General features: G+C 47.0%; 39 protein-coding genes and 1 tRNA gene (1 of these 40 running past the window's edge). 30 read left to right on the plus strand and 10 right to left on the minus strand.

Annotation, left to right across the window (positions count from 1 at the left end; all coding sequences use genetic code 11):
- The first annotated feature begins 95 nt into the window (after positions 1 to 95).
- The 7 genes from AB5903_RS09185 (at position 96) to AB5903_RS09215 (ending at position 10,588) form a co-directional block, all read left to right on the plus strand.
- Positions 96 to 923, plus strand: coding sequence for a family 16 glycosylhydrolase (locus AB5903_RS09185; protein ID WP_195658224.1), 828 nt, complete (start codon positions 96 to 98; stop codon positions 921 to 923).
- 18 nt (positions 924 to 941) lie between these two features.
- Positions 942 to 4,136 (plus strand): SusC/RagA family TonB-linked outer membrane protein, encoded by a 3,195-nt coding sequence (locus AB5903_RS09190; RefSeq protein ID WP_272710612.1) that lies wholly within the window; start codon positions 942 to 944, stop codon positions 4,134 to 4,136.
- A 36-nt stretch (positions 4,137 to 4,172) separates the two neighbouring features.
- Complete coding sequence (locus tag AB5903_RS09195) at positions 4,173 to 5,849, plus strand: SusD/RagB family nutrient-binding outer membrane lipoprotein (RefSeq protein WP_272710610.1); 1,677 nt, start codon at positions 4,173 to 4,175, stop codon at positions 5,847 to 5,849.
- A gap of 40 nt (positions 5,850 to 5,889) precedes the next feature.
- Positions 5,890 to 7,146: a hypothetical protein gene (locus AB5903_RS09200; RefSeq protein WP_368117806.1), complete on the plus strand. Its 1,257-nt coding sequence runs from the start codon at positions 5,890 to 5,892 to the stop codon at positions 7,144 to 7,146.
- A gap of 68 nt (positions 7,147 to 7,214) precedes the next feature.
- Complete coding sequence (locus tag AB5903_RS09205; protein ID WP_229127172.1) at positions 7,215 to 9,497, plus strand: glycoside hydrolase family 3 N-terminal domain-containing protein; 2,283 nt, start codon at positions 7,215 to 7,217, stop codon at positions 9,495 to 9,497.
- Positions 9,498 to 9,811: 314 nt separating this feature from the next.
- Positions 9,812 to 9,994, plus strand: coding sequence for a helix-turn-helix domain-containing protein (locus AB5903_RS09210; RefSeq protein ID WP_195658228.1), 183 nt, complete (start codon positions 9,812 to 9,814; stop codon positions 9,992 to 9,994).
- Positions 9,995 to 10,375: 381 nt separating this feature from the next.
- A complete protein-coding gene (locus AB5903_RS09215) occupies positions 10,376 to 10,588 on the plus strand; it encodes an IS3 family transposase (protein ID WP_195658229.1) in 213 nt (70 codons plus the stop codon).
- A 149-nt stretch (positions 10,589 to 10,737) separates the two neighbouring features.
- Here the strand turns inward: AB5903_RS09215 and AB5903_RS09220 are convergent, their stop codons facing one another.
- Entirely contained in the window at positions 10,738 to 12,789 is a 2,052-nt protein-coding gene (locus AB5903_RS09220) for a 3'-5' exonuclease (RefSeq protein WP_195658230.1), read from the minus strand.
- Between the two features lie 136 nt (positions 12,790 to 12,925).
- Here AB5903_RS09220 and AB5903_RS09225 point away from each other — a divergent pair, with 136 nt between their 5' ends.
- Positions 12,926 to 13,510 (plus strand): phosphoglycerate mutase family protein, encoded by a 585-nt coding sequence (locus AB5903_RS09225; protein WP_165438851.1) that lies wholly within the window; start codon positions 12,926 to 12,928, stop codon positions 13,508 to 13,510.
- 76 nt (positions 13,511 to 13,586) lie between these two features.
- Complete coding sequence (locus tag AB5903_RS09230; RefSeq protein ID WP_195658231.1) at positions 13,587 to 13,889, plus strand: TIGR04076 family protein; 303 nt, start codon at positions 13,587 to 13,589, stop codon at positions 13,887 to 13,889.
- Between the two features lie 33 nt (positions 13,890 to 13,922).
- Here AB5903_RS09230 and AB5903_RS09235 read toward each other — a convergent pair whose 3' ends face one another.
- The gene (locus AB5903_RS09235) at positions 13,923 to 14,687 is read right to left on the minus strand and encodes a LuxR C-terminal-related transcriptional regulator (RefSeq protein WP_195658232.1); all 765 of its coding nucleotides are present in this window, start codon (positions 14,685 to 14,687) and stop codon (positions 13,923 to 13,925) included.
- A 135-nt stretch (positions 14,688 to 14,822) separates the two neighbouring features.
- Positions 14,823 to 14,895, minus strand: a tRNA-Met gene (locus AB5903_RS09240).
- A gap of 231 nt (positions 14,896 to 15,126) precedes the next feature.
- Here AB5903_RS09240 and AB5903_RS09245 point away from each other — a divergent pair.
- From AB5903_RS09245 to AB5903_RS09260, 4 genes are all read left to right on the plus strand, one after another.
- A complete protein-coding gene (locus tag AB5903_RS09245) occupies positions 15,127 to 15,711 on the plus strand; it encodes a TetR/AcrR family transcriptional regulator (RefSeq protein WP_004288944.1) in 585 nt (194 codons plus the stop codon).
- A gap of 28 nt (positions 15,712 to 15,739) precedes the next feature.
- Entirely contained in the window at positions 15,740 to 16,486 is a 747-nt protein-coding gene (gene fabG, locus AB5903_RS09250) for a 3-oxoacyl-[acyl-carrier-protein] reductase (RefSeq protein ID WP_005652328.1), read from the plus strand.
- Between the two features lie 92 nt (positions 16,487 to 16,578).
- Positions 16,579 to 17,250, plus strand: a complete 672-nt coding sequence (locus tag AB5903_RS09255; RefSeq protein WP_005652323.1) for an RluA family pseudouridine synthase — start codon at positions 16,579 to 16,581, stop codon at positions 17,248 to 17,250.
- 22 nt (positions 17,251 to 17,272) lie between these two features.
- The gene (locus tag AB5903_RS09260) at positions 17,273 to 19,810 is read left to right on the plus strand and encodes a prolyl oligopeptidase family serine peptidase (RefSeq protein ID WP_368117807.1); all 2,538 of its coding nucleotides are present in this window, start codon (positions 17,273 to 17,275) and stop codon (positions 19,808 to 19,810) included.
- A gap of 469 nt (positions 19,811 to 20,279) precedes the next feature.
- Here AB5903_RS09260 and AB5903_RS09265 read toward each other — a convergent pair whose 3' ends face one another.
- Entirely contained in the window at positions 20,280 to 21,704 is a 1,425-nt protein-coding gene (locus tag AB5903_RS09265) for a sigma-54 dependent transcriptional regulator (protein ID WP_272710595.1), read from the minus strand.
- A gap of 92 nt (positions 21,705 to 21,796) precedes the next feature.
- Here AB5903_RS09265 and AB5903_RS09270 point away from each other — a divergent pair, with 92 nt between their 5' ends.
- The 15 genes from AB5903_RS09270 to rodA all read left to right on the plus strand — a co-directional run bounded on the left by AB5903_RS09270 (position 21,797) and on the right by rodA (position 47,947).
- Entirely contained in the window at positions 21,797 to 22,636 is an 840-nt protein-coding gene (locus AB5903_RS09270; RefSeq protein ID WP_016660763.1) for a peptidylprolyl isomerase, read from the plus strand.
- Between the two features lie 54 nt (positions 22,637 to 22,690).
- On the plus strand, positions 22,691 to 23,926 hold the full coding sequence (locus AB5903_RS09275; protein WP_272710593.1) for a pitrilysin family protein: 1,236 nt from the start codon (positions 22,691 to 22,693) through the stop codon (positions 23,924 to 23,926).
- A gap of 275 nt (positions 23,927 to 24,201) precedes the next feature.
- A complete protein-coding gene (locus AB5903_RS09280) occupies positions 24,202 to 25,542 on the plus strand; it encodes an MATE family efflux transporter (protein ID WP_005652303.1) in 1,341 nt (446 codons plus the stop codon).
- Positions 25,543 to 25,598: 56 nt separating this feature from the next.
- A complete protein-coding gene (locus AB5903_RS09285) occupies positions 25,599 to 27,926 on the plus strand; it encodes a hybrid sensor histidine kinase/response regulator (RefSeq protein ID WP_272710591.1) in 2,328 nt (775 codons plus the stop codon).
- Positions 27,927 to 28,054: 128 nt separating this feature from the next.
- The gene (locus AB5903_RS09290) at positions 28,055 to 32,596 is read left to right on the plus strand and encodes a translocation/assembly module TamB domain-containing protein (RefSeq protein WP_272710589.1); all 4,542 of its coding nucleotides are present in this window, start codon (positions 28,055 to 28,057) and stop codon (positions 32,594 to 32,596) included.
- A gap of 1 nt (position 32,597) precedes the next feature.
- Complete coding sequence (locus AB5903_RS09295; protein ID WP_272710588.1) at positions 32,598 to 34,952, plus strand: BamA/TamA family outer membrane protein; 2,355 nt, start codon at positions 32,598 to 32,600, stop codon at positions 34,950 to 34,952.
- 204 nt (positions 34,953 to 35,156) lie between these two features.
- Positions 35,157 to 36,068, plus strand: a complete 912-nt coding sequence (locus tag AB5903_RS09300) for a hypothetical protein (protein ID WP_005652298.1) — start codon at positions 35,157 to 35,159, stop codon at positions 36,066 to 36,068.
- A gap of 220 nt (positions 36,069 to 36,288) precedes the next feature.
- Positions 36,289 to 38,259 carry a ribosomal protection-like ABC-F family protein gene (abc-f, locus tag AB5903_RS09305; protein ID WP_005652295.1) on the plus strand — a complete coding sequence of 657 codons (1,971 nt, stop codon included), beginning with the start codon at positions 36,289 to 36,291 and terminating at the stop codon, positions 38,257 to 38,259.
- A 21-nt stretch (positions 38,260 to 38,280) separates the two neighbouring features.
- Positions 38,281 to 40,317 carry a M13 family metallopeptidase gene (locus tag AB5903_RS09310; protein WP_272710585.1) on the plus strand — a complete coding sequence of 679 codons (2,037 nt, stop codon included), beginning with the start codon at positions 38,281 to 38,283 and terminating at the stop codon, positions 40,315 to 40,317.
- Between the two features lie 222 nt (positions 40,318 to 40,539).
- Positions 40,540 to 42,063 (plus strand): bifunctional phosphoribosylaminoimidazolecarboxamide formyltransferase/IMP cyclohydrolase, encoded by a 1,524-nt coding sequence (purH, locus tag AB5903_RS09315; RefSeq protein ID WP_016660756.1) that lies wholly within the window; start codon positions 40,540 to 40,542, stop codon positions 42,061 to 42,063.
- 116 nt (positions 42,064 to 42,179) lie between these two features.
- Entirely contained in the window at positions 42,180 to 43,202 is a 1,023-nt protein-coding gene (locus AB5903_RS09320; RefSeq protein WP_005652290.1) for a rod shape-determining protein, read from the plus strand.
- A gap of 2 nt (positions 43,203 to 43,204) precedes the next feature.
- Positions 43,205 to 44,047 carry a rod shape-determining protein MreC gene (gene mreC / locus AB5903_RS09325; RefSeq protein ID WP_005652287.1) on the plus strand — a complete coding sequence of 281 codons (843 nt, stop codon included), beginning with the start codon at positions 43,205 to 43,207 and terminating at the stop codon, positions 44,045 to 44,047.
- Positions 44,044 to 44,544 carry a rod shape-determining protein MreD gene (gene mreD, locus AB5903_RS09330; protein WP_005652285.1) on the plus strand — a complete coding sequence of 167 codons (501 nt, stop codon included), beginning with the start codon at positions 44,044 to 44,046 and terminating at the stop codon, positions 44,542 to 44,544. The genes mreC and mreD overlap by 4 nt, the downstream gene beginning before the upstream one ends.
- Positions 44,545 to 44,597: 53 nt before the next feature.
- A complete protein-coding gene (gene mrdA / locus AB5903_RS09335; protein WP_368117809.1) occupies positions 44,598 to 46,463 on the plus strand; it encodes a penicillin-binding protein 2 in 1,866 nt (621 codons plus the stop codon).
- A 26-nt stretch (positions 46,464 to 46,489) separates the two neighbouring features.
- Positions 46,490 to 47,947: a rod shape-determining protein RodA gene (gene rodA / locus AB5903_RS09340; RefSeq protein ID WP_016660752.1), complete on the plus strand. Its 1,458-nt coding sequence runs from the start codon at positions 46,490 to 46,492 to the stop codon at positions 47,945 to 47,947.
- 2 nt (positions 47,948 to 47,949) lie between these two features.
- Here rodA and AB5903_RS09345 read toward each other — a convergent pair whose 3' ends face one another.
- The 6 genes from AB5903_RS09345 to AB5903_RS09370 form a co-directional block, all read right to left on the minus strand.
- Positions 47,950 to 48,435, minus strand: coding sequence for a gliding motility lipoprotein GldH (locus tag AB5903_RS09345; RefSeq protein ID WP_016660751.1), 486 nt, complete (start codon positions 48,433 to 48,435; stop codon positions 47,950 to 47,952).
- Positions 48,413 to 49,759: a regulatory iron-sulfur-containing complex subunit RicT gene (locus AB5903_RS09350; RefSeq protein ID WP_175456016.1), complete on the minus strand. Its 1,347-nt coding sequence runs from the start codon at positions 49,757 to 49,759 to the stop codon at positions 48,413 to 48,415. Before AB5903_RS09350 ends, AB5903_RS09345 begins: the two co-directional genes overlap by 23 nt.
- Positions 49,760 to 49,817: 58 nt before the next feature.
- Positions 49,818 to 50,942 carry a DNA polymerase III subunit delta' gene (locus tag AB5903_RS09355; protein ID WP_016660750.1) on the minus strand — a complete coding sequence of 375 codons (1,125 nt, stop codon included), beginning with the start codon at positions 50,940 to 50,942 and terminating at the stop codon, positions 49,818 to 49,820.
- A 15-nt stretch (positions 50,943 to 50,957) separates the two neighbouring features.
- Positions 50,958 to 51,911: a methylenetetrahydrofolate reductase [NAD(P)H] gene (gene metF, locus AB5903_RS09360; RefSeq protein WP_117917736.1), complete on the minus strand. Its 954-nt coding sequence runs from the start codon at positions 51,909 to 51,911 to the stop codon at positions 50,958 to 50,960.
- 100 nt (positions 51,912 to 52,011) lie between these two features.
- Positions 52,012 to 53,925 carry a fimbrillin family protein gene (locus tag AB5903_RS09365; RefSeq protein WP_117917735.1) on the minus strand — a complete coding sequence of 638 codons (1,914 nt, stop codon included), beginning with the start codon at positions 53,923 to 53,925 and terminating at the stop codon, positions 52,012 to 52,014.
- A 298-nt stretch (positions 53,926 to 54,223) separates the two neighbouring features.
- Positions 54,224 to 55,042 (minus strand): KilA-N domain-containing protein, encoded by an 819-nt coding sequence (locus AB5903_RS09370; RefSeq protein WP_034535805.1) that lies wholly within the window; start codon positions 55,040 to 55,042, stop codon positions 54,224 to 54,226.
- Between the two features lie 347 nt (positions 55,043 to 55,389).
- On the opposite strand from AB5903_RS09370, the gene metA reads away from it, so the two are divergent.
- Positions 55,390 to 56,307: a homoserine O-succinyltransferase gene (metA, locus tag AB5903_RS09375; RefSeq protein ID WP_217733564.1), complete on the plus strand. Its 918-nt coding sequence runs from the start codon at positions 55,390 to 55,392 to the stop codon at positions 56,305 to 56,307.
- A gap of 52 nt (positions 56,308 to 56,359) precedes the next feature.
- Positions 56,360 to 57,671, plus strand: the 5' portion of a protein-coding gene (locus AB5903_RS09380; RefSeq protein WP_272708900.1) for a U32 family peptidase. It continues 557 nt past the right edge of the window; the window shows 1,312 of its 1,869 coding nt (coding positions 1–1,312); its start codon is at positions 56,360 to 56,362; its stop codon lies off the right edge, out of view.

Genomic DNA, 57,671 nt, shown 5'->3' on the forward strand with positions numbered 1-57,671 from the left:
CTAAAGCTCACAAATTGGGCAGTTAAAGAGTTCTGCTGTCTGATACAAGAGGATAAATTGAATTGATAGAACTCACCTTTAAATATTTCTGTTTTATGAAAAATGTAAAACTTTTGTTTTTGATGTTTATTGTTTTGGTGCCTCATGCTTGTGCTTCCGAAAAAGATTCAGACTGGGTGGATGGAATAGAGGAAACATGTTACTTTAAAGATGATTTTGATTCGTTTAATGAAAAGGTGTGGACGAAGGAAGTGCGAGACCCCGGATGGGTAAACCAGGAGTTGCAGGCTTATGATGAACAACATGTAACGGTAGGTAAGGATGGTGATAAGACCGTGCTGATATTGACAGCCGAGCATAAAAATGGCCAGATTTACTCAGGACGCATTCATTCTAAAGGAAAAATGAGTTTTAAACATCGTAAGGTGGAAGCCTGTATTCGTTTGCCTAAGACGGCCAATGGGCTTTGGCCTGCTTTCTGGATGATGGGAGATAATGAAAAACCTTGGCCGCAATGCGGTGAAATAGATATCATGGAAATGGGAGAGAAGAACGGAATAATTAACGGTACTTCTGAAACCTATCTGAATACCGCCATTCATTACGGATCTAGTGTGGAAACTCATCGTCAGGAATATTATGCAGGTAATGTGGCTCATAGTTTACAAGATGGAACTTATCATCTCTATACGTTGGAATGGACTGAACAAAAACTGTCTGTTTGGATTGACCAGGTTCTTTTTTATACGTTCGATATTAGCAAAGTAAGCGGACGGCATGAGTTTTTCCAAGATGAATGTTATGTGCTTTTTAATCTGGCAGTGGGTGGGGCATTCCCCAATATTACTGATAAAGAGAAAATTTCTGCTTTGCGTGAAGGGGAGAAGGCGCACATGTATGTGGATTGGATAAAAGTCTATTAATCTTAAATATGATTAACAATGAAAACAACGAATTTTAAATTAGCCATTTGTGGTGGCACATTGTCGCTGGCTTTATGCGGCAGTTTTCTGCCAGTGCATGCTGCATTTCCAGTGGAACGTGCGGAAATGATTCAACAGCAAGTCAAAAAAGTGACAGGTACAGTGAGTGATGTCTTAGGTCCGGTAATCGGTGCTTCTGTGATTGAAAAAGGAAATACTAGCAATGGTACCATTACGGATATGGATGGAAATTTCAGTTTGAATGTAGCCTTCAATGCTACATTGATAGTGAGCTATATTGGTTATAAAACGGTAGAGGTGAAGGTGGAAAATTCTCCGTTGAAAATTGAGTTGCAGGAAGATAGCAAAGTGTTGAGCGAAGTCGTGGTTACTGCATTGGGCATCAAGAGAGAACGTAAGGCATTGGGTTATGGAGTAGATGAGGTAAAAGGCGATGCTTTGACTAAAGCCAAGGAAACGAATGTGATTAACTCCATGGCTGGACGGGTACCGGGACTAGTGGTGAGTCAGACTGCCGGTGGCGCTTCGGGTTCTACGCGTGTTATTTTGCGTGGTAGCACGGAGATGACGGGCAATAACCAGCCGCTTTATGTAATTGATGGGGTGCCTTTGGACAACACCAATTATGGAAGTGCCGGTAATGCCGGAGGCTTTGATTTGGGAGATGGTATTTCTAGTATCAATCCCGATGATATTGAGAATATGTCGGTACTTAAAGGTCCTGCTGCTTCGGCTTTGTATGGTAGCCGTGCCAGTCATGGTGTGATTTTGATTACTACTAAAAAAGCCAATAAGGATAAGTTCAGTGTGGAGTATAATGGAACGTTGACCTTTGATACCCAGTTGGCTAAGTGGGACGATGTACAGGAAATCTATGGTATGGGAAGTAATGGAACATATAGCATTGATGCTGTTTCAAATACGAATAAAAGCTGGGGTGCCAAAGCCGATGGAAGCAATATGGTGACTTATTTTGATGGGGTATCCCGTCCTTATCAGATCATTCCTGACAATACGTCCCATTTTTTTCGTACGGGTCTGACTGCTACCAATTCGGCTATCATTAGTGCCCATAGCGGAAATACAGGATTACGTTTCACCTTTACAGATATGCGCAACAAGGACATTGTGCCTGAAACTAATATGAGCCGTGACATCTTTAATCTGCGTACCAATACTTCCATGGGGAAGGTAGATTTTGATTTCAGTGCCAATTATACTCGGGAAGCCGTGAAGAATCGTCCGGCTTTGGGCGACAGTAAGTCGAATGTAGGAAAGAATCTGATGACGTTGGCTACTACCTATGATCAGGCTTGGCTGAAAACATATGAAGATGGGAATGGTAATTATGCCAATTGGAATGGGATGGACCCGTATAATGTCAATCCGTATTGGGATATTTACAAGAACTTCAACCGTTCCAAAAAAGATCAGTTTCGTTTCAATGGAAAGGCTGTGTGGAACATTAATTCTCATTTGAAGGTACAAGGTACGGTAGGTGCTGAAATGAACTGGTTTAACTTTGATGATTTCAAAGCTCCTACTACGCCTGGATATGAAGCTGGCCGTTTGCAGAGCAGCAAATTCTGTAATCGGATGTACAACTTTGAATTATTGGCTTTATATAATAACAGCTGGGGAGATTTTGATTTCAATGCTACCTTGGGTGGAAATGTGTATAAAGTCAATAATGAAACGGGGGTAACTACTGCTCAGGATATGCAAATTAGAGATGTGGTAGCTTTGATGAGCTTTAATGAAACTAGTTTTGAGGAAAGCAGTTACCGCAAACAGATCAATTCGGTATATGGAGCTGTGAATGTGGGATGGAAACACATGCTTTATTTGGATGCTACCCTGCGTGGTGACCAGTCGTCTACCTTGCCTACTGGTAATAATGTATATGTCTATCCTTCGTTTTCAGGTAGTTTTGTGTTCTCTGAATTCTTGAAGTTAGGCAGTCGGATGCCTTATGGCAAGTTGCGTATGTCATGGGCACAGGTGGGTAGTGATACGGACCCTTATCAATTGGGATTGGTCTATACCAAGTCGAAATTTACTTATCCAGGTTTTACCATAGGATATATCAATAACAATACCTTACCAAACCGTAATCTGAAACCTACTAAAACCAATTCGTTTGAAATTGGTCTGGAAACGAAATTCCTGAATAACCGTATTGGACTGGATGTGACTTATTACAAGCAAAACAGTAAGAACCAGATTATGGGTATGGCCAGTTCTTGGACTACAGGGTATAATTACCGTCTGATTAATGCCGGTGAAATAGAAAATAAGGGTATTGAAATAGCTTTAAATACGCGTCCTGTGCAAATGAAGGATTTTTCTTGGGATTTGAACGTGAATTTCTCTAAGAACAGCAACAAGGTGAAGAGTCTGGTCGATGATATGGATATGTTTGAATTGGAAAAAGCTCCCTGGCTGGATGTTCAGGTGGCTGCTAAGGTGGGTGAAAATTTCGGTTCTATTGTAGGTCCTGACTTCAAACGGAATGAACAGGGTGAAATTCTGATTGATCCGAGTACGGGTTTGCCGCAGTATGATAAGAGCAATCATGTGTTGGGTAATGCTTCTTGGGATTGGACTGGGGGTGTTTTAACGACATTTACCTATAAGAATCTTTCTCTTTCAGCTTTGTTTGATATCAAAGTAGGAGCTGACCTTTATTCCATGTCTGCCCGTGCGTCTTATGAATCAGGTAAGGCCAAGGAGACCCTGGCCGGTCGCGATGAATGGTATCGTTCGGAAGAACAGCGTCAGGCTGCCGGATTCCCTAAAGGTTCGGCCAATTGGAAACCGACAGGTGGCTTTGTGGCTCCTGGTGTGATTGATAATGGCGATGGTACGTATCGTCCGAATGATATCTACATCAATCCGGAAGACTACTGGATGAGTGTGTGTAGAAATGCACCGGCTATGTTTATCTATGACAACAGTTACGTGAAATGCCGTGAAATTACCTTGAGCTATCGTCTTCCCGAGACTTGGCTGAAAAAAGTGGTCAAAGGAATTACTCTGTCCTTTGTGGCGCGTAATCCGTTTATCGTATGGAAGAATGTTCCGAATATCGATCCGGACTCTAATTACAATAATACCACCGGTATGGGATTGGAATATGGTTCTTTGCCTTCACGTAGAAGCTATGGTTTCAATGTGAATGTGAAATTTTAAGTAAACTTGAATGATAATACCTAAAGCATAGAAACAATGAAATACAAAATATCTTATTTAATCTGGGTTTTGCTGGCCTGTATATTCGGCTTTACTTCTTGTAGCGATCAGTATATGGAGGATATGAATACAGATCCGTCGAAGGCGGAAACCATTGACCCGAATGCACAGCTTACTACAGCTCAGTTGCAGACTTATGGCGATTTGGGGATGGTGGAAATCTATCGTAACTATTTGTATGGTTTTACCCAACAACTGATGGGGTGCTGGAACACAACGAATTACGGTGGCAGGCATACCCTTGATAACAGTGAGATGAGCCGTGTTTGGACTACTTTCTATACCGCGGCTATTAAGAATCTGACTGATGCCCAATGTCGTACGGCAACGGACGAAGGAAAGACGAATATTCATGCGGCACTGACTATCTATCGTGTCTATCTGATGTCTATTATTACTGATATTTATGGTGATGTACCCTGTTATGAGGCTGGGAAGGGCTTTTTGGAGGGCATCTTTACCCCCCGCTATGATACGCAGGAGGAAATCTACCTGAGCTTCTTTGATGATCTGAGTCAAGCCGAACAGGCTTTGAGTGCTTCGAAGGATGCCATTACAGGTGATGTGATTTATGGGGGGGATATTCAGAAATGGAAGAAACTGGCCAACTCGTTGCGTATGCGTTTTGCTATGCGTATTTCCAATGTGGCTCCGGAAAGAGCCCGGCAGGAGTTTGAAGCGGCGCTTGCTGCCGAGGGAGGTATTTTTGAGAGTGCCGATGATGAGGCTCTTATCAAATATATGGATGTAGCCTTCAGCTTTGGCCAGGAAGCGTATTCCGATTACCGTGGCAATGCGCTGTCACAGTTGTTGTTTGGTAATGACCCGGCCAATAATCCCAGTTACCTGTGCTCTACCTTGTTCAACCAACTTTATTCTACCAGTGATCCGCGTACGTTTATGTTGAGCCGTTGTTATTATGATGGTTTGATGAGTGCTACCCGTCCTGACAATCGAATTGATTTGACCGATGAAATGCTGAGCAAGGGCATTGCTTTCCAGCCGCGTGACCCCGGAGCCTATTCTTGGGAACCCTGGCCTGCTGGTTATGACAGCGACGTACTGAAGGCATTAGCTGAAAATAATCCGGCCATTGAAGTTAGTGTAGCTCGTGAAACGGAGCCAAAACTGGCAAATAATTTCTTGAAGGGGGATAATCCAGGTGTAGTGATGACTTTTGCCGAGACTCGCTTCTTATTGGCTGAGGCCGCTTTGAAGAATTGGAATCTTGGAAGCATGAGTCAGGATGTTGAGTCCTTCTATGCGGAAGGGGTCAGAGCTGCCATCGATTTTTTGACACAGCGTTATGGTTGTGCGGCAGTTGACGAAGTGGAGTTTAATGTGTATATGGCGAAGAACGGTATAGGCTACACCGATGAACAAAAATTGGCCAGTATTCATACCCAGGCTTGGATTCTTCATTTTACCAATCCGGCAGAATGTTGGGCTAATCAGCGTCGTTCCGGCTATCCAAAACTGAAATCTCCGGCAGAATACGGCTTTGGCCAGTTTCTGACAGGTGGTGCTGAAATTCCGGTGCGATTGTGTTATCCTGTATTGGAGGCTTCGTATAATAAAGTTGGCTATGAAGAGGCGCTTCAGCGTATGGGGGGAACTGACAGTTGGAACACCCGGTTATGGTGGGATAAATAAATTATAGAAGTATGTAGAATTTTTATAAAAAGAAAGACGAATGAAAAAGATATATTTCACATGGTTATTGCTGTTGGCAGTTCAGATATGCTTTACAGCTTGTCAGGGTGAAGAACCGTTTTCTACGATTACGGCTTACGATGACCCTCGTATTTTAGATCCTACGTTTCCAGATAAGACAGATGGGCAACTGCCAGTAGTAGTGAATATGAATCGGGATACTAATTTCACAATGACTCTGACAGTGACTCCTGCCGACTACTGTAGCGTGAGTTGGTTACTGGATGGTGTTGAGGTGGCACAAGGTGTCACCATTGACATGAACTTGAAAGCAGGTACGTATCATTTGCGGGTGAATGTGTCTACCGAACAGGGTAAATCGACATTTCGGGAAGGTTTGGTGCAGGTCAATCCTTTGGAAGAGGACCCTTGGGCTATTCAGATAGGACATGAACGGATTATCGCTCCTGGATGTACAGCTCGTCTGTATGGACATCACTTGGAACAGGTAACAGGGATTGTGATTGCTAATCAGACAGTGACCCGTTTGGTACAGGGCAGTGATGATCAGGGTATGTATTTGGAATATCAAGTGCCGCAAGAAGTGACCGAGGGGGAGCATCGCATTATTTTATTGGATGCGGATGGTCAGGAATTCGGAGGCGACAAAGTGAATGTGAGCCGTAAGTCGTTGGTTATTTCTGGAGCTGACCGGATGACTGCAGGAAAAGAATGGACGTTATCCGGTATCAATTTGAGTAAAATCAAATCCCTTACTTTGGGGGAACAGACGGTGACTGAATTTATAGAGCAGTCCGATGTACAGCTTGTACTGACTGCTCCGCAACTGACTGATGGCGAATACACGTTGAGCGGCATGACAGTTGATGGAGAGCCAGTCTTGTTTTATTCTGAAAAAGGCAGCCAAGAACAGTGCACAGTCATTGTTTCGTCTATGGTAGTATTATGGAAAGGACATCACTATGTGTCTTGGGATTTACCGGATGACAACCCTAATAAAACGTTTAATCTGATTGGCAGGGAAGTCTTTGCTGAGATAAAAGCAGGGGCTACGCTGTATATTCATTATTCTATTCAGGCTTCGGATGAGTATCATCAGATGCGTACAGTTTCCACTTATTGGAACGATTTGCCGGGCACAGCCGCATTTGATTTTAATGAAAATGGGGTAAAGGAGCTTGTTCTTACTCAGCCGGTATTGGATATGATTCTGAATGAAGGTGGATTCCTTTGTGTAGGTCACGGCTATTTTGTAGATATGATTGCGGTTATGTAAGTAAACTCTAAACATAAAATGTTATGAATAAATTTAGAAAGACAATGGTATTGTTTTCTATTCTGCTGATGGCTTCATGCCATCAGCAGACCCCGGCACCAGTCATTGTTTCGGATGTTCAGGTAGAAGAGAAGGTAGAACAGGTACTTTCAAAGATGACACTTGATGAAAAGATAGGTCAGATGACTCAGCTTTCTATTGATGTGTTAGGTAGTTTTGTTAATGGTGAGTTTGTGTTGGATGAATCGAAATTACAACAGGCCATTGCAGAGTTTAAGGTAGGTTCTGTACTGAATGCTCCCGGTCCTGTGGCACAAACAGCGGCTAAATGGCAGGAGATAATCGGTCGGATTCAGGAAGTTTCTATGAAAGAAATAGGTATTCCCTGTATTTACGGATTAGATCAGACTCATGGTACTACCTATACATTGGATGGTATCCTTTTCCCACAGAATATCAATATAGCAGCTTCGTTTAATCCCGAATTGGCTTACGAAGCGGCTCGTATTACGGCTTATGAAACCCGGGCAGGTAGTTGCCCCTGGACTTTTTCTCCTACAGTAGATATGGCTCGTGATCCGCGCTGGTCACGTATTTGGGAGAACTTTGGTGAAGACTGCTTGGTCAATGCGGTCATGGGAAGCCAGTCTATTTTGGGATACCAGGGTGACGAACCGAATCATATTCCAGCCAATCGCATCGCGGCCTCTGTCAAGCATTATATGGGATACAGTTCGGCCCGTACAGGAAAAGACCGTACGCCGGCTTATATTTCTGAATCCGAACTGCGTGAGAAATGTTTTGCGCCCTTTAAGGCTTGTGTGGAAGCCGGCGCTTTGACCATCATGGTTAATAGCGGTTCTATCAACGGAGTACCTGTGCATGCCAACCATGAACTGCTCACCAAGTGGCTAAAGGAAGACCTGCAATGGGATGGTATGCTGGTGACTGACTGGGCTGATATCAATAACCTGTATACTCGCGAGCATGTGGCTGCCAGCAAGAAAGAAGCTATCAAAATGGCTGTCAATGCAGGGATTGATATGGCGATGGAACCTTATGATTTGGGCTATTGTACGTTACTCAAAGAATTAGTGGAGGAGAATGAAGTTTCCATGGCGCGTATTGATGATGCGGTGCGTCGTGTATTGCGCCTTAAGGTTCGTTTGGGCTTATTTGAACAGCCCATAACACCTATGGCTGATTATCCTTTGTTGGGAAGTGAAGAACACGCTCAGTTGGCATTAAAGGCGGCCGAGGAATCGGAAATTCTGTTGAAAAATAAAGATCAGATTCTTCCGCTGAAGAAAGGTACTAAGATATTGGTTACAGGTCCTAATGCTCATTCTATGCGTTGCCTGAATGGAGGTTGGAGTTATTCTTGGCAGGGGCATTTGGCTGACCGTTTTGCCAGTAAATACAATACCCTTTATGAGGCAATCTGTCAGGAGTTTGGTGCTGATCATGTTCGTTTGGAGCAAGGGGTTACTTATGTGGCTGAAGGAACGTATACTGAAGAAAATACGCCCGAAATAGCAAAGGCGGTAGCTGCTGCCCATCAGGTAGATGTTATCATTGCTTGTATTGGTGAAAACTCCTATTGTGAAACTCCTGGTAATCTGTCTGAAATGGCCATTTCTGAAAATCAGCGTAATTTGGTGAAAGCACTGGCGACTACAGGCAAACCCATGATATTGGTGTTGAATGAAGGACGTCCCCGTATTATCCATGATTTGGAGCCTTTAGCTCAAGGCATTATCCATATAATGCTACCCGGTAATTTCGGAGGGAATGCATTGGCGAATATTTTGTCTGGAGAGGCTAATCCTAGTGCTAAGATGCCTTATACTTATCCGCGTCATGAAGCAGAACTGACAACATATGATTATCGTGTCAGTGAAGAGATGGATAAGATGGAAGGAGCTTATGATTATGATGCTGTCATTTCGGTGCAATGGCCTTTTGGCTATGGATTAAGTTATACAACTTTTGAGTACAGTAGGCTAGTTTGCAGTCATAGCGATTTCAATGTGCAGGATGAATTGACGTTTACGGTTGATGTAACCAATACCGGCAAGCGGACAGGCAAAGAGGTAGTGATGTTGTTTAGCCGTGACATGGTGGCTTCCCTGACACCTGAAAATCGTCGTCTTCGCGCTTTTCAAAAAGTGGAACTGAAACCAGGTGAAACTAAGCAGGTGACGTTGAAGATTCCGGCCAGCGACTTGGCGTTTGTAGGAAGTGATGGTCGCTGGATACTGGAGGCTGGTGAATTCAGAATACAGGTGGGTAATCAGCTGATTCATATCCAATGTAGTGAGACCTATCAGTGGAATACACCGAATCGCTAAGTAGATTCTACAGATTCTATATCAAACTTCAGACGCAGATAAAATAGGGGATTTATTTCGTATCATCTGCGTCTGATATTTATTTTGTGCACCTCTCTTTTTAAGCCTTTTTTGTTTTCTTCTAGTTGGTCAACCACTTCCATTGCATAGTCACGTAAAAAAGGGACAGCAAGCCTTGTTTTTTTATCAGCTTATTGCCTTTTTTGGGGGGTACATCAAAGCCGTCAAGCCGTAGTGTATACAAAAGAAAAAGAGGCTGTTTCAAAATGAAGTGTACTCCAAAAGTTAGACACAAAACTTTTGGGGTGTTTTTTATGAAGTACAGTTATGAACAACGGCTCATCATCGTTAGCCGGGTAAAACAAGGAGAAGCAATAGCTCACTTGTCGAAAGAGTGTCATATCAATAAAACTCAGATATTGGCATGGGTGAGAATGTGGGACAAATATGGCTGTTCCGGACTGGAACAACAACCCCATTGCCGTCCTACGGTTTAATTAAAGGAAGAAGTCGTACGTTTAATATTAGAAAAAAGGTGTACCTTTGGCCCATATAAGAGTAGAATACAAAATTGGCAAGACGGCACTACAACGCTGAGTCAGCACAGTACGCAAGTATGGTTATGAGGCTCTTGATCCGTCCAAACGCCGAGGAAGGCCACCGAAAAATCCTATGGGATGCCCAAAGAAAAAAGAACCACAAACTGAGCTTGAGAAGCTTCAGGCTGAAAATCTCCGCCTGAGAGCGGAGAACGCGCTATTAAAAAAGGCGAAGGCCTTAGTCGAGGCAAAGAAAGCCCAAGCACTTCTGAATGGGCTCAGATCATTGACGAACTAAGGTCGGATTATCCTCTTGACTTGCTATTGGAATCAAGAAAGATGGCTCGTTCTGTGTTCTATTACCATCTGAAGTGCCTTAAAGCTGCTGACAGGTATATTAATGAAAAGGAATTGATTAAACTGTTTTTTCATGAGTATAAGGGATGCTATGGCTATCGTCGTGTGACAGCGGAGATGCATAACCGTGGTTTTATGTTAAACCATAAGAGCATCCGAAGGCTTATGGGCGACTTGGGGCTTAAAAGCTACTGAATCCCTTTCATCTCTCTTGGATCAGTTATAATTCTTGTGGGATTAACCTCTTATGTCTTTCTGTTCTTATCTCTGAAAGCTACTCTGCTGTGCGCGTGACGGTAAATATAGAGGTCAATCCCTGTACGCCAATAGAGTAAGTCGAAAACTCAGATGAATGGCGTGTGTTTTGTTCCGCTATATGTCAGCGTTAAACGGTGCATTGCTCTTGTTGCTGCCACATATAACATACTCCGGTCGATCTCAGAATGATAATTTTTATCATCTACTTGTGGGATAATCACCTCATTAAATTCCAAACCCTTTGCCATGTGTGCAGAGGTGATAACGATACCTTGTACAAAAGCCGAACTTTGATTTGATAGGAAATGAATATCAGGAATTTGTAGTTTCTCTGCCATTTCACAAGCTTGCGATTCGGTTTTGCAGACAATTCCAAGTGATTTGTAAGCGGATGCCTGATGAGTAACTATTAAATTTTCAATGGCAGACAGCTCTTCTTTCTCATTATCGAATTGTAATACTTGCGGTTTCTTTCCATGCCGTGCGACAGGTTCAAGTTCGGTATTTGTCCGTATTTGCTGTGCAAACTCTGTGATTTCACAAGTAGAACGGTAGCTTTTGCATAGTTTCATTATCTCGCCCATAATAAGGGCTTTCTGAATCATATCCGCAGTAGATGAGCCATAAGGATTGACCGACTGACTGGTATCTCCCAACACCGTTTTCCGACAAGGGAATAGCTTTTGCATCACCTTGTACTGGATTGGAGAATAATCTTGCATTTCATCTACCAGCAAATGCTTGACATAGTTCTTTGTACCACCTTCCAAAGCGATATGCAGGTACGCCAGTGGTGCTATGTCGGCATATTCAAGTATGCGGTTCTTCCGCATTTTAAAGAGTTCCGGCTTACCTATCCATGCGAAGAAATCTTTATAGACTTGCAGGTCATTGTTTCCGGCAAACATTCGCTTGATTTCTTTTTTAAGGAAATTCCGCTCGGCAGTCGTCACAGTAAAAGCATACTGTACTTTCATCATATCGAGAATATAATCCGTCATTGCCTCGAACCGTTGGCGCATGGGGTAGCGGTTGAAACGGTGGAATTGCTCTTCGATAAATTCAGCCGGGACGGTGATATGTTTGGTTAGCTTCACATCCTCTGCTCTAAAGTAGTGGTTTTCGATGTACAAAATAAAGCGATCCAGACTGGCGATGAAATCGAAAGATGATTTATATTCGATTCGCTCGATAAAGTCCGGTGTTGGTTTTGTCAGTAATTCATTCACTTGGTCAAAAAAGCTAAAGTATTTGTATTTGTGATTCAGTACTTCGGAAAGTATCTGTTCCATGCTGGTTTCGGGTACGGTTTCTTCGCCCAGTTCGGGTAGCACATTGGAAATGTAATCGGCAAACACCTTATTGGGAGAAATAATCAAGATGTCGTTTGAAGAAAGACTACCCTGAAAAGCATATAGCAAGTAGGCGATGCGGTGCAGGGCAATAGAAGTTTTACCCGAACCTGCCACCCCCTGAATGATGAGCGTTCGGGCTTCCTCATTACGGATAATCCGGTTTTGCTCCCGCTGAATGGTGGCAACAATGTTCTTCATTTTATCATCCGCATTAGCACTCAGTTCCTTTTGCAGAATATCATCGTGAACGGTCAGCGCACTTTCGATCATGAATTCCATCTTTCCAGCTCGGATTCGGTATTGGCGTTTCAACGAAATATCCCCTTTTATCTCTCCCGATGGGGATTGATAAGATGCTTCGCCCAATTCGTAATCATAGAACATACTCGAAATAGGCGCCCGCCAATCATAAATCACGGTTGTCCGGCTTTCAGTATCGTGAAAGGTATGGATACCGATATAAACAGGGATTATCGGACGGTTCTCGCTCTTCTCTTGAAAGTCGATTCGTCCGAAGTAGGGAATATCCACTATTTGGGCAAGCCGTCGGCGTTTGTCAATTACACTTTCGCCTATGGCAAAATGATTCAGGATGCTTTCACGCATGGAGCGTATCTCATGTGGATCAATATCTTTATTATTCCAAAGGTAGTCTTTGTACTCCGCCAATGTATCTACATGGTCTTTCACGGACACATCGGTATGGCTGATTATCTGCTTCAGCCGATTGATTATTTGCTGCAAATAGCTTCTTTCTTGCTTCTCTGTTTGATTGAATACCATAGTAATTTATTGCTAAAGGATGAAAATAGAGTCACGAACGGTGCACAAAATTACTGCAATTGGGTAGGATAGGAAATGGCTATTTATAGCTATATATCCATATGTTTTGTATCTTTGCACACTTAAAATGAACGATATGGATATTCTTGAACTCGCCCTGTATAATCAGCAAACCGCTTGGAAAATACTGGAACATACCGGTATTATCCCGGCATGGGAACGTATTGGGGCAACCGTTCATCTGGTAGGCTCACTCAAATCCGGTCTGTTGGCAAAGAGTAGGGATATAGACCTGCATATCTATACCGATACATTGGATATTGCAGCCAGCTTTTCTGTGATGCAGGAACTTGCCGAACGGCTTTCTTTAAAGGAAATCCACTATAATAATCTGATTCAGACAGAAGAAGAGTGCATCGAATGGCATGTTCTCTACGAGGATGAAGACAGGAACACATGGAAGTTCGACATGATTCATATTCGTAAAGGCTCAAAATACGATGGTGTGGTTGAAAGAGCAACTGCTGCCATTACGAACCGACTTACCCCTGAAATCAAGCAAACCATCCTTCAAATAAAATTCGATGTGCCGGACGGTGTGCAGATTCCCGGCATAGAAATTTACCATGCTGTTTTCGTGGGTGGGGTTCGCAGTTACGAAGAACTGGAACAATGGAGAGAAACCAATCCGCTGACAAATAGCTTAGATTGGTTGCCGTAATAGAAATATGTTTAAAGTAGCCCTGCAATACCATAAATGACTAACCTTGTACATATCGTATGTGGTAATATTGAAAATGAAGAAGATTAGAATAACAGCTATAAGAAAGGTGCAACATCGCGATTTGTCGGCTATGTACGAAAATCCTATTGAACACACTTGTGATATTGAAGAAGGTACAACTTTTATTTCAGTCGATGGGCAGAAACCGGAAGGACTGTGTGAAAGCGCATGGGGCTCAATGCGCTATTTTGTTACGGAATTAGCCAATGGAGGCGGTAACTTTTATGACGGTTGGATGAAGAATCCGCACTCGGCCATGATTTCGTGTAACGATGGTTTCCGTCCTGTTAGTTTTTATATTGAAGTGATTGAATAATGATGTGCATTAGGATAAAATGCCAGTGTTCAGCTAATAGAGAATACCAGAACTTTCCGCCCGGTTGATAGCTTCGATCACATTATCGGCATTCAATTTTGCCAATATATTCTTGCGGTGATTGTTTACCGTGTAAATGCTAAGGTTCAGTTTATAAGCAATCTCCTTGCTCAAAAATCCTTGTCGGATTAATAAAAGTATTTCCTTTTCCCGCTTGGTTAATTGTTGGTTTGCCGGAACAACTGCCGTTGGAAGTATCTCACCCGTTTTCCGATTTATAACCGTCCGCCTGATTCGCTCCATAGGTGTTTGGTCAGGCGCAATGTCCACCACTCCCATAATCATCCATGCCTTTCCATTTTTGTCTTTCTGAATCACTTGGTGGCGACTGATTACATTCACATATTCCTGCCGGGCATTCAGCATACGAATTTGGAATATCTGCTGATAATCATTTCTTTGTTCCTGCGGAAGTGAATAGATGAACTGCCCGTGTTCAATCTGGTGTTCGATGAGTTGTGCCCGGTCGTCCGGGTGAATCCGTTCTTCCAATAAATTCCCCTGTTTCTGAATCGTCTTTATCCATGTAGGGTTATATCCGAAAATAGTAGCAAAGTTATCGGATGCAAAATCGTATCGTTCTTTGAAAACATCTACCGTAAAGATGCAACTTTGGCTCATTCGTGAGAATGTCTGTATAGATGCCCTGCGTTCATTCCATAAATCATAGTCCACATCCAGCGGACTGATCTGCTGTCTTGCCCATAATTCTTCGGGAGTTATCTTATTGGTAGCCATGTAACAAAGGTAAACGATTTTTTTGAATTTCTATGTTCATTTGCTTTTCTCAGCAATGAGGGGTCAATAGATGAGGATTTTTACGTTGACCCGATAAAATGAAAAAAGACCGCTGAATCAGCGATCTTTTTTTAGTTGCGGAGGCCTGACTCGAACAGACGACCTTTGGGTTATGAGCCCAACGAGCTACCAACTGCTCCACTCCGCGATGTTTTGTGAGTGCAAAGGTACGACTTTTATTTGAATTTGCAAATAAAAGCCGGATTATTTTTCATAAGAAATGCACTAATATACATAATTGGTTGATAAATAGGCTGATAAAATACAAATATTTTTATTTGCTAATTGGCTTTATTGTTAATAAAATGTGCTTTTGTTTGTGATATATGCGGAAATGTCTTACTTTTGCACAAATTATTAAGCAATGTGCAATTAGTCTATGGCCGTATCGAAGACAAAAGCTAAATTAGTGGATGTAGCCCGTCAGTTGTTTGCTAAAATGGGTGTTGAGAATACCACGATGAATGATATTGCCCTCGCTTCTAAAAAAGGTAGGAGAACGCTTTATACCTATTTTAAGAGCAAGGAAGATATTTATATGGCTGTTGTCGAATCGGAACTGGATATGCTTTCGGACATGATGAAGCGTGTGGCGGAGAAGAATATATCGCCGGACGAGAAGATGATTGAAATGATATACACGCGTCTGGATGCAGTGAAAGAGGTGGTATTCCGTAATGGGACGCTCCGGGCTAATTTCTTTCGCGACATTTGGCGGGTAGAGAAGGTACGTAAGCGTTTTGATGCCAAGGAGATACTGCTGTTCAAAGATGTATTGCGCGAAGGAGTGGAGAAAGGCGTGTTCAGAATAGACGATATTGACATGACTGCCGAGTTGGTGCATTATTGCGTAAAAGGGATTGAAGTGCCCTATATCCGTGGCCATATCGGTGCAAAGTTGGATGATGAAACCCGCGACAAATACGTTGTCAACCTCGTGTTTGGCGCATTGCATAGAACATAAAAACATTTAATCAATAATTAAAAACAGTATGGGATTATTAGACGGAAAAACAGCCATTGTAACCGGCGCCGCTCGCGGCATTGGTAAGGCTATTGCTTTAAAGTTCGCTCAAGAAGGAGCTAATATAGCATTCACCGACCTGGTGATTGACGAAAATGCTGAAGCTACAGCTAAAGAAATCGAAACGTTGGGCGTAAAGGCCAAAGCGTATGCTTCCAATGCTGCCAGCTTTGAAGATACTGCCAAAGTGGTGGAGGCTATCCATGCAGACTTCGGTCGCATTGATATTTTGGTAAACAACGCCGGTATCACCCGTGACGGTCTGATGATGCGCATGACCGAACAGCAATGGGATATGGTTATCAACGTGAACTTGAAATCGGCTTTCAACTTCATTCACGCTTGTACTCCGATTATGATGCGCCAGAAAGCCGGCAGCATTATCAATATGGCTTCTGTAGTAGGTGTTCACGGTAATGCAGGCCAGGCAAACTACTCTGCTTCTAAGGCCGGTATGATTGCATTGGCAAAGTCTATCGCACAAGAACTGGGTTCTCGCGGCATCCGTGCCAACGCTATTGCTCCGGGCTTCATTATGACGGCTATGACGGATGCGCTGTCCGAAGAAGTAAAAGCCGAATGGTGCAAGAAGATACCTTTGCGTCGTGGCGGTACTCCCGAAGACGTTGCCAATATTGCTACCTTCCTGGCTTCTGATATGTCTTCTTATGTATCAGGACAGGTAATTCAGGTAGACGGTGGTATGAACATGTAAAATAGTGATTGACGGTTAGCGGTTAGTGAGAATTGCCAGCCGCTAACCTCAGTTTTTTAATCACTAATCGCTAATCACTAATCGCTAAATAAATGACTGTCGTATACGAAGACAATCATATCATTATAGTCAACAAGACCGCTTCCGAGATAGTTCAGGGAGACAAGACGGGTGATACGCCGCTTTCGGAAACCGTAAAGCTGTATCTTAAGGAGAAATACCAAAAGCCCGGCAATGTCTTTATAGGTGTTACACACCGTTTGGACCGCCCCGTAAGCGGTCTTGTTGTTTTTGCCAAAACGAGTAAGGCACTTGCCCGTCTGAACGAGATGTTCAGGAACAGTGAGGTGAAGAAAACCTATTGGGCAGTGGTGAAGAACCGCCCTCGGGAGTCAGAGGGTGAGTTGGTGAACTATTTGGTACGTAATGAGAAGCAAAACAAGAGCTATGCCTACGATAAGGAAGTGCCGAACAGCAAGAAAGCGATTTTGCATTATCGGCTCATAGCCCGGTCGCAGAACTATTATCTGCTGGAAATAGACCTGAAAACGGGGCGGCATCATCAGATACGCTGTCAGTTGGCAAAAATGGGATGTCCCATTAAGGGAGATTTGAAGTACGGTTCTCCCCGTTCCAATCCCGACGGAAGCATTTGTCTGCATGCGCGCTTTGTGCGCTTTGTACATCCGGTATCCAAGAAGCTGATAGAGGTGGAAGCCCCTGTCCCTGCCGGTAATCTATGGAATGGCTTTGAAATGGTTTGATAATCTGTTAATAACAAATTCAATGAAAAAGATTCTGATTCTTTCGGGACTGTCCCTGCTTGTTGCGCTTGCAGTTCGGGCACAGGATAAAGTGACCGAATACAATGTACGTCCTGCCGTTGCGGTGCGTACTCCGCTCCAGGGTGACAGTATCAATTTTACTGGGGAGAAGTTCACGGCCGACGCTTTGTTGAAAACCGATATCAGTCTTGACTTCGACGGGCGTCCTTATGAACGTATCACGGCGGATACCGCAGGATATGTACGGGTGGAGAAAGCCGATAAGGATAATCTGTTCTATCTGTTTGCCACCCATCTGCGTGCGGAACGCTTTATGAAAGGAAAGTTGAATATTTACTCTCCCGCGCGTTTCGAGGTGTTTGTGAATGGTGTTTCCAAACAGTCTAAAACAACTGCGGAAGATAGCTTGTCGCAGGTTGCTCCTTCGGTACTCAGTCTGCGTCTGGAGCCGGAAACGGATTATGAGATAGTCGTTAAATTGTTGTCGACGGCTGCCGATAAGGCTGTTCCCGTATTGAAGTGCGAGTTTGAGAAAGATAAGGAGTTTGCCGATGTAGGTTACCGGCTCGCACCCGATTTGAAAAGACGTTTCGCATTGCACAATACGGCTTTCGGAAGTCGCGTGCGCTCGGTCAGCCTCTCTCCGAACGGCAAATATCTGCTTGCCTGCTATGCGGATAACTACTCGTTGAAGCGCTCAAGGACACGTTGTGAACTGACCGAACTGAAGACAGGCAGGGTGATACTGCCCGCTGCCGATGAGAAAATGCGTTGGATGCCCCGCAGCAATAAGCTTTATTATACCGTAACAGGCAGGCAACGGAATGATTTGGTTGTGTTCGACCCTGCTACCATGCGCGAGGAAGTGTTGCTGAAAGATGTTCCCGAGGGATATTTTGCATGGTCGCCTGCAGAAGACTATCTTATCTACTCTCCGGATGATAAGGGAGAAGCGGTAGGCGGTCCTTTGAAGCGGCTGCTGCATCCCGACGACCGGATTCCCGATGCGCGTTCCCGCAACTATCTCGTTAGGTACGACCCTGTCACCGGACTTTCCGAACGTCTCACTTACGGCAGCCATGCCGTTTATCTGAATGATATATCCTCTGACGGCAAGAAACTCTTGTGTTCCACCTCTAAATCGAATATCACTCAATGTCCTTTCTCGCTTACTTCCATCTTCGAGCTGGATTTGGCTACGTTGCAGGCGGATACGCTGGTGGCGTGGAACCCTTATGTAAACAGGGCGGCTTACTCTCCCGATGGCGGACAGCTTTTGGTAATCGGCAGTCCGATGGCTTTTGACGGAATAGGGAAAAACTGCGGCGAGCATCCCATCGCCAATGATTTCGATACTCAGGCATTCATTGTGGACAAGGCCACGAAAAAGGTTAATCCCATCACGCGCGATTTCAATCCTGCCGTCGACTTCCTGCAGTGGAACCGTGTAGACGGCTGTATCTACTTCAATACAACGGACGAAGATTGCAGACATATCTATCGCTATGTGCCGAAGACGGAGAGTTTTGAAATGCTGCCGCTTCAGGAAGATGTGATTTCTTCCTTCGACCTGGCGGAGTACAATCCTGCGGTTGCCGCCTATGTCGGTGGTGGCAATGCCAGTGTGGGAGTTGCCTATACGTATGATGTGAAGAAGAAAACATCCGTTTTGCTTGCCAATCCGATGAAGTCCGTTTTGGACAAGATAGATATGGGCACAATGAAGGAGTGGAACTTCACGGCGGAAGACGGTACGGAGATTAAGGGTATGATATGCCTGCCGCCGGCTTTCGACCCGAACAGGAAATATCCGCTTATCGTTTATTACTACGGCGGGACTACACCTACCACACGCGGCATCACTTCGCCTTATTGTGCGCAATTGTTTGCATCACGCGATTATGTGGTTTATGTTATCCAGCCCAGCGGGGCTATCGGTTACGGTCAGGAGTTTTCCGCCCGTCATGTCAATGCGTGGGGAGAACGCACTGCCGATGAAATCATCGAGGGCACGAAGAAGTTCTGCGCCGCGCATCCGTTTGTCAACGACAAGCGTATCGGCTGTATCGGAGCATCCTATGGCGGTTTTATGACGATGTACTTGCAGACCAAGACGGATTTGTTTGCCGCTGCCGTTTCGCATGCGGGCATCAGTAACGTGACCAGTTACTGGGGCGAGGGCTATTGGGGCTATTCCTACAACTCCGTTGCCGCTGCCGGGAGCTATCCGTGGAATAATTCCGATTTGTTTACCAAACACGGAGCATTGTTCAATGCGGATAAAATCAAGACCCCGTTGTTGCTGTTGCATGGTACGGTGGACACGAATGTGCCTATCGGCGAAAGTATTCAGTTGTACAATGCCTTGAAGATATTGGGTAAGCCGGTTGAGTTCATAACGGTGGACGGTGAGAATCATTTCATCAGTGATTATCCCAAGCGCGAGTTGTGGCACAACTCTATTATGGCATGGTTTGCACGTTGGCTGCAAGATAGTCCGGCATGGTGGAACGACCTTTACCCGGAAAGACATTGGTAAGATATTAAGATAAGAGGAAAAAGTTCCTCACTGCTTTATTACGACAAAAAGCCGTTTCCCGGAATAGACAAGGAGGAAACGGCTTTTTTGTTGTCAGTGTGCTTACTGTTATTCGGCACATGAAGTTGTGAAATGGATGCTCTTGGCCGTTTGCATCTGTGCTCAGGCCAAGAACGATCCGTCACAAACAAACATAAACAGGGCTGCTACTAATACTAGTTTTTTGTTTTTTACTTGTTTTTAATTAGGTTAATATATTTATTCGGTTTTGGTTTAGGTAGATTCTACTTTGATGTTGTGGAGTTAAACTTCACACAATATATATATCAAATGACGTGCCAGAGTGAGGGTGGAAACGGTAAGTCATTGCAGATTAGCACGCTATTTTTACTGTGAAGGTGCGCAGGGGTGTGAAGATGTGTGGAAGCGGTGTGGAAAGTGTGGAATAGAGTGTGGAGTTTTTCCACAGTTATAACTCTATTCCATATAATTTAAGTTTGTTGTAAAGTGTCTTTCTGTCTATCCCCAGCAGTTGGGCGGCGCGGCTTTTGTTATATCCTGTCTGCTTCAGGGCTTCGATTATCTGCTGCTTCTCGGTCTCTTCGTTACGGAGAGGCATACCTGCTGCGGATGGGGCTACCGGACTCTTCAGTTCGCTAAGCTCGTTCAGGGTGATGAGTTTGTCTTGCGCCAAAAGGGTGGCACGCCGGACGATGTTCTTCATCTGGCGCAGGTTGCCCGGCCATTGATATTCCAATAAAGCTTTGGATGCCTTTTCGTCAAAGCCGATGAGGTGCTTGTCCAGTTCACGGTTTGCCTGGTCCAGGAAGAAGTTTGCAAAGAGCAGGATATCCTCGCGGCGGTCTTTCAGTTGCGGCATACGCAGGGTAAACTCATTGATGCGGTGGTAGAGATCCTCGCGGAAAGTCCCTTTCTCGATGGCCTGTTCCAGATTCTCATTGGTGGCGGACACTAAGCGCACATCTACCTGTATCTCCTTGTTGGAGCCGACAGGACGTATTTTACGTTCCTGCAGGGCGCGGAGCAATTGTATCTGCACCTCGTAGCTGAGATTGCCTATTTCATCCAAAAAGATAGTGCCGCCGTTGGCAGCAACGAACGCGCCCGTCTTGTCGGTCAGCGCACCGGTAAAGGAACCTTTTACATGGCCGAAGAATTCGGAAGCCGCCAGCTCTTTGGGGATAGCTCCGCAGTCAATGGCTATGAACGGCTGTTTGGCGCGGCGGCTCAACTTATGGATGCGTTGCGCCACGTACTCCTTGCCTGTTCCGCTGGCCCCGTTGATGAGGACGGACATGTTGGTGGGAGAAACCAGGTTCACATAATTATAAAGTTGCCTGGCGGCATCGCTTTCGCCTTCCAGGTAGTCGGATGAAGCGTTCTCTGCACCTTTCCGGCAGGAATTCCCATTGCTTTCGGAACGCATGGTCTGTTTGGACGAAACAGACGGTCTGTTTGGGTCGAACGCATGGTCTGTTTGGGTCGAACGCATGGTCTGTTCCGAAGCAACGGATGAGGACTTCAGGGCTTCATCCATTTTCTTCAATAACTCGTCGGGGTTTACGGGTTTTGCAATGTAGTCGCATGCGCCCAGTTTCATGGCCTGCACGGCAGACTGTATGTCGGCATAGCCCGTCATGATGATAAGAGGGATGTGCAGGGAATGTTCTCCCAGCCACTTCAGCAAATCTATGCCGTCGCGGTCGGGCAGGCGCAAGTCGGACAGTATCAGGTCCACCGTCTCGGCTTCGATATGCTTCTGGGCACGGGCTATACTGCTTGCCGAACTGACTTGGAATCCTTTTTTGCCAAGCCATGTTTTCAATATCATGCCGTAAGTGATATCATCTTCTACGATTAATATGGATTTCATCCCTTCTGCTTTTTATCTCTTTTATGGCACAAAGGTAAATCGTTTTGTCCGATTTTAGTATATTTGCAGGCTTAAATTAAACAAAAAGACAGATGAAAAGAAATCTCATTGTATTATTAACCATACTGGTGTGCGGCCTGACGGCCTGCAAACCGGGACAAAAGAAAGACGGAAATATGGAAAAAGAAACGAAGTTGAAGATTGAGACAAGTGCGGGTGACATCATCGTGAAACTGTATAACGAAACGCCGAAGCATCGCGATAACTTTATCAAGCTGGCCGAGGAAGGTACTTATGAAGGTACGCTGTTTCACCGTGTCATCAAGGACTTCATGATACAGGCGGGCGACCCCGAATCGAAGAATGCCCCGAAAGGCAAGATGCTGGGAGCGGGCGATGTGGGATACACTGTTCCTGCGGAGTTTGTCTACCCGAAATACTTCCATAAGAAAGGTGCGCTGTCTGCCGCTCGTCAGGGAGATAATGTAAACCCGAAGAAGGAATCGTCCGGTTGTCAGTTCTATATCGTGACCGGAAAGGTGTATAACGATTCTACGCTTCTCGGCATGGAACATCAGATGAACCAGGCACGCCTGAACAATGCTTTCAATGCTTTGGCGCAGAAGCACATGAAGGAAATCTACAAGATGCGTAAGGACGGTGACCAGGAAGGGCTGATGAATCTGCAGGACACGCTTATCGCGCAGGCTGAGGCTCAGGTGGCCGGCGAACCGGAGTTCCGTTTCACGCCGGAACAGGTAAAGGCATATACCACTGTAGGCGGCACACCGCATCTGGACGGCGAATATACCGTGTTCGGCGAAGTCGTTGAAGGCATGGATGTGGTAGATAAGATACAACAGGTAAAGACAGATCGCAGCGACCGTCCGGAAGAGGATGTGAAGATTGAGAAGGTGACTGTGATTGACTGATAAACAGAATTGCGTCAAACCTTTGGGAAGAGAGCCTCGCCCTGTCACACAAGTATGAAGATAAATAAGCATTGTTTCCCCAACGGCCTGCGGCTGGTACACTACGAGGATACCAGCACGCAGATGGTGGCGCTGAACATCGTTTACGATGTCGGTGCGCGCGACGAGCATCCCGAACATACCGGCTTTGCCCATTTGTTCGAGCATCTGATGTTCGGCGGTTCGGCGCATATTCCCGATTACGATACGCCTTTGCAGTTGGCGGGGGGAGAAAACAATGCCTGGACCAATAATGACATAACCAATTACTACCTCACCGTTCCGAAGCCGAACGTAGAGACAGCCTTTTGGCTGGAGTCCGACCGTATGCTGGAGCTGGCTTTCAGCGAGCAAAGCCTCGAAGTGCAACGCGGTGTAGTGATGGAAGAGTTCAAGCAACGCTGCCTTAACCAGCCGTATGGCGATGTGGGGCATCTGTTCCGGCCGCTGGCATTCCGGGTGCATCCGTACTGCTGGCCTACTATCGGCAAGGAACTCTCGCACATAGAGCAAGCCACGCTGGACGAGGTGAAGAGTTTCTTCTACCGTTTCTATGCTCCGAACAATGCAGTGCTGGCAGTGACGGGAAACATTTCATGGGATGAAACCGTTAAGCTTACCGAGAAGTGGTTTGCTCCCATACCCCGGCGGGACGTTCCGGTGAGGCAATTGCCGCAGGAGCCGGAGCAAACGCAGGAACGCCGGCTGACGGTAGAAAGAAACGTGCCGCTGGACGCCTTGTTCATGGGCTATCACATGTGCAGTCGCGAGGGTGCGGATTATTACGCATTCGATATTCTGTCCGATATTCTCAGCAACGGACGTTCCAGCCGTTTGAACCGCCGCTTGGTACAGGAACAGAATATCTTTTCCGGTATCGACGCGTACATCAGCGGTACGCGTGATGCGGGTCTGCTGCAAATCAGCGGTAAGCCTGCGGCAGGTGTGTCGTTGGAGCAAGCGGAAGCTGCCGTCCGTAAAGAACTGGAAGAGTTGCAGCGGTCTCCGGTAGACGGGCAGGAGCTGGAGAAGGTTAAGAACAAGTTTGAATCTACCCAGATATTCGGCAATATCAACTATCTGAACGTAGCCACAAACCTTGCCTGGTTCGAGCTGACGGGAAAGGCGGAAGATATTGACCTTGAAGTAGAGCGTTATCGCTCCGTTACGACGGAGCAGTTGCATACTGTGGCGCAGCGTACTTTCTGCGAAAGCAATGCCGTAGTATTATATTATAAGAGTGATAAATGACAGTCAAAGGGAGCGTTTTTCGTCTCTTTGCAGGAAGGGAAGGGCGCCGTTTGACGAAACGAAAGTTCCCTGTTAAGGAAACTTCGGTTTCCTTGTTGAGGAAGCTTCGGTTTCCCGTTGAGGAAGCTTCAGTTTCCCATTGAGGAAACTCCCGTTTCCCGTCGGGGGAACTCCCGTTTCCCATTAGGGAAACTTTGGTTTCTTACTAAGGAAATTCTGGTTTCCCGTCAGGGGAACAATGGTTTCTCCCTTTGAAACAAATTTTAGACAATAAGATGATGAATTGGATAGCCGGCTATAAGCAGCATTATAAAGCGTTGATATTTTTGGGACTTCCCATTGTTATCGGACAGGTGGGAGTAATTATTCTCGGTTTTGCCGATACTCTGATGATCGGGCATCACAGTACCGAGGAGTTGGGTGCAGCTTCTTTCGTAAACAATGTATTTACGCTTTGCATCATTTTCAGTACCGGTTTCAGTTACGGGCTGACGCCTATCGTGGGCAGTCTTTACGGCAACCGCCGCTTTGCGGAAGCGGGGCAGGCGTTGCGTTGCAGTTTGGTGGCGAATGTCCTGGTGGCATTGCTCCTTACGTTTATCATGACGGTGGTCTACTTCAACGTGGAGCGCCTGGGGCAGCCCGAGGAACTGATGCCTTTGATAAAACCTTATTACCTGGTATTGCTTGCTTCGCTGGTTTTCGTGATGCTGTTCAACGGCTTCAAGCAGTTTACGGACGGAATCACAGATACGAAGACCGCCATGTGGATATTGCTGGGCGGAAATACGCTGAACATCATAGGCAACTATATCCTTATCAACGGCAAACTGGGCTTCCCAGAGCTGGGGTTGCTGGGAGCAGGCATCAGTACGTTGTTCTCGCGTATTATGATGGTGGTGGTGTTTGCGTTGATTGTGCTGCGCGGTCGCCGCTTTATCCGCTACCGGATCGGGTTCTCCCGCATGGGATGGTCGTTTCCGGTGTTCAAGAAACTCAATGCACTGGGCTGGCCTGTCGGTTTGCAGATGGGAATGGAGACGGCCTCTTTCAGCCTTAGCGCCATCATGGTGGGCTGGCTGGGCACTATCGCTTTGGCATCCCATCAGATAATGCTGACCATCTCGCAATTCACGTTTATGATGTACTACGGTATGGGTGCAGCGGTGGCGGTGCGTGTCAGCAATTTCAAGGGGCAAGACGATATGGAGAATGTACGCCGCTCCACATTTGCGGGTTTCCATCTGATAATGGCTATGGAAGTAGTGCTTATGAGCATCGTTTTTGTGATGCGCGGACAGGTGGGCGGCTGGTTTACGGATAGCGCAGAGGCTTCGGCGCTGGTAGCCTCTTTGTTCTTCCCTTTCTTGATTTATCAGTTTGGTGACGGACTGCAAATCAACTTTGCCAATGCGCTGCGGGGCATATCGGATGTAAAGCCGATGATGGTTATTGCATTTATTTCTTATTTTATTATATCTTTGCCCGTAGGATATTTTTGCGGTTTTGTGCTGGGCTGGGGACTGGTCGGCGTGTGGATGGCTTTCCCGTTCGGTCTGACCAGTGCCGGGGTGATGCTGTGGCTGCGCTTCCGCTATAAAACGAGGACGAGATGATGCACGGGGCGATGCTTTGTCACCCTGTCGCTCCATAACTCTTTTATTACCTGTTTATGAATAGCGTATCGAAAGTAAAGATAGCTGTCGGGTACACTCTGCTGCTGGGAGTGTTGTTCTTTTCCCTGTTCTTTGTGCACCGGGAGATGGAGCATCTTATGCTTTCCGATAACCGGGACGTGCAGTGGACGGACAGTCTCATTACGCTTCTTCGGAAGAAGGATGCGAACACCATTTACATGCTGCGCGTGTTGAGCGAGACGAACGACAGCATGGTCTCTACCCGGGAGATAGAAAATATTATCGCTACCCGGCAGGATTCGTTTGTGACAAACCAGCGCGTACAGCAGCGCATCATTACGCATCGCGACACGGTGGTTACCAAGCCCAGGAAGAAAGGATTCTTCCGCCGTTTGGGAGAGGTGTTCGTACCGCCTAAGAAAGATACCGCCATTCAGGTAAAGACTTCCCTCGAATATGCCACGGATACGGTGATTAACGTGTATAATCCGGTGGATTCCCTGCAGGAAAAGCTGCGTGCCGTGGCACAACAGCAGAAAGAACACATTGCGATTGTACAGCGCCGCAGGCGTACCTTGCAACGCATGGACCGGATGCTGACCGCCCGTATCGACAGTCTGCTGAAAGGCTACGAACAGGAAACCCTGCAGCGTGCCCGCAAAGAGGCGGAGTACCAGCAGTCCGTACGCCATCACTCCATTAAGACAATCAGCGGCATTGCCGTCGGCGCGGTACTGCTTTCCGTCTTTTTCCTGATAATCATAGGGCGCGACATTACGCGCAGCAACCGCTATCGCCGCGAACTGGAAGAAGCCCGCCGCCGTGCCGAGGACCTGCTGGCCACACGCGAGAAGATGATGCTTGCCATCACCCACGACTTTAAGGCGCCGCTCGGCTCCATCATGGGCTATGCCGACCTGCTCTCCCGTCTGACGGTGGACGAACGGCAACGCTTCTACCTGGATAATATGAAAACCTCATCGGAACATCTGCTGAAGCTGGTGGTCGATTTGCTCGATTTCCACAGGCTCGACCTTCATAAGGCGGAGATAAACCGGGTCACCTTCCATCCCGCCCGCTTGCTGGAAGAGATTCATGTCAGTTTTGAACCGCTGACTTCTGCCAAAGGCCTGGAGTTGCATTGCGATATTGCTCCCGAACTGGAGAGTACTTACATCTGCGACCCGCTCCGTCTCCGCCAGATTATCAACAACCTGCTGTCCAATGCAGTGAAGTTTACGGATGAGGGGAGCATAACGATGACGGCGCGTTACGAGGAACGCCGGCTGGTGGTGGCCATTGCCGATACGGGCAAAGGTATGGAACCGGCGGACAGGGAGCGGATTTTCCAGGAGTTTACCCGCCTTCCCGGTGCACAAGGCAAAGAGGGCTTCGGACTTGGTTTGTCTATTGTGCGCATGCTTGTGCAGTTGCTGGAAGGAACGATTGACGTGGACAGTGTGCCGGGCAAGGGAAGTACATTTACGCTGCGTGTTCCCTTGTTCCCCGTACAGGTATCGGAGGATACCGGCGAGAAATATCAGGAGACGGAAACCGGAACTTCTTCCGCTCTTTCAGAGAGCATGCCCGCTTCTTCACAACCTTCGCTCCGTGTGCTGCTGATTGACGACGACCGCATTCAGCTTACGCTTACCGCAGCCATGCTCCAGCATAGCGGCATCGCTTCGGTATCGTGCATGCAATTGGACGAATTGCTGGATGCCCTGCGTTCCGATACCTTTGATGTGTTGCTCACCGATGTACAGATGCCTGCCATCAACGGTTTCGACCTGTTGAAACTGTTGCGTGCGTCGAATCTGCCCCAAGCGCAGGCCATTCCCGTGATAGCCGTTACCGCCCGTAGCGATATGAAGCCGGAAGAGTTCAAGGAATATGGCTTTGCCGGCTGCCTGCACAAACCGTTTACGGTGGCGGAACTGTTCCGGGAACTGAATGCGGAAGGTATCGGACAAACATCTGCCGTGCAGAGCGAAGTAGTAGCAGCGGAGACGGTTGAGGCTTCATCGCCGGATGCTCCTTATGACTTCTCGGCACTCACCGCTTTCTCCGGTGACGACCCGGAGGCGGCAAAGTCCATTATGGAGAGTTTCGTTACCGAAACCCGCCTCAATGCCGAACGTTTGCAAAAGGCGGCGGATGCGGCGGATATGGACGAGGTGGCGGCCGTTTCGCACAAGATGATTCCTCTCTTTACGCTGATTGGCGCTACGGAACTGGTGGCGGAGCTTAAAATACTGGAAGGCTTGCGCGGTACTCCTTTTACAGCCGGGCAGAGGCAGCGGGCACTGCGTTCGCTTGCTCTTATCGAGGACATTATCCGCTTGCAGGCACGGGCGGATTAGAATAAGCAATTACGGTATAAGTGGTCGTAAACACCGGCGCAACATAGTATTTTTCTTTTATTAGGAACTTTATCTCAAAATTAATTGTTTACTTTGTACGAATTAATCGATGACAGCTTGACGTTCCAATGAGAAGAAAATGGTTAAGAGGGGCACTTTGGGTGCTTCTTACTCCTATTATCCTATTTGTAATATTGATGATATTGCTTTACGTGCCGCCCGTACAGAATTTTATACGGAAGCAGGCCACGGCAATAGCATCGGATGCTACGGGCATGAATATCTCCGTAGAGCGGATAGACCTTCGTTTTCCGTTGAACCTGCTTGTACGCGGTGTTCAGGTAGTGCAGCCGGGAAGCGATACTACTGATATCCAACACCCCGATACCTTGCTGAACCTCGGAAGCCTGAACGTCCGCGTACAGGCATGGCCCTTATTGAAAGGAAGGGTAGAGGTGGATGACATCACTTTGCAACGGGTGGCCGTAAACTCTTCCGGCCTGCTGAAAGGCATGCGCATAAAAGGTACGCTCGGACGGTTCTTCCTTGCCAGTCACGGCATAGACCTGAATAAAGAGGATGCCGTACTGAACCGGGTGGAACTGAGCGATACCCACGTGCAGGTGATGCTTGCCGACACTACCGAAACTCCGGAGGATACCACCGAAACCGCCTTGAACTGGCGCGTAGCATTGCATAACCTGAAACTGAAGAATGTGTCGGTGGATTTGCAGATGCCGCTCGACTCCATGTCGCTGGCAGCCACTATCGGGGATGCAAGCATAGAGGATGCCGAAGCCGACCTCAAGCGGCAGTTCTATGGCTGGCGTAAGTTTGCCCTTACGGGGACTTCCGTGAATTACGATACGGGCACAGCCGTTCCTGCCGAGGGATTTGACGCTTCGCACATCGCATTGCGCGATATCCGTATCGGCATAGATTCGGTGATGACCTGCGGTCGCGACATGAATGCCGTTATCCGCGAGTTCTCCATGTACGACCGTTCCGGGCTGACGGTGACTTCCCTGACCGGACGCCTCTTTGCCGACTCAGCCGTTATCCGTGTTCCCTATTTGCAGCTCAAGACCCCGCACAGCGAGATGAACCTGACGGCGCAGACCTATTGGAAACTTGTCGATATACCCACTACCGGACAGTTGTCCGCCCGCTTTAACGCCAATATCGGCAAGCAGGATGTATTGCTCTTTGCCGGCGGACTGCCCGAAACCTTTAAAGAGGCTTATCCTTTCCGCCCGTTGGTAATCCATGCCGGTACGGAAGGCAATCTGAAACAGATGCAGATTTCCCGTTTCACGGCCGAACTTCCCGGCGCTTTCTCGTTGAGCGGCGGCGGTGAGTTGTGGAACCTTACGGATAGCCTGAAGCGTAGCGGAGGGCTTGACTTTGAGATGCAGACGCAAGACCTTAATTTCCTCACCGGGCTTACCGGGGTCACTCCCGACGGCTCTATCGTTGTGCCCGACAGTATGAACCTCGTAGCGCGTCTCGGGCTCGACGGGCCTCAATGCAATGCCCTGCTCAAAGTGCAGGAGGGCAAAGGCAGTCTGAATCTGGATGCCGCTTACAACCTGTCTACCGAGGTCTATCATGCAGACCTCGCCATAGATGCCTTGCAGCTTCATCATTTCCTGCCCAAAGATTCTGTTTATGCACTTACTGCGCATGTTGCCGCCAAAGGCAGGGGAGTGGATATGACTTCCCGTCAGACGACGGCTCTTGTGGAAGCCAAACTGGACGAACTGCAATATGCTCGCTGGAATCTGTCGGGTGTGAACCTGAATGCGGGGTTGAAATCTGCGGTAGCTTCTGTACGGTTGACGAGCGATAATGAACTGTTGAAGATGCAGTCTGAAGCTGACCTTCGTCTCGACCGTAAATATATGGACGGCAGACTGAACATGAAAGTAGAGGAACTGGACTTGTATAATCTGGGAATCGCATCCGAACCTTTGGAACATCCCGTTGCGTTCAATCTGGGAGCGGAAGCGCGTCGCGATTCCATTAAGTTGCGGATGGATGCCGGCGATATGGATTTGCAGTTCCGTGCCCGCAGCACGTTGGAGGAGTTGTTGGGGCAGTCGGACAAGTTCGTAGCCATTCTGACGAAACAGATAGAGGAAAGACGCCTTGACCATGCCGCCTTGCGGCAGGTATTGCCCTCGGCGGGCATGAAGTTGACGGCTGGGCAGGCCAATCCGGTCAGCTATTTCCTGAAAACAAAAAACATAAGTTTCAATGACTTCACCCTTCGTTTCGGAAGTACGCCGGCACGGGGCATCAACGGACGGACCGCCGTTCACGGATTGCGTGTGGACTCGTTGCAGCTCGATACGGTTTTCTTTGCCGTGAAGCAGGATACTTCCCGGATGATGCTGCAAAGCGGGGTGATTAACGGACCGAAGAATCCGCAGTTCGTATTCCGCAGTACGCTGACCGGTGAGATTCGCAGTGAAGATGCCGAACTGACCGTGAATTATGTGGACGGAAAAGGACAGACGGGAGTGTTGTTCGGCGTCAATGCCCGCCCGCTGACGGAGGGACATGGCAAAGGCAACGGAGTATTGCTTAATCTGACGCCTGCCGAACCGGTTATCGCATACCGTAAGTTCCATTTCGTAGACAACAGCAATTGGATATATCTGCATAACAACATGCGCGTCTATGCCAATATCGATATGGATAGTGACAACGGTTTGGGCTTCCGTATGCAGTCGGACAAGAACGACAGCATTTCATTGCAGAATATGAACGTGGAGTTGAGCCGTTTCCAACTGGGCGAACTGAGCGAGGTGCTTCCTTATATGCCCCGTCTCACCGGCTTGTTCTCTGCCGAGGCGCAGTATATACAGACCCCTACTTCCTTGCAGGTTTCAGCCGAAGCCAATATCGATGAACTGACCTATGAGCGGCAGCATGTAGGAGACATCGGTATGGGAGCCACATGGCTGCCGGGCGATAAGGGCGCTACGCATTATCTGAATACATATTTCAGTTATGACAACCGGGAAGTGATGACTGCCGACGGCATACTGACAAAGAAGAACGGAAAGGACACGCTGGAAGTGACTACCTCTTTTGAACACTTCCCGATGAAGATTGCCAATGCTTTTGTGCCCGACCAAATGATGTCCTTTACCGGCGACCTCGATGGCGGGATGTACATCTACGGACCGTTGGAGAAACCCAGGATGCACGGAGATATCACGCTGGACAGCGTATCGGTATATGCCCGTCAGGCAGGGGCCCGCTACTGGTTTGACGACCGTCCCGTACAGATTAGGGATAACCAACTGATATTTGACAAGTTTGCCATTTATACCACCAGCAAGAATCCGTTTACCATTAACGGCAAGGTGGACTTCCGCAATTTGGAACGTCCTACGGCGGACTTGAAGTTGCTGGCGGAGAACTATACGCTGCTGGATGCGCCGCGCACCCGCGAAAGTCTTATCTACGGCAAGATATTTGTCGATTTGAACGCTACGGTACGAGGGCCTTTGGATGCCCTGACCATGCGCGGTAACATGAACCTGCTGGGCAATACGGATGTTACCTATGTACTGACGGACTCACCGTTGACGGTGGAAGACCGTCTTGAGGGTTTAGTAACCTTTACTTCTTTTGCCGATACGGCTTCGGTGGGCACTGATGAGGCTCCCGCCATGTCTTTGGGCGGTATGGATATGATTATGTCCGTACATATCGACAATGCCGTGCGCCTGCGCGCCGATTTAAGTCCCGACCGCAGTAAATTCATTGAATTGGAAGGCGGCGGAGATTTGAACATGCAGTATACTCCGCAAGGCGATATAAGCCTTACCGGACGTTATACGCTTTCGGGCGGAATTATGAAGTATTCGCTTCCTATCATTCCGTTGAAGGAATTCCAGATTAACAACGGCAGTTATGTGGACTGGCGAGGCGACCCGATGAACCCGACGCTGAACCTGAAAGCGACGGAGCGTATGCGCGCTTCGGTAGCCGACGGTGATGACGGTGGTTCGCGCGTGGTGAATTTCGATGTGTCCATAGCTATAAAGAATCGCCTTGACGCCCCCGAACTTATTTTCGATATAACGGCGCCGGATGATGCCACCATTGAGAATGAGTTGCAGGCTATGGGAGCCGAGGAGCGCAGCAAACAGGCCATTGCCATGCTGGCGACCGGTGTTTATATGAACAGCGGTGTCAAAGGTGGCGGATTGTCTATGGGCAGTGCTTTGAACAGTGTTATCCAAAGCCAGATCAACTCATTGGCAGGCTCGGCTTTCCAAAGCATCAACGCAAGTTTCACTATGGGTATGGAAGACCGTACGTCAGCCGAAACGGGTGACAAGCAGACGGATTATAGCTTCCGCTATTCGCAGCGTCTTTTCAACGACCGTGTGCAGATTGTCATCGGCGGTAAGGTGACAACCGGCGCCAATGCCACGAATGATGCGGAATCGTTTATCGACAATATTTCGCTTGAGTACCGCCTTGATACGTCCGGTACGCGCTATGTCCGTGTGTTCTATGACAAGAACTACGAGAGTGTGCTCGACGGGGAAATAACGGAAACCGGAGTCGGTCTTGTGCTTCGTCGCAAAATGGACCGCCTGGGCGAACTTTTTATCTTCAGGAAAAAGAAGAAGCAAACTGTAGAATGATATGAAACGACTGATAGTATATATGGCGGGCATACTGTTGCTGGCAGGATGTTCCACAACCAAGCATTTGCCGGAAGGTGAAATTCTGTATACGGGACAAAAAAAGATGATTGTCGAGAACCGCAGTACCACTCCGGTAGGCGAGACTGCCATGGAAGAGGTTGAAGCGGCGCTTGCCACTGCTCCGAACAATTCTTTGCTGGGTAGTTCCACTATTCGCATACCTTTTCCTATGGGGTTATGGATTTACAATGGCTTTGTGAAATATGAGAAAGGCTTTGGCAGGTGGATATTCAACCGCTTTGCGGCAAAGCCCGTACTGATGTCTACTGTCAATCCCGATATCCGGCAGAAGGCGGCCGCCAATTTATTGCGCGATTACGGCTATTTTAACGGAACGGTCAGCTATAAAACGTTCATCGATCCGAAGGATTCTTTGAAAGCAAAGCTGCAATATACGGTGGATATGCGCAACCCTTATTTTATCGATACGGTCTATTATCACGGTTTCAGTGAGCGTACCTTGCGCATTATGAATATGAGCCGGCGCCGTTCGCTTATCAGTCCGGGAGAACAGTTCAACGTGACCGACCTCGACGGAGAACGTACCCGTATCAGTACTTTGCTGCGCAATGTAGGGTGCTATTATTTCCGTCCCGATTATCTGACTTATCAGGCGGATACGACCTTAGTGCCCGGCGGACATGTTGCCATGCGCATGGTTCCTGCTCCCGGCATGCCTTCCGTTGCCGAGAAACCGTTTTATGTAGGCAAGAAAGCTTTTTATCTGTATGGCAAGCAGGGACAGACCCCTAATGACAGTATCGACTACAAAGGCCTGCGCATCTATTATCACGACAAGCTGCGGGTACATCCCAATATGATTTACAGATGGCTGAACTATCAGGCGTATCGTCAGAAACGTCAGGTGCAGGACAGTACGGGGATTTCCCGCAGACGCTCCATGCAGCGCCTTTACAGCCTTTATCGCCAGACCCGCGTGCAGGAGCGCTTGAACAATGTAGGCATCTTCCGTTATCTTGAGATGCAGTATACCCCGCGTGATACGACATTCGTGTGCGATACGCTGGATGTGAATATTCATGCGGCACTCGACAAGCCTTATGATGCCGAACTGGACTTCAACGTAAAGATGAAAAGCAATAACCAGACCGGACCGGGAGCTTCGTTCACCGTAACGAAGAACAATGTGTTTGGCGGCGGTGAGGCATGGAATGTAAAGTTGGACGGTTCGTATGAGTGGCAGACGGGTAAAGACCGTTCTTCGCTGATGAACAGTTATGAAGTGGGGTTGTCTACCTCGCTTATGTTTCCGCGCGTGGTCTTCCCTCGCTTTGGCGACAAGGAGTATGACTTTCCGGCCACTACGACTTTCAAACTGTACATCGACCAGTTGAACCGTGCCAAGTATTATAAACTGCTGGCGTTTGGCGGAAACGCTACATACGATTTCCAGCCGAAGCGTACGAGCAAGCATAGTTTTACACCGTTCAAACTCACGTTCAACGTACTTCGCGACCCTACGGAAGCCTTCAAGGAGTTGCAGGCGGAGAATCCTGCACTCTACGTCAGCCTGCGCGACCAGTTTATTCCGGTCTTTGAGTATATGTACACCTACGACAACGCATCTTTGCCGGGTGTGCGCAATCCTATCTGGTGGCAGACGACAGTGAGCTCGGCTGGTAACCTTACTTCGTGCATTTATCGTATTTTCGGAAAGTCGTTCAAGGAGAAGGACAAAAAGCTGCTGGGTGTTCCTTTTGCACAGTTCCTGAAGGTAAACAGCGAATTCCGCTATCATTATAAGATAGACAAGAACCAGATGATTGCCTCGCGCATTGCCGGCGGCGTGATATGGTCGTACGGAAATGCGCTGGCGGCTCCTTATACCGAACAGTTCTATATCGGCGGCGCCAACAGTGTGCGTGCTTTTTCTGCACGTAGCATAGGTCCGGGCAGTTATGCTCCGGATAAGGAAAATAAGTATTCTTTCATCAATCATGTGGGTGATATACGTATGGAAGCTAATGTTGAATACCGCTTCCGCATTATCGGAGATTTGCATGGAGCTGTATTCTTGGATGCCGGTAATGTGTGGCTGATGCGTAAGGATGAGTCCCGTCCCGGCGGCGAGTTCACTTTAAAGAACTTTGCCAAACAGATAGCTTTGGGTACGGGAGCCGGTTTGCGTTATGATATGGACTTTCTGGTTTTCCGTCTGGATTGTGGAGTAGGATTGCACGATCCGTATGATACCGGTAAGTCGGGATACTATAATATTCCCAAGTTCAAGGACAGTCTTGCCTTGCATTTCGCTATCGGTTATCCGTTCTAAGGCAAACTGTGGGTTTGGGGCTGACAATAGTGAAGAATTGTGGCTAATAAGCAAACTAAAAGTAGAAGTATCTGCCATTGAGGCGGAGTTTTGTACGATTATGGAAAAGAATGGACTGAAATCTTCCTTTTTCTGATATAAATTTTACTACTTTTGTGCCTGTTATCAACCATGATACACTAACCTTTTTAAATAATAACTAATATGAAACCAACTTTATTCTTATTGGCAGCCGGCATGGGCAGCCGCTATGGTGGCCTGAAGCAATTGGACGGACTGGGGCCTAATGGCGAAACTATTATGGATTATTCTATTTACGATGCTATCAAGGCCGGATTCGGTAAGCTCGTTTTTGTTATCCGTAAAGATTTTGAACAAGACTTCCGCGATAAAATCATATCCAAATACGAAGGTCATATCCCGTGCGAATTGGTGTTCCAGGAACTGGATGCACTTCCCGAAGGATTTACGTGTCCGGCCGACCGTACCAAACCTTGGGGAACCAACCATGCCGTAATGATGGGTGCCGATGTGATAAAGGAACCGTTTGCCGTTATCAATTGCGATGACTTCTACGGTCGTGATTCTTTCCAGGTAATGGGCAAGTTCCTGTCTGAGCTTCCCGAAGGCTCCAAGAATGTATATTCGATGGTAGGATTCCGCATCGGCAATACATTGAGTGAAAGCGGTACGGTGTCTCGCGGCCTTTGCAGCACTGATGCAAATAATCTGCTGACTTCTGTCGTTGAACGTACCAAAATTCAGCGTATGGACGGTGAAGTGAAATATATTGATGATAACGGTGAGTGGACTGCTACTCCCGATACAACTCCGGTCAGTATGAATTTCTGGGGCTTTACTCCCGATTACTTCGCTTACAGTCAGGAATTCTTCAAGACGTTCCTCAGCGATTCGAAGAATATGGAGAACCTGAAGAGTGAATTCTTTATTCCTTTGATGGTGGATAAACTGATTAATGACGGTACTGCTACGGTTGAAGTGCTTGATACGAACAGTAAATGGTTCGGGGTGACTTATCCGGAAGACCGTCAGAGCGTGGTCGATAAGATTAAGGCATTGGTGGATGCGGGAGAATATCCGGCTAAGCTGTTCTAAAAGAACGCCAATCTATTCTAAAGGAGCGCCCAGGCGATTCCCTTTATAAAAATATCCCCTCTTTTTCTTTCTGTTTTCCAAATCGGTTGGACAGAAAGGGAAAGAGGGGATTTATTGAAATTTAAATGAATGCAGTTGTATGCTTTGAATGCATGATTGCGTGAGAATAAAAAATAATATCGTTACCTTTGCAGTCTTGAACGATTAATTCATTGACACTATGATATCTGTAGAAGGACTGAAGGTGGAATTTAATGCTACTCCTCTGTTTGAAGACGTTTCTTACGTTATTAATAAGAAAGACCGTATAGCCCTTGTCGGCAAGAATGGGGCGGGCAAGTCCACCATGCTCAAAATACTGGCAGGTATTCAGCAACCCACTTCCGGTGTTGTTGCCGTCCCCCGCGAATGTACTATCGGTTACTTGCCGCAGGTAATGGTTCTCAGCGATGAACGTACTGTGATGCAGGAGGCTGAACTTGCCTTTGAGCATATCTTTGAGATGCAGGCCGACATCGAACGTATGAACCAGCAACTTGCCGAACGTACCGATTATGACAGCGAGGATTATCAGAAGCTGATAGACCGCTTTACCCACGAGAACGAACGCTTTCTGATGATGGGCGGCACTAATTATCGTGCCGAGGTAGAGCGTACTCTTCAGGGATTGGGCTTTTGCCGGGAAGACTTCGACCGCCCTACGAGTGAGTTCTCCGGCGGCTGGCGTATGCGTATCGAACTTGCCAAGTTGTTGTTGCGCCGTCCCGACGTATTGTTGCTCGATGAACCTACGAACCACCTCGACATAGAGAGCATCCAGTGGTTGGAGAACTTTCTCTCCACCCGTGCCAATGCAGTGGTACTTGTCAGCCACGACCGTGCTTTCCTAAATAATGTCACTACCCGTACTATTGAAATAACCTGCGGACGTATTTATGATTATAAAGTGAAATACGATGAGTTTGTGACGCTTCGCAAGGAACGCCGTGAACAGCAGCTCCGCGCTTATGAAAACCAGCAAAAACAGATACAGGATACGGAAGAGTTCATCGAGCGCTTCCGCTACAAAGCTACCAAAGCCGTGCAGGTGCAGAGCCGTATCAAGCAACTGGAGAAGATAGAGCGCATCGAAGTGGACGAGGAAGACAACTCTGCGCTGCGGTTGAAGTTCGTTTGCAGCAGCCGTAGCGGTAACTATCCTGTTATTTGTGAAGATGTAGCCAAGGCGTATGGTAGCCATGTCATATTCCACGATGTAAATCTCACCATAAACCGTGGTGAGAAGGTGGCTTTTGTAGGTAAGAACGGTGAGGGTAAGTCTACACTCGTAAAGTGTATCATGGACGAGATTACGGATTATACCGGAAAACTTACTTTGGGACACAACGTGCAGATTGGCTATTTTGCTCAGAATCAGGCGCAGTTGCTGGATGAAAATCTTACGGTATTCGATACCATTGACCGTGTGGCGGTAGGGGATATCCGGTTGAAAATACGTGATATATTGGGAGCGTTCATGTTCGGTGGCGAGGCTTCGGACAAGAAGGTGAAAGTGCTTTCCGGCGGAGAGCGTACCCGTCTTGCCATGATTAAGCTGTTGCTGGAACCGGTGAATTTCCTGATTCTCGATGAACCTACGAATCATCTCGACATGCGCTCGAAGGATGTGTTGAAGGAAGCTATCCGCGATTTTGACGGTACGGTGATAATTGTCAGTCACGACCGTGACTTTTTGGACGGTCTTGCGACTAAGGTATATGAGTTCGGTGGCGGATTGGTGAAGGAGCACCTCGGAGGTATCTACGATTTCCTGCAGAAGAAGCAGATAGAGAGCCTGAATGATTTGCAGAAATCGCCTTCTTTGTCTTCCTCACCGTCTGCGGAAAAAACGGTTGCCGGCGGCAATGCCGGGGCAACGGTTGCACAGCCTTCCGCTGCAAAACTTTCTTATGAGGAACAGAAAGAACTCAATAAACGGCTTAAGAAGCTGGAACGCCGTGTAGCGGATTGTGAAGCAGAGATAGAGCAGACGGAAGCGGCCATTTCCATTCTCGAAGCTAAAATGGCTACGCCGGAGGGCGCTTCGGATATGGCGCTCTACGAACAGCATCAGAAACTGAAAGCCCAACTGGACAGTGTGATGGAAGAGTGGGATGCAGTTTCCTGCGAGTTGGAAGAGGCAAGGAAATAATAACATTTATTTTATATAAGTATGAGAGTATTTCATTTTTTACCCATTGCAGCATTCTGTCTGATGACAGGCGCTTGCAGCACCGGCAAGAAGCAGGCTGAGCTCACAGCCGGTATTCAGTTTGCCAACCTCGACACAACGGCCTTGCCCGGAACGGATTTCTACCAATACGCTTGCGGCGGTTGGATGAAGAACAATCCCATTCCTGCCGAGTATTCACAGTATGGTTCTTTTACCATCCTTGCGGAAAATAACCGTAAGCAGATTCAGGGACTCATCGAGGAGCTGGCTGCCACGCAGCACGAAGCCGGCAGCGTAGCTCAGAAAGTTGGTGATTTGTATAAAATCGTAATGGACAGCGTGAAGCTGAACAAAGACGGTGTGGCTCCCATTAAAGCAGAACTTGACCGCCTCGGTGCATTGAAGGATCGGAAAGAGGTTTATGCATTGCTGGGAGAGATGCAGAAAAAAGGAATTGTGGCTTACAATGTCTTGTACGTAGGCGCTGATGAAATGAACAGCAGCATGAATGCCGTACAGTCTTATCAGGCCGGCTTGAGCATGGGCGAGCGCGAATATTATTTGGAGAACGATGAGGCTACTGCCAAGATACGCAATGCTTTTCGTGCACATGTACAGAAGATGTATCAATTGGCAGGGTTTGATGAGGCTGCTGCCAAGAAAGGCGTAGAAGTGGTGATGGATGTGGAAACACGTCTTGCCAAAGCTTTCCGTTCGCGTACGGAGTTGCGTAATCCGCATGCCAATTACAACAAGATGAGTTTGGAAGAACTGAAGAAGAATTATCCTACTTTTGATTGGGATGCTTATCTGTCAGCTTTGGATTTAAAAGATGTGCAAGAAGTTATCGTAGGTCAGCCCGCTTCTCTGAAGGCTGCTGCAGAAATTCTGGATACTCTTCCTCTTGAGCAACAAGGTCTCTATTTGCAATGGAAACTGATTGATGCTGCTGCAGGTACTCTGAATGATGCTATGGCCGAACAGAACTTCGATTTCTATCAACGTACCATGAGCGGTACGCAGGAAATGCAACCTCGTTGGAAGAGAGCGGTCAGCACTGTAAGTTCTGCTTTGGGTGAAGCGGTAGGCCAGATGTATGTAGAGAAATATTTCCCGGCCGCAGCCAAAGAACGTATGGTGACTTTGGTGAAGAACCTGCAGGAAAGCTTGGGTGAACGCATCAAAAACCTTGCTTGGATGGGCGATTCTACCAAAGTGAAAGCTTTGGAGAAACTGGCTACTTTCCATGTGAAAATAGGTTATCCTGATACATGGAAAGATTATTCTACATTGGAAATCAAGGATGATTCATATTGGGCGAATATGGAGCGTGCCAACGAATGGAGCCATGCAGAGATGGTGGCTAAAGCCGGCAAGCCGGTAGATAAAGACGAATGGCTGATGACTCCGCAAACCGTAAACGCTTATTATAATCCTACAACGAATGAAATCTGCTTCCCAGCCGGTATTTTGCAATATCCGTTCTTTGACATGAATGCGGACGATGCCTTCAATTATGGCGCTATCGGAGTGGTAATCGGTCATGAAATGACGCACGGCTTTGACGACCAGGGACGCCAATACGATAAGGACGGCAATTTGAAAGACTGGTGGACTGAGGAAGATGCCAAACGTTTTGATGAGCGTGCACAGGTGATGGTGAATGTGTTCGACAGTATCGAGGTTGCTCCGGGTGTATATGGTAACGGCCGTATGACTTTGGGTGAGAATATTGCTGATCATGGTGGTTTGCAGGTTGCTTATCAGGCATTTAAGAAAGCTACGGCTGCCAACCTGCTGCCTGTAATGAATGGTCTTACTCCCGAACAGCGTTTCTTCCTTGCTTATGCAGGTGTATGGGGAAACAATATCCGTCCGGAAGAAGTGCTGAACCGTACCAAGAGCGATGTTCACTCATTGGGTAAGTGGCGTGTCAACGGTGCTTTGCCGCAAATCGGCGCTTGGTATGAGGCTTTCAATATAACAGAGAATGACCCGATGTTTGTGCCGGTGGACAAACGGGTTTCTATCTGGTAACAGAGCGGTTGTTATAAAAGATTTCAGTCCCGTTGGAAAGGTGTGGATACCTTTTCAACGGGACTTTTTCTGCATCATTGTACAAAGGTATCGGAATTAATAATGAGTTCCTTTTTTAATTATACCTAATTTATTGTGTATGAATGTATGTGTGAATAAACAAAATTAGTAACTTTGCATTCCGAATAGTAAAATGTACGCATTACTTTAATACGCAAATCCATGTCTGAAACTAAAAGAATCAAAACAGCTCTGGTATCCGTTTACCACAAAGAAGGTTTGGACGAAATCATTACCAAACTGCATGAAGAAGGTGTAGAGTTCCTTTCAACCGGCGGAACTCGTCAATTTATAGAATCTTTGGGTTATCCCTGCAAGGCAGTGGAAGACCTTACCACATATCCTTCCATTCTGGGTGGACGCGTTAAGACTTTGCATCCGAAGATATTCGGAGGTATCCTTTGCCGCCGCGGATTGGAACAAGACATGCAACAGATAGAGAAATATGAGATTCCCGAAATAGACCTTGTTATCGTTGACCTGTATCCGTTTGAAGCCACCGTTGCCAGCGGTGCCGAAGAACCGGCTATTATTGAGAAAATTGATATAGGCGGCATTTCTTTGATACGTGCCGCTGCCAAGAATTACAATGATGTGGTTATCGTTGCTTCACAGGCTCAATACCAGCCTCTTCGCGATATGCTGATGGAGCACGGAGCTACCACTTCACTCGAAGAACGCCGTTGGTTTGCCAAAGAGGCGTTTGCCGTATCTTCTCATTACGATTCGGCTATCTTCAACTATTTCGATGGCGAAGAAGGGTCTGCTTTCCGTCAGTCCGCCAACAATCAAAAGACTTTGCGGTATGGTGAGAACCCGCATCAGAAAGGTTATTTCTATGGTAACATAGATGCTATGTTCGACCAGATACACGGTAAGGAAATCTCTTATAACAACCTGCTCGATATCAACGCTGCCGTTGACTTGATTGATGAATTCACAGATACTACTTTCGCTATACTGAAGCATAACAATGCCTGTGGTCTGGCTTCACGTCCCACAGTATTGGAAGCTTGGACAGACGCGCTTGCCGGCGATCCGGTATCCGCATTCGGCGGTGTGCTCATCACAAATGCCGTGATAGACAAGGCTGCTGCCGAGGAAATCAACAAGATATTCTTTGAAGTTATCATAGCTCCCGATTATGATGTGGATGCACTGGAAATTCTCGGTCAGAAGAAGAACCGCATCATTCTGGTGCGCAAGCAGGCTGCACTGCCCAAGAAGCAGTTCCGCTCTTTGCTGAACGGTGTGCTGGTGCAAGACCGTGACCTGAAGGTGGAAACTCCCGAAGATTTGAAAACCGTAACGACCAAGGCTCCGACTGCGGAGGAAGTTGAAGATATGCTTTTCGCAAACAAGATTGTGAAGAACAGCAAGTCCAATGCTATCGTACTGGCTAAAGGCAAGCAACTGCTGGCAAGCGGTGTGGGACAGACCAGCCGTGTAGACGCTTTGAAGCAGGCTATTGAAAAAGCCAAGAACTTTGGTTTTGATCTGAACGGTGCCGTAATGGCAAGTGATGCTTTCTTCCCCTTCCCCGACTGCGTGGAGATTGCAGGTAATGAAGGTGTTACGGCCGTTATCCAACCGGGTGGAAGCATTAAGGACGAGCTCTCTTTCAATTATTGCAATGAACATGGCATCGCAATGGTGATAACAGGGTTCCGTCACTTTAAACACTGATTAAATTGAGAATTGAGAATTGAAAATTGAGGAATGATGCTTTCTCCTGCTTTTTAGTTCTCAGTTCCTGATATGAGTGATATTTTTTAATTTTTAATTCTCAATTTTTAATTTACATGGGATTATTCTCTTTTACACAAGAAATAGCGATGGACCTTGGCACTGCCAATACTATCATTACCACAAATGGCAAGATAGTAGTGGACGAGCCTTCGGTGGTGGCGTTGGACCGTCGTACAGACAAGATGATTGCCGTGGGTGAAAAAGCAAAGCTGATGCACGAAAAGACCCATGAGAACATACGTACTATCCGCCCTCTTCGCGACGGTGTGATTGCCGACTTCTATGCCTGCGAGCAGATGATACGCGGACTTATCAAGATGGTGAACAATCGAAACCGTCTGTTTTCCCCTTCGCTCCGTATGGTAATAGGCGTTCCTTCGGGCAGTACGGAAGTAGAGTTGCGTGCCGTGCGCGACTCTGCCGAGCATGCCGGCGGACGTGACGTTTACCTGATATTCGAGCCGATGGCTGCCGCTATCGGTATCGGCATCGATGTGGAAGCGCCGGAGGGTAATATGATTGTTGATATAGGCGGCGGTTCTACGGAAATTGCCGTTATTTCGCTGGGTGGTATCGTTTCCAACAACTCCATCCGTATTGCCGGTGATGACCTCACTGCCGATATTCAGGAGTATATGAGCCGCCAGCACAATGTGAAGGTCAGCGAGCGTATGGCAGAACGTATCAAGATTAACGTAGGTGCGGCCTTGACCGAACTGGGCGAGGATGCTCCCGAAGATTATATCGTTCATGGTCCGAACCGTATTACGGCGCTTCCTATGGAGGTTCCCGTATGCTATCAGGAAGTGGCACACTGTCTGGAGAAGTCCATTTCTAAGATTGAGACTGCTATTCTAAGTGCATTGGAGAATACGCCGCCCGAATTGTATGCCGATATCGTGCACAACGGTATCTATCTGGCAGGTGGCGGTGCTTTGCTTCGCGGACTGGATAAGCGTCTGACCGATAAAATCAACATACCGTTCCACATTGCGGAAGATCCTTTGCATGCCGTTGCCAAAGGTACAGGCGTTGCACTGAAGAATGTCGACCGCTTCTCATTCCTGATGAGATAGGTATGCGGAATCTACTGAACTTTCTTATTAAATACAATTACTGGTTCCTCTTTCTTCTGTTAGAGGTTACCAGTTTTGTTTTATTGTTCCGTTTCAACCATTATCAGCAGAGCGTGTATTTTACTTCGGCAAACGGAGTAGCCGGGAAAGTTTATGAGATTTCGGGCGGCATCAGTTCTTACTTCCATTTGAAATCGGTCAATGAGGACTTGCTCGACCGGAATATGTGGCTGGAACAACGGGTAGCTTTTCTGGAAAAAAGCCTGCAGGAGCAGGGCCTGGATTCCGTAAAACTATATAGTATGGCGCGCCTTGCTCCGGATGATTACCGCATATTCAAGGCGAATGTTATAAAGAACAGTCTGAATAAGGCAGATAATTATATAACATTGGACCGTGGCTCGTCAGATGGTATTCGTCCGGAAATGGGGGTAGTGGATGCAAATGGAGTGGTAGGTATCGTATATAAGACTTCTCCCCGCTATTCGCTGGTTATTCCGTTGCTGAACAGCAAGTCGAGTATCAGCTGCAAGATTGTGGGCAGTGAGTACTTCGGCTATTTGAAGTGGGAAGGTGGAGATTCGCGTTTTGCTTATTTGAAGGACTTGCCCCGTCATGCGGAATTTAATCTGGGTGATACGGTGGTGACCAGCGGCTATTCCACAGTATTTCCTGAAGGAGTTATGGTAGGAACGGTCGATGATATGTCCGATTCCCATGACGGACTTTCATATCTGTTGAAGATAAAGTTAGCTACGGATTTCGGTAAGGTGAGCAATGTGCGTGTCATTTCGCGCAGCGGACAGGAAGAACAGAATATGCTGGAAAAAGAAGGAGAAAAATGATAATCAATTATTTGCATAAGATAGGGTGGTTTGTCGGTCTGGTATTATTGCAGGTGCTGATACTGAACAATGTGCATATTGCAGGATATGCCACTCCGTTTTTATATATATATCTGATATTGAAGTTTGAGTCGGATGTACCCCGTAATGCATTGATGCTATGGGCTTTTTTTCTTGGACTGGCGGTTGATATCCTTTCCGATACTCCGGGAATGAATGCGGCGGCTACGGTGCTTTTAGCCTTTTTGCGCCCTACATTCTTACGCTTGTTTGTGCCTCGCGATACGCTGGATACATTGGTTCCGGCAGTCCGTACAATGGGAATCTCTCCTTTTTTGAAATACTTGGTTGCCAGTGTCTTGGTACATCACGGGATGCTGCTTACTCTTGAATTCTTTTCTTTTGCCCACATAGGTGCGTTATTGCTGAGAATTGTAACAAGCACTTTGCTGACTGTAGCTTGTATAATGGCAGTAGAGGGCATACGGAAGAAGTAAAAAGAGGTTGCAAGTTATGTTACTTGTATTTATAACTCATATGTTGTGATTGAATGAAGGATTATACGCTGGAGAAACGAAAATATGTGATAGGCATGGCGGCTGTCGTCATTGTCCTTATCTACGTGATTCGCCTGTTCGACTTGCAAATAATGACGGATGATTACAAGAAGAATGCGGACAGCAATGCCTTTTTGAATAAGATTCAATATCCTTCGCGTGGAGCTATCTATGACCGTAACGGTAAACTGCTGGTTTTTAACCAGCCGGCATACGATATCACGTTTGTGCCTCGTGAAGTGACGCAGCTCGATACGTTGGATTTATGCCGTGCGTTGAACATCACGTTCGAGCAGTTCCAGAAGCGGATGAAGGATGTAAAGAACCGTTGGATGAATCCCGGTTATTCCAAATATACGCATCAGGTGTTTATGACGCAACTCTCGGCAGAAGAGTGCGGTGTGTTTCAGGAGAAACTATTCAAGTTTCCCGGTTTCTACATCCAGCGGCGTACTATCCGGCAATATACTTACGATGCTGCCGGACATGCGTTGGGGGATATAGGTGAAGTGTCAAAGAAAGATATTGAGGCGGATAATTATTATATCCGCGGAGATTATATAGGCAAGCAAGGTATCGAGAAATCTTATGAAAAGTATCTTCGTGGCGAAAAAGGGGTGGAGATTCTGCTTCGTGATGCGCATGGACGTATTCAGGGGCATTATATGGATGGGAAGCTCGACCGTCCCTCTGTGCCCGGTAAGAACCTGACTTTAGGTATCGATATTGAGTTGCAGAGGTTAGGTGAGCGTTTGTTGCAGCATAAAATCGGAGCTATCGTAGCCATTGAACCGGCTACGGGAGAGATACTCTGTATGGTTTCTTCTCCTACTTTCGATCCTCACTTGATGATTGGACGCCAGCGTGGAAAGAATCACCGGATGTTGCAAAGAGACAAGCGGAAACCTCTCCTGAACCGCGCAATCATGGGAGCGTATCCGCCGGGCTCTACTTTCAAGACTGCACAGGCATTGACATTTTTGCAGGAAGGAATAATCCATGAAGATTATCCTACTTTCCCTTGTGCACACGGTTTCAATTATGGAAGTTTGCATGTAGGCTGTCACGGGCACGGTTCTCCTTTGCCTTTGGTTCCGGCAATAGCCACTTCGTGCAACTCTTATTTTTGTTGGGGGCTGTTCCGTATGTTCAGCGACAAGAAGTACGGTTCTCCGCAAAATGCCATTACCGTATGGAAAGACCATATGGTGTCGCAGGGATTCGGCTATCGCCTTGGTACCGACCTTCCCGGAGAGCAGCGCGGCTTGATTCCTAACGCTAAGTTTTATGATAAAGCATATCGGGGCTCTTGGAACGGACTTACGGTAGTCAGTATCGCTATCGGACAGGGAGAAATTCTTGCGACCCCGTTGCAGATAGCCAATTTGGGTGCAACCATTGCCAACCGGGGGCATTTCATTACTCCGCATGTTGTAAAGGAGATACAGGATAATGAATTGGACAGTATCTACCGTACCCCCCGTGTCACGTCAATCGACCGGGAATATTACGATGAAGTTGTGGAGGGGATGCGTGCCGCTGTTACAGGTAGTACGGGTAGTGCAACCTGCCGTATGGTCGGCACAATCCTGCCGGGTGTAGAGGCATGCGGCAAAACCGGTACGGCACAAAATCGCGGTAAAGACCATTCGGTGTTCATGGGGTTCGCTCCGATGAATGATCCTAAGATTGCTATTGCGGTGTATGTGGAAAATGGCGGTTTTGGTGCAACCTACGGCGTCCCTATCGGTGCGATGATGATGGATCAGTACTTGCATGGCAAGTTATCGCCGGAGAATGAGATACGTGCGGAGGAATTCAGCAACCGCGTAATTCTGTACGGAGACGAAGAAAGGTAATAAACAGTCAAACAGTAGCAGTATAAATGGTAAGAAGAGACAGTATATGGAAATCATTGGATTGGGTGACGATTATAATCTACCTGATGTTGATTGTATTCGGCTGGTTCAGTATTTGCGGGGCAAGTTACGACTATGGTGACCGTGATTTTCTTGATTTCTCTACCCGTGCCGGCAAGCAGTTCATGTGGATTGTCTGCTCATTCGGGTTGGGATTTATTCTGCTGATGCTGGAAGACACACTTTATGATATGTTCTCTTACATTATATATATAGGACTCATTCTCTTGTTGGTTGTTACCATTTTTATTGCTCCTGATACCAAAGGCTCACGGTCCTGGCTGATTTTGGGGCCTGTCAGTCTGCAACCGGCTGAATTTGCCAAGTTTGCCACGGCATTGGCGTTGGCCAAGTATATGAGCGCCTATTCGTTCACTATAAAAAGCTGGAAGAGCGCGTTGATGCTGGCTTTCCTTATTCTTCTGCCGATGACGCTGATTATTCTTCAGCGGGAAACGGGGTCTGCATTGGTTTATATGGCTTTCTTCCTGATGCTTTATCGTGAAGGTATGCCCGGAGTAGTGCTTTTCTCCGGTATTTGCGCTGTGGTATATTTTGTGGTGGGTATCCGTTTTGATCAAGTCTTTATTGCAGATACTCCAACACCTATCGGAGAGTTTGTGGTACTGTCGATGATTTTGCTCTTTGCCGGTGGAATGGTATGGGTATATAAGAAGAAATGGGAGCCGGTTCGGAATATCATCGTCGGTTCTTTTATCGTATTGCTTGTCGCTTATCTGGTTTCGGAATATATAACCCCTTTTAATCTGGTATGGGTGCAATGGGGATTGTGTGTGGTTGTAACATGTTATTTATTCTTCCTTGCTTTGAGTGAACGCCATTGGAGTTATTTTCTTATTGGTTTGTTTGCCATAGGTTCGATAGGTTTTCTCTACTCCAGCGACTATTTTTTCAATAAAGTATTGGAACCTCACCAGCAGATTCGCATTAAGGTTCTGTTGGGCATGGAAGAGGACTTGGCAGGAGCGGGATATAACGTAAATCAATCGAAGATTGCTATCGGTTCGGGCGGCTTGACTGGGAAAGGCTTTTTGAACGGTACACAGACCAAACTTAAATATGTTCCCGAACAGGACACGGATTTCATATTCTGTACCGTAGGCGAAGAAGAAGGCTTTATCGGTTCGACGGCTGTATTACTCTTGTTCCTGGCTTTGATACTTCGTCTGATAGCGTTGGCAGAGCGGCAGCAGTCCGCATTTGGCAGGGTATACGGGTATTCGGTGCTGAGTATTTTTCTGTTTCATCTTTTCATAAACATCGGGATGGTACTCGGATTGACGCCTGTTATCGGTATTCCGTTGCCTTTCTTCAGCTATGGGGGGTCTTCGTTATGGGGCTTTACGATACTGCTGTTTATATTCCTGCGTATTGATGCGGGGAGAAATAGAAGGTTGGTATAATATTATCGTTGTAATTTGATTCCCACATCATTGATGCCGGGCAGGAGGCTGTCGGGTAATGTATAAGCTACTTTGAAAAGGTAGTCACCGGGTTTCCCTATCTTGATGTTTCCTGCGGGAAATGCAGACTGGTATAAACCGCCCCAGCCATCTCCTTTCCATATGCCTTCTTTATCGGCTAAGACGGCTGTCAATGTATCTGTCTGTAGCTTTTTCAATTCCGGACTGTCATAGCAGACGGATAAGTTGATGTTTTGGTAAGGGTAAGTGCTGCGGTTTCTAATTTCTACTATCAGTTTGTAGTAAGTTTGCGAATCGGGCACAGCGACATTGAAAAGGAGTGTGTCCTGTCGTTTCCAACCCTCTTGCGGAATGGATTGGAATGCATGATATACAGTCTGTTTATCGCAAGCGCCTAATGCGCTTACGATAAACAGCAGTATGATATATCTCAGAGTCTTTGTCTTATTCTTGAGCAGGCTTGTCATTTTGAGCAGGTTTATCTCCCTGAGGTTTGGGCTTGTTGTTGTGAGGACGTTTACGGTTGTTGCTATTCCGTTGTGAACGTCTTTCATTTCCTTGCGGCCGTTTTTCGTCTCCCTGCTGTCTGGGCTGCTCTTGTTGTTGCGGAGCGGCAGACTGTTCTCCGCCTTGCGGTCGGTTATTGGGAGTCTTTTTCTTCTTTTTATTCCGGTTGCCGCCGTTATTTCCATTACCGTTTCCATTGTTGCCGTCTCCGCCGTTCTTGTTCTTGCGGTTACGGTCGAAGCGGGTCAGGCTTTCCTGTTCCAGCAGGTCTACCGGTTTCTTGGGTTCGGTGCGATGTGTCTCTTCCAACAGGCTCTCCGGTTTGATGCCCCTTTTATTCAGACCGATAACTTCAAAGGCGCGTCTTCCGCTGATAGTAACCAGATTGGCAGGGATACTCTTGTCGGTGGAGTAAGTTATCTGGTTGCTGAGAATGTCGGCTTTGAAGAAATAGAATACGCCGTCTTTGGTTTCCAATTCGATTTCTTTGGAAGGCAGGCGTTTTTGTGCTTCTACGTAACAGTCCACTTCGTAGTTGAGGCAGCATTTCAGTTTGGCGCATTGTCCGGCAAGCTTTTGCGGATTCAGTGAAATATCCTGGTAGCGGGCGGCGCTGGTCGAAACGGAAACAAACGATGTCATCCAGGTAGCGCAACACAACTCACGGCCGCAAGGTCCGATACCGCCGATACGGCCGGCTTCCTGACGTGCACCGATCTGCTTCATTTCGATGCGTACATGGAAAGCGTCGGCAAGCACCTTAATCAGTTGGCGGAAGTCTACGCGTTCATCGGCAATGTAGTAGAAGATTGCTTTGTTGCCGTCTCCCTGATATTCCACATCCCCGATTTTCATATTGAGGTTGAGGTCAAGAGCGATCTGGCGGGCACGTATCATCGTGCTGTGTTCACGCGCTTTCGCCTCGTTATACTTGTCCATATCCACCGGTTTGGCTTTGCGGTAGATGCGCTTGATATCCGCTTCCGACTTGATATTTGCCTTACGCATCTGTAGCGGTACAAGCCGCCCGGTAAGGGTTACTACGCCTATATCATGTCCGGGAGTAGCTTCCACGGCTACTATATCGCCTTTTTCCAAAGGAATTTTGTTGCTGTTGCGGAAATAACCCTTGCGGGTATTTTTGAACTGAACTTCCACCATGTCCGATTCCTCTGCATTGCCGGGAATGTCGGCAAGCCAGTCGTAAGTGTTCAGTTGCTTGTCTTGCCTGCCGCAGCTTTTGCAGCAGAGACCGCCGCTTCCGTTATGTAGTTTAAATTCCATCATTCTATCTGTTATTTTGATGATTTACTATGTTATATGTTAGTTGAAAAGGATTCTTCTATTGTTTTAACAGAACAATCATTTTCAGTGAAAAATCAAAGAATACCATACGGGCATTCACATTCTGTTCAATGTGCACTTGCGCTTCGCTGAGTTCATCCATAATACCCATAACATTCCGTTCGTTGACAAACGGGGCAAACCGGGTAGCGAAGTTCTGTTCGGGCAGGGTCATGTAGTTCATCTCTTTCCGATGCAGGTTATAGATGAAATTTTCCCGTATCATGCGCTGGCAGTATTCCAGAAAATTCTTTTGGCGTTCGCGCCCCATAGCCGCGAGTTGTTCGCTCCATTGCTTCATTTCCCGTATTTTCCGTTGATAGGAGAGGCGCATCAGGCTGACGAACAGATTGAAAAACAACTCATTCTCTTCATTCAGGTGGATTGTTTCCAACGCCTTGATGAAGTTTCCGTTTGCCAGATGGGCTATGGTCTGGCTGTCCGCCGGTTGCACGCCGTACTTTTGTTGCAGCGCGTTTGCCATGCTTGCCTCATCTATTTTGCGGATGTTGAAACGTTGTGTACGGCTGAGTATGGTAGACAATATCATTTCGGGTGCTTCGGAAACCAACAGGAAGATGGTCTTCTCAGGCGGCTCTTCCAGCAGTTTCAGCAATTTATTGGCGCAGACCTCGTGCAGCTTTTCAGGCAGCCATACAATGGTTACCTTGTATCCGCCTTCGCTGGATTTCAAACTGAGCTTACGGGTGATTTCATCGCTTTCCTTTGCGTAGATAATCGCTTGTCCGTTTTCCGCTCCCATTTCATTCAGCCAATGATTCAGTGAGAAATAGGGGTTGCTTAGTACAAGATGCCGCCAGTCGGCTATGTAGTCATCGCAAACTTCTTTCTTCCCCTTGGCACTTTTCACGATGGGGAATACGAAGTGTACGTCCGGATGCACCAGTTTATTCCACTTCACACACGAAGGACACGTGCCGCAGGCATCGGTCTCCGTGCGGTTCGGACAGCAGATGTAACGGGCATAAGCCATAGCCAGCGGAAGTTTGCCTACTCCTGCCGGTCCGCAGAACAGTTGCGCGTGAGGAATACGTCCTTCCCGCACCTCTTGTATCAATTGTTGTTTGGCTGTATCCTGGCCTATTACATCTTTAAAAAACACGGTGTCGGTATTTGGTTAATAAATCTGTTTGGCTACTTCCTTGATGCTGTCCACTGCACCTATGGAATAGAAATGGATGCTGGGAATATGGTACTTCATCAGTTCCTTGCATTGCTGCACGCACCATTCGATACCTACCTGTTGCGCTTCGGCATCATTCTTGCATTTCAAGATTTCGTTTGTCAGCTCTTCGGGCAGGTCTACTTTAAACGTTTTGGGTATCATGCTGAGTTGCGAAAGCTTCTTGAACGGCTTGATGCCCGGTATAATGGGGATGGTAACTCCGGCTTTGCGGGCGCGTTCTACGAAATCGAAGTATTTCCGGTTGTCATAGAACAATTGGGTAACGGCATATTCCGCTCCGGTTTCCATTTTCTTTTTCAGCCAATAAATGTCCGTATCGATGTTGGGCGCTTCTTCGTGTTTCTCCGGATAACAGGCCACTCCGTATGAGAAAGGAGTATTGGTGACTTTCATCTCGGAGCCGTCTACAAAGATGCCCTTATTGAATTGGTTAATCTGTTCCTGCAATTCAACGGCATGATGATAACCGTTCTTTTCGGGAGTGAATACCGACTCGTGTTTTGCCTTGTCTCCGCGTAACACCAAAAGGTCTGTGATGTTCAGGAATTGCAGGTCGAGCAATACATATTCGGTATCCTCACGGCTGAAACCGCTGCAAAGAATATGCGGCACCACCGTTATGTTGTATTTATTCTGGATGGCTGCGGCTACGGATACGGTTCCCGGACGGCGACGGAGACGGTTGCGCTGGAACAGCCCGTTGCCGAGGTCCTTGTACACGTACTCGCTGCGGTGTGTGGTGATATTGATGTATTTAGGGTCGAACTCCCGTAATGTATCTATTGTTTCGTACAACTTTTCGATGCCTGTACCTTTCAGAGGGGGCAATATTTCAAAAGAAAAAGCTGTTTTTTCGTTACTGTTTATCAGATCGATTACTCTCATTTCTTTTCCGTTGTCTTTGTCTAATTGGCAAAATCCTGCACAATCCTGCACATTGGGAACAAAAATACGAAAAAGAAATGAGAAATGCTTTTTTGGCAGGCTATTCTTTTATGCAACGGATGGAAAACGCATTATAATAATCTTTGCCTTCCGGTTTGACGGCGTTCTTTAAGGCGATGTCGTTATTGCTGTTCGCAAACATTACGACTTTGTCCAATTGCTTTTGTGTGCCGTCATATAGCCAATAGGCGGTCGATGAGTTTGCGTTTACCAAGGCCGTCTTGTTTTCCCTTTCCAACAGCAGCCCTGCGGGTTGAATGCAGAATCCGGTTTCATTGGTTGCGGAATAAACATCCGAGCTCCAGGTATCTGCCTTTTTCAGTGCGGAAGCATTCTCTCCTATGTATTCTTTCAGTCTGTTCCAATCGTTTTCTGTTGGCAACCTCCAATCCAACGGAGCCAATTTCCCGGTAAGGACGGCCTCGCCGTTGTAAAAATGGGAGCTGGTGCCCGCCCATTTGAGGTAGCCCTCGCCTTCTCCCAAAGCTTTTCTGAGGGGCATACTCTTGCTGTCATTATAATGGGCCGTCTGTAAATCCTCTTTCATCCAATATTGTGCGCCTATTTTCACGATGGGGTAGGTGTGCAATATACCGTTCCGTATATCTCTGATTACGTAGCTGCTGACGTTGATAGCCAGTGCTGGTGCGGCAGGCTTTTCCGTTACTATCTTTCTGTTTTTGTCTATGTAGAATTTTTCGATAGGCCGGGAGTGGCCGCTAATGTAGGTCAGCGAGTTGTCCGCTTCATTCCAACTTACTTTACCGCCATGTGTCGTGGCGGTTTTGTCCGGTAGTTGTAAAACGATTCCATTTGTTAAGTCCGTCTGTTCATTGTCCTGTACGGAATAGGCTACAATCGCTTTAGTAGCAACAGCATCGGCGGGGGCAGTGTAAAGATACTCCCGGCATACTTCTGCCACGGGCTTTCCTTGATGGTATATCCTGTAGATATCAGACATGCTGAATGACAGCGAGGCTGTGTGTACGGCAGTGATTTCGTATCGGTTTTCGCTCTCTCCTTGTTCGCTGAGCTCCCATTCCTTGATGTTGGCGATAACTCCGGTGAGGGTTGCACTTGTGCTTTGCAGTGCGTTGATGCAAATCTCCAGTTCCGTGTCCTCCTCAATGGTGGCCGACGGGAGAGGGCAGGTATAGATTTTTCCGTTCCATTCCAGGGTAAAAGCCTGTCCGCCGTCGGAGTGTGTTTGCGGAATTACAATAAGCTCTTTACCGGACAGCGTATTACCCTCTTTCTTCCATGTGCCGAAAGGAATGATATCCGTTTCGCTCGCATCGTCAACCGAGGAAAGCTTGTCCGATTGCAGGTCATATACGGCTTGTGTCCTGAAACCGGTAGCTATGATTCTGGGGTTGGCCTTGAGCATCTCGTCCGTATCTTCACCTTCTTGGGGTATAAGAACTAACTTTATTTTGGCAAACCGGTGCTTGTATTCCAGCTTTACGGTTTTCTCGCTGTTGGGTACGTTCCCGATGCGGGCGGTCATGAAGTTGGATAAGCTGTAATTGGCGGTCTTGTTCTGGTCTGCTTGTACTGTGACGTCCAGCAGTGAGCTTCCTTTGGACACGTTTTCTTCCTGATACGGATAGTAGCTGATGAAGTCCAGCGTGGCATCTCCTTCCGGATAATACACTTCTTTCTTGGATATCAGTTTGCTGTTGTCGCTACATTCCAGAAGCAGGTTGTCGATGTATCGCTGCTGGTCCAGGGAATTGCCTGTCAGCATGGCAAAGATACCGCTTCTGTCTCCTATGTCGAAAGTGTTTTTAGTTACTTTGGTAGCGGCTTTACTTGCTTCAAAGGAAAAGGAGATGAGGATACTGCCCTCTTTGATTTCATCATTTAGCCTGTTGATACAAGATGTACCCGATAAGGCAAGGAGCAGGCATAACACATAATTTGCCCTTTTGAAAGCGTTTCTCATGATATTCATGTTATAGTAGTTTTATAAGACGAAAACATCTTCGCCTTTGGTTCGTACTTAAAAACTTACGTGTCGATATATCAGATTGGGCAGAACCGTAAATGTTATGAGAAAGTAGTTTACGCTTTCAGATTTCTATTAGTCAGTTATCACGCTTGATAGCTTGGTGCTTTTTCTTCTCTTTACATATATCTAAATAAAAACAAGGATGTAAAAGTATACTAAATCTTTGGAATAATCACACAAATAATCGCTCAAATTAAAATAAATGTGTGATGAGTTACAGCGCAGAGCAATGCGTAGTGATTTATTTCAATAACTTACGGTTATCTTCATCACCGTTTCCCAATATATTCATTTGATGAATGGCTATTTGGTTTAGTTTAACGAGACGTTCTCTTTGTGTCATACTCTGTTCGATAAATACTGCATTGAGGTTTTCCATATTCGACAAACAGATAAGTTCATTAATAGTGGCATAATCACGAATATTACCTTTCAGTTCGGGATTGGCTTCCCGCCATTGTTTTGCTGTCATGCCGAACATGGCTACATTCAGCACATCGGCTTCATTGGCGTAAATAATACTTGCTTGTACCGATGTGACTTCCTGCGGAATAAGGTTTTGTTTTATGGCATCAGTGTGTATGCGATAGTTGATTTTCGATAATTCACGCTTTGCTGACCAACCGAGTTGCTGTTGCTCTTCAGTCTTTAACCGTTGAAACTCTTCAATAAGGTAGAGTTTGAAAGGTACGCTGATTGCAGAACCGAATTCAAATGCAATATCCTTATGGGCGTACGTCCCGCCGTAGCGTCCTTTTTTAACGATGATACCGATTGCATTAGTCTGCTCTATCCATTCGGAAGCACTTAATACAAAAGATGGCAATCCGGCACTCTTTCTAAAGTGGTCGAATTCGACCACTTTAAAATTAGGATTATGGATGATTTCCCATGTGCCAAGAAATTCAATTGTATAACGGCTTCTTATCCAATTTTTAATTACGTCTGCCGCTCTGCTGTCCCCTTCTTTGGCGGAAGCCATGTCGGTAAGGGATATATAATCTTGTTCCTTAAAATTGAGAACATTAATCTGCGTGTTTTGAACGATGATTTTCGCCATTATGTAATTGATGCTTTGAGTTTCAGCCACAAAGGTAGTACAATTCACAAGATTATCTTCTTTTCAATGAACTATTTGAAAAATATAGAATATGGAAATACAGCATCTAATGAAGGCGTTTTATAACCTGATAGATTGATTGTACTCAAGTATACGGTTATCCGACAATTGAAAGTTCCGAAAGAAATAAACAGTGGGATTTTACTGAAATAATATCGAATCATTTTGTATTGCCTGCTTTAATTCAACAAAAACTTCCGCAATTTATTTATACCGCTCTGATTTTTTATCTAACTTTACACGCTAAAATCGTAAACAGTAATTAGTTAAACCGTAGAACAGAGCTTATGCCTTTAAATTTACCCGATAAACTTCCCGCGATAGAGCTGCTGAAAGAGGAAAACATATTCGTCATTGACAATTCACGGGCTACCCGGCAGGACATCCGTCCGCTGCGGATTGTCATATTGAATCTGATGCCGTTGAAGATTACGACGGAGACCGATTTGGTGCGTCTGCTCTCCAATACTCCGTTGCAGGTGGAGATTTCGTTCATGAAAATCAAGAGCCACACCTCAAAGAATACTCCGATAGAGCATATGAAAGCTTTCTATACGGATTTCGACAAGATGCGTGACGAGAAGTACGATGGTATGATTATTACCGGAGCCCCTGTGGAGCAGATGGACTTTGAGGAAGTGACCTACTGGGACGAGATAACCGAAATATTCGATTGGGCGCGTACGCACGTTACGTCCACGCTTTATATCTGCTGGGCGGCGCAAGCCGGACTCTACCACCATTACGGTGTGCCCAAGTATCCGCTGGACGCGAAAATGTTCGGCATATTCGCACATCGCACCTTGCAGCCTCTGTATCCCATTTTCCGTGGTTTTGACGATGTGTTTTATGTTCCCCACAGCCGCCACACGGAAGTCCGCAAGGAAGATATTCTGAAAGTTCCCGGACTGGCCCTGCTTTCGGAATCGGAAGAGGCAGGGGTCTATATGGTAATGGCACGTAACGGGCGCGAGTTTTTCGTAACCGGTCATTCTGAATATTCCCCCCTGACGCTCGATACGGAATACCGCCGCGACCTGGCTAAGGGATTGCCTATTGAGATGCCCCGCAATTACTATGTGGACGACAACCCGGACAAAGGCGTATCGGTACGGTGGCGGGCGCATGCCAACCTGCTGTTCTCCAACTGGCTGAACTACTTTGTATATCAGGAAACCCCGTTCAATATTGAAGAAATTAAATAAGAACTCCGAAAACCCAGTGGGGTCTTGTGCCCCTTTCTGTGGTGAAAGAAATATGATGAAGCAACGAAAAATAGAACTATTGGCCCCCGCCAAGAATCTGGAGTGCGGTATTGAAGCAGTCAATCATGGTGCGGATGCGGTATATATAGGCGCACCGAAGTTCGGCGCACGTGCGGCTGCGGTCAATTCTTTGGAAGATATAGCCGCTTTGGTGGCGTATGCCCATTTGTACAACGTACGCATTTACGTTACGGTCAATACCATTCTGAAAGAAGAGGAGCTTGCCGAAACGGAAAAGATGATTTGGGAACTGTACCGCATCGGTGTAGACGCCCTGATAGTGCAGGATATGGGAATTACCCGTCTGAACCTGCCGCCCATCCCCCTGCACGGCAGTACGCAGATGGACAACCGTACACCGGAGAAAGTACGTTTCCTGGCGGATGCAGGTTTTCGTCAGGTAGTGCTGGCGCGCGAGCTGTCATTGCAGGAGATACGCCGAATCCACGAGGCTTGTCCGGAAACGCCTTTGGAAGTGTTTGTGCACGGTGCGCTTTGTGTAAGCTACAGCGGCCAGTGCTACGTCAGTCAGGCATGTTTCGGCAGAAGCGCCAACCGGGGAGAGTGTGCCCAGTTCTGCCGCCTGCCGTTCAGTCTGGTAGATGCCGACGGGAAAACAATCGTTCGCGACAAGCACCTGCTCTCCTTGAAAGACCTGAACCAAAGCGAAGTGCTGGAAGACCTGCTGGATGCCGGCGCCTCTTCCCTCAAGATAGAAGGGCGGTTGAAGGACGTTTCCTATGTGAAGAACGTTACGGCTGCCTACCGCAGCAAGCTGGATGCCATTTTCGCCCGTCGCAAGGAGTACGTACGTGCTTCTTCGGGTACTTGCCGTTTCGACTTCACGCCCCGGTTGGACAAGAGTTTCAGCCGTGGCTTCACCCATTACTTCCTGCAGGGTCGCGACCGGGAAATCTCCTCTTTCGATACGCCGAAGTCCCTGGGCGAGGAGATGGGTACGATGAAAGAGCAGCGCGGCAACTACCTTACCGTTGCCGGAGTGAAACCTTTCCATAACGGAGACGGTGTCTGCTTTCTCGATGAACAGGGCCGTTTGCAAGGTTTCCGTATCAATCGGGTGGATGGCAACAAGCTGTATCCGGCAGGCGATGTGCCCCGTATCAAACCGCGCACCCGTCTTTTCCGCAATTTCGACCAGGAATTTGAGCGCATCCTTGCCCGCAAGTCCGCCGAACGTAAAATCGGCGTTGGATGGGAGCTGGCAGATACCCCTTCGGGCTTTGCCCTGACAGCGGCGGACGAAGACGGCAACCGCATAACCTTGTCTTTCCCCTATCCAAAAG

Source organism: Bacteroides sp. 2201st1_D9_2201SCRN_220225, assembly GCF_040928965.1.
Lineage (GTDB): Bacteria > Bacteroidota > Bacteroidia > Bacteroidales > Bacteroidaceae > Bacteroides > Bacteroides stercoris.

Coding starts and splice junctions, on each gene's coding strand:
- AB5903_RS09195 (WP_272710610.1), top strand. CDS start 4,173: ATGAAATACAAAATATCTTATTTAATCTGGGTTTTGCTGGCCTGTATA.
- AB5903_RS09260 (WP_368117807.1), top strand. CDS start 17,273: ATGAAAAAGATTCTGATTCTTTCGGGACTGTCCCTGCTTGTTGCGCTT.
- AB5903_RS09210 (WP_195658228.1), top strand. CDS start 9,812: ATGAAGTACAGTTATGAACAACGGCTCATCATCGTTAGCCGGGTAAAA.
- AB5903_RS09365 (WP_117917735.1), bottom strand. CDS start 53,925: ATGAATATCATGAGAAACGCTTTCAAAAGGGCAAATTATGTGTTATGC.
- rodA (WP_016660752.1), top strand. CDS start 46,490: ATGGTAAGAAGAGACAGTATATGGAAATCATTGGATTGGGTGACGATT.
- AB5903_RS09205 (WP_229127172.1), top strand. CDS start 7,215: ATGGCTTCATGCCATCAGCAGACCCCGGCACCAGTCATTGTTTCGGAT.
- AB5903_RS09345 (WP_016660751.1), bottom strand. CDS start 48,435: ATGACAAGCCTGCTCAAGAATAAGACAAAGACTCTGAGATATATCATA.
- mrdA (WP_368117809.1), top strand. CDS start 44,598: ATGAAGGATTATACGCTGGAGAAACGAAAATATGTGATAGGCATGGCG.
- AB5903_RS09230 (WP_195658231.1), top strand. CDS start 13,587: ATGAAGAAGATTAGAATAACAGCTATAAGAAAGGTGCAACATCGCGAT.
- AB5903_RS09200 (WP_368117806.1), top strand. CDS start 5,890: ATGAAAAAGATATATTTCACATGGTTATTGCTGTTGGCAGTTCAGATA.
- AB5903_RS09310 (WP_272710585.1), top strand. CDS start 38,281: ATGAGAGTATTTCATTTTTTACCCATTGCAGCATTCTGTCTGATGACA.
- AB5903_RS09370 (WP_034535805.1), bottom strand. CDS start 55,042: ATGGCGAAAATCATCGTTCAAAACACGCAGATTAATGTTCTCAATTTT.
- AB5903_RS09275 (WP_272710593.1), top strand. CDS start 22,691: ATGAAGATAAATAAGCATTGTTTCCCCAACGGCCTGCGGCTGGTACAC.
- fabG (WP_005652328.1), top strand. CDS start 15,740: ATGGGATTATTAGACGGAAAAACAGCCATTGTAACCGGCGCCGCTCGC.
- AB5903_RS09280 (WP_005652303.1), top strand. CDS start 24,202: ATGATGAATTGGATAGCCGGCTATAAGCAGCATTATAAAGCGTTGATA.
- metF (WP_117917736.1), bottom strand. CDS start 51,911: ATGAGAGTAATCGATCTGATAAACAGTAACGAAAAAACAGCTTTTTCT.
- AB5903_RS09320 (WP_005652290.1), top strand. CDS start 42,180: ATGGGATTATTCTCTTTTACACAAGAAATAGCGATGGACCTTGGCACT.
- AB5903_RS09220 (WP_195658230.1), bottom strand. CDS start 12,789: ATGGTATTCAATCAAACAGAGAAGCAAGAAAGAAGCTATTTGCAGCAA.
- AB5903_RS09225 (WP_165438851.1), top strand. CDS start 12,926: ATGGATATTCTTGAACTCGCCCTGTATAATCAGCAAACCGCTTGGAAA.
- AB5903_RS09265 (WP_272710595.1), bottom strand. CDS start 21,704: ATGAAATCCATATTAATCGTAGAAGATGATATCACTTACGGCATGATA.
- metA (WP_217733564.1), top strand. CDS start 55,390: ATGCCTTTAAATTTACCCGATAAACTTCCCGCGATAGAGCTGCTGAAA.
- mreC (WP_005652287.1), top strand. CDS start 43,205: ATGCGGAATCTACTGAACTTTCTTATTAAATACAATTACTGGTTCCTC.
- AB5903_RS09235 (WP_195658232.1), bottom strand. CDS start 14,687: ATGGCTACCAATAAGATAACTCCCGAAGAATTATGGGCAAGACAGCAG.
- mreD (WP_005652285.1), top strand. CDS start 44,044: ATGATAATCAATTATTTGCATAAGATAGGGTGGTTTGTCGGTCTGGTA.
- AB5903_RS09290 (WP_272710589.1), top strand. CDS start 28,055: ATGAGAAGAAAATGGTTAAGAGGGGCACTTTGGGTGCTTCTTACTCCT.
- abc-f (WP_005652295.1), top strand. CDS start 36,289: ATGATATCTGTAGAAGGACTGAAGGTGGAATTTAATGCTACTCCTCTG.
- AB5903_RS09245 (WP_004288944.1), top strand. CDS start 15,127: ATGGCCGTATCGAAGACAAAAGCTAAATTAGTGGATGTAGCCCGTCAG.
- AB5903_RS09300 (WP_005652298.1), top strand. CDS start 35,157: ATGAAACCAACTTTATTCTTATTGGCAGCCGGCATGGGCAGCCGCTAT.
- AB5903_RS09270 (WP_016660763.1), top strand. CDS start 21,797: ATGAAAAGAAATCTCATTGTATTATTAACCATACTGGTGTGCGGCCTG.
- AB5903_RS09255 (WP_005652323.1), top strand. CDS start 16,579: ATGACTGTCGTATACGAAGACAATCATATCATTATAGTCAACAAGACC.
- AB5903_RS09295 (WP_272710588.1), top strand. CDS start 32,598: ATGAAACGACTGATAGTATATATGGCGGGCATACTGTTGCTGGCAGGA.
- AB5903_RS09190 (WP_272710612.1), top strand. CDS start 942: ATGAAAACAACGAATTTTAAATTAGCCATTTGTGGTGGCACATTGTCG.
- AB5903_RS09350 (WP_175456016.1), bottom strand. CDS start 49,759: ATGGAATTTAAACTACATAACGGAAGCGGCGGTCTCTGCTGCAAAAGC.
- AB5903_RS09215 (WP_195658229.1), top strand. CDS start 10,376: ATGGCTCGTTCTGTGTTCTATTACCATCTGAAGTGCCTTAAAGCTGCT.
- AB5903_RS09285 (WP_272710591.1), top strand. CDS start 25,599: ATGAATAGCGTATCGAAAGTAAAGATAGCTGTCGGGTACACTCTGCTG.
- purH (WP_016660756.1), top strand. CDS start 40,540: ATGTCTGAAACTAAAAGAATCAAAACAGCTCTGGTATCCGTTTACCAC.
- AB5903_RS09185 (WP_195658224.1), top strand. CDS start 96: ATGAAAAATGTAAAACTTTTGTTTTTGATGTTTATTGTTTTGGTGCCT.